Genomic DNA, 57201 nt, shown 5'->3' on the forward strand with positions numbered 1-57201 from the left:
ATGTGATCGCCGCCGGTGGTGACGGTACCGTCAATGAAGTCGCCGCCGCCTTAGCGGTGCAACCGGAAGCGGTGCGTCCGTGTCTGGGAATTGTGCCGCTGGGCACCGCCAACGATTTTGCCACCAGCTGTCAAATTCCGATGGAGATGCACAACGCGCTAACACTGGCGATCAAAGGCCGCGCTACCGCCATTGATGTCGCCAAAGTGAACGACGAACACTATTTCATCAACATGGCGACGGGCGGTTTCGCCACCCGCATTACCACCGAGACACCGGCCAAGATGAAAGCGGCGCTGGGGAGTGCGTCTTACGTGCTGCACGCGCTCTTTCGCATGGACATGCTGCAAGCCGAACGCTGTGAGATTCGCGGGCCAGATTTTCACTGGTCAGGCGATACGCTGGTTATCGCGGTGGGGAATGGCCGTCAGGCTGGCGGCGGACAGCAGCTTTGCCCAGAGGCGCTGATCAACGATGGGCTACTGGAACTGAGCGTGCTGTCGGCAACCGAGCTGCTGCCGAATATGTTGCAGGCCTGGTTCACCGGTAGCGAAAACCAGAACATGATTTCCGCTACCCTGCCGTGGCTGGAGATCACCGCCCCAGACGATATGACGTTTAATCTGGACGGCGAGCCGCTCAGCGCCAAACGCTTCCATATCGAGGTACTTCCCGCAGCGATTCACTGTCGGCTGCCACCGCAATGCTCGCTGCTGGAATAGCGGCGCGTTTTGACTATTCCTGTTTCTACTATTCCCGCTTCAGGCGATTACTGTTTGCCAGGTACAGCGTCACCACCAGCAGCAGGATCGCCGCGGAATACACCAGCGTATCCGACGGACTTTTGTGATCGACAATAATCAGGCGAATGATGGCCGTGATGCCGATGTAGATAAAATAGCGCAGCGGGAAGTGATAGCCGGACTGGAAATACTTCACGATCAGCGCAATGAACTCGAAATACAGGAAATAGATCACAATGCCTTCTATCAGCTGATAAGAGGAATCTTTCTCGTTGGAGATCAGCAGCACTTTCGCCAGATGGAACGTTTCCTTGACTAAAAAAATCACCAAAATGATCGCCAGCACCAGCAGGCCGATATTGAGTATCGTCTGAAGCGCCTTGGCAGCCATCGCACTGCGAGCAGAACCTGCCATATGTTATCCCCACACCCTATTTCACATTAACGCCAAGATTTCACAGCAAAGTAACCGGACGTTCACGCACTGTCTATGCCGAAGACGCTTAATTTACTTTGAAATTACTGGCAAATGTGTCACACAAAGTACAAGTCAATTTACTTATACCCGCCATATTTCAGGCGGCAGGAAGCCGGCAGTGCGAAGAATTGAGGGCATATAATATTTACCACCAGCGATGGAAGTGATGAACAGGGCCGATGCCGTGCCCGACCTCCAGCGTGTCGGCCTGCTGTAGTGCCTGCTGTAAATAGTCCTTCGCTGCCTTGACCGTTTCCCCCCAGCTATCGTGACGCGGTCGCAGCGCCGCCAGCGCGGCGGACAGCGTGCAGCCAGTGCCGTGCGTATGGCGTGTATTCACGCGCGGAGAGCTAAAGCGCTGCGGTTCAGCCTGTCGACTGAACAGCCAGTCCGGACTTTCCGCTTCACTGAGGTGACCGCCTTTCATCAGCACCACCTGACAGCCCATCTCCAGCAGCGCTTCTCCCTGCTCACGCATTTCCCGCTCGTTAGCGGCAGGTGACGTATTCAGCAGCGCGGCGGCTTCCGGCAAGTTAGGCGTAATCAGGGACACAAGCGGCAACAGTTCACGACGGATCGATTCCACCGCCTCCGGCGCAAGTAGCGGATCGCCACTTTTCGCCAGCATCACGGTGTCCAGCACAACAAAAGGCACCGCGTAACGACGCAGGCGCTCGGCAACGGTTTCAACAATATCGGTCTGTGCCAGCATCCCAATCTTGGCGCTGTCGATACGCACATCGCTCAGCACGGAATCCAGCTGTGCTGCGACAAAATCCGGTTCAATCAGGTAGACGGACTGCACGCCGCGCGTATTTTGCGCCACCAGCGCAGTAATGACAGAGGTGCCGTAAGCGCCCAGCGCAGAAAAGGCTTTTAAATCCGCCTGAATACCCGCACCGCCGCTCGGATCGGTGCCCGCAATCGTCAACGCATTGATACGCTTCATGCCAGATCCTCCGCGCGCAGGGTATAAAGTCTATCGAGGAAATGGGAGATAAAACTCCCCGAGCCTTGCGACACCGAAGCCGCCTGCTGACCCGCTAACGCCATGACATAGCACGCTGCCGCCACGTGCGATAAACGATCCCCCTCTAAAGAACAGAAACCCGCGACCACCGCCGACAGCGCACAGCCCGTTCCGACCACGCGCGTCATCATGCTATCGCCACCGGTTATCGCGATGTCTCGCTCACCGTCCGTGACATAATCCACCACGCCGGTCACCGCAACAATCGTTCCCACTTGCAGAGCCAGCTCGCGTGCAGCAGGGAGCGCCGCCAGCGAATCATCAGCGCTATCCACGCCCCGTCCCAGTGCAGATAACCCCGCCAGTGCCATAATTTCAGACGCATTACCGCGAATCGCCGCGGGTTTCCCTGCTAGCAATTCACGACAGAATTCAGTACGAAAGGTCAAACCGCCTACCGCAACCGGGTCAAGCACCCACGGTGTATTCGCCTGGTGGGCGCTGTTTACCGCCGCCCGCATCGCCTCAGCACGCGAGCGCTCCAGCGTTCCGACATTAATCAGCAGCGCATCCGCTACTGTGCTGAACTGCGCGGCTTCTTCAGGATCGACCACCATCGCAGGCGACGCATTCAGTGCCAGCAGCACATTAGCAGTAAAAGATTGCACCACATCGTTGGTCAGACAGTGCACCAGCGGCGCGGCAGAACGGAATTGAGTGAGTGATGTTGCTGCCTGAGCGGCAGAAAAGTCGGTGGGTCGCGTGTTCATAAGTCTCCCAACCGGCGTGGAAGAAGGCGGCAACCGGTGGGGCATACCGTGACTTCCCTACGCTGGCATTATCCAGATCAGGTGGTACGGGTATTTCTCAGCCTTCACAAAGAAGGGCACCCCGAGTCATTTAAAATCAAAATGTTGCGATTAATTTTTTATTAATCGGTGATCAGGATAATGCCAGTAGGAGGTATTGTAAATGGACATCCAATCACGCTTGTGCCCAACGGGTATTGACCTTATCCACAAGCAGTGGACTAAACAAGGTTCTGGTTTCCAAACAGTACCTGACTGATACCACCACAGGTACTCTGAAGAATCAGCAAGTTATATCCTTTCGTCAAAGAAATCTTCATTCGATCAAATTTTTATTTTTTTGTGAATTATTGACATTGTCGTAAGCCTTGCCAGACAAGGGTTGCGCATTTCTTAACCTTTCGCAACCTAAATTTAACCTCAAAATCAAGCCTTGCACTCAAAAGAATCTCAACTAAAATACCCAGCATGTAGTGTCTTAATGAAATTAATACACTACATATAGATAACGCATTAATGACAGGCATAAAAAAACCGGATTCACAAATTGTGAACCCGGCTTATGAAGCATGACCACCATGAGTTTGCAGACTCATAACGTTTGTTAGCCTCACTTTCATTTCTACAGTTTGATTGTGCCGAGCTTGGATGGTCATGTAAATACCAATTAGTGCTCATGAGGAGCTACACATGACAATCTGTAATAAGCCTCATCGATACAATACAACTTTCATTAACCTGCCAGATGACCAGGGCGGTGAGGGGCGGCATAAATGTTGTGGCTGTGCCTACGATCAAGGCTACCAATCAGGTTTATCTCGAACGGAACAAGTCTGGGTAAATTTGCATGTTTTACCTGATAGCCAAGCGGGTACTGTACGCCATAAAAGCCCACAAGCAGCATTTGCTGAAGGCTATCGTGATGGTATGCGTGATTCCTACCGCTCTGTTGGTTAACAGTCGGAGTAAAAATCCACCTCTTGAAGAGGTGGCTTTAAGTGGGGCCCCCTAAAAGGGGGCCTTGTCCGTTTTAATCCTGCAATAACTCCATTTGCTGTTCGTACTCTTGGTCTTTCTTATCCTGATGCCTCACGTAACGTCTGATAATTTCTTCGTTCACTCCCACCGTGTCCGCAAAGTATCCTCTAGCCCAAAAGTGATTACCCCACAGTTTCTTTCTTATATGCGGAAATTTATTGTAGAGACGAATAGCAGTGCGCCCTTTCAGGACGCCCATTAGCGTTGAAATTGAGAGTTTCGGTGGAACCATCACTACAAGATGAACATGGTCTGGTTGAACATTTAGTTCCAATATCTCGCAATCTTTCATATTGCAAAGTATGTAAATCGAACGGTAAAGCTCTTTCCCTACTGTGCCCGTTAAAATCTTGTAGCGATATTTTGGGGTCCAAACCAAGTGGTATTTGAAACGCCAAAACACATGTGCTGAACTTCTATAACTGCTCATGTCAGTGATTTCCTTCTTACTTGTGGTGAGTAAGCTGGAATTTTCTGGCATGGGCTTCCTTCAGGCTATAGCCTCACAGGGACAATCACCACCTCCCGAGGAGGTGGTTTAAGGCTGACAACTAAATGAGGAGGGAAACCTCCTCATTACTTGTAGCTGAAGTAGTTTTCCAAAGTGCATATTCTTTGTATATCTTAGACACAGCAAAGGTTAATAATGAAAAGAAAGTTACAGGTTTTTGTATCCAGTACATTTACTGACCTGATTGAAGAAAGACAAGCAGCAGTAAGCGCAATCCTGAAAGCAGGCCACATTCCCGCAGGGATGGAGTTGTTTACAGCCGCAGATCGTTCTCAAATGGATATTATAAAAAATTGGATCGATGAATCTGATGTATATATGTTAATACTTGGTGGCCGCTATGGTTCGATAGAGCCTACATCAGGTAAAAGTTATACAGAGTTAGAGTATGACTATGCGGTGGAAAAAGGGAAACCTCTGTTTGCTGTTGTAATTAAAGATGACGTTCTAGAGCGAAAAGTTAAAGAGCATGGTACTGATTTTCTTGAACGAGACGAACCTAAGTCTTTAGCTGAATTCAAAAGAAAAGTACTATCAAATATGTCATCTTTCTTTGAAGATCAAAAAGATATACGATTATGTGTTCATGAGAGCTTGTCTGACTTCAGCGCAAACAGAAAACTTAAGGGCTGGGTTTCAGCGGATGAAATCATTGACACTCATGATTTAGCTGAAGAAATTAAAAAATTAAATGAAGAAAACAGAAAGTTAAAATCTGATATTGAAAGCAAAGATAAAAAAAATAAAATCACTAATAAATAACAAAGATGCAGAATTTACAGAACTAGCTGAAGTTCTCAATGAAATAAAAATAACCATACCCCATAAGAAAATAAAATCAGATACCGACATTGAGACAAACCTACTCAATATCTTCGTTACATTCAAAGATTCATTTGTTAACGGTATAACCAACGATATCAGCATGAAGGACTGGGATAATTATTTGTTTTACGAAATAAGTCCTATGCTCAAAATTCACGGATTAATGGAAAATGAAAAAGTTACAGGCGTAAGATACCGTAGATATGTTGCAACTGAACTAGGAACAAAACTACTTGCTTACGTTGAAAAAGCAAAAATAAAAAAATCCAAAGAAAAGAAATAACAGGTAAACAAATAACCCTAGCACTAATAATTTTTAATATTAGTGCTTTATTTTTTATAATCAATACCAATCCATACTATCAATCACATAACAAACCGTGGATAATGGGAACGTATGAAGATATCGTCAAGTTATACCTAAACCACTCCTATCATGCCCAACCACCTACTGCAAGTGCGCCTAGTTCCCAACCCAGCAAGCTAATAAATAGTGCAGCTGGCTATCCCATCATATTTGATCTGAGATTTCTCCAGCTCGGCGAGCTTGCTTCTTCTGGCTCCGGTGTATACCAGCAGCAATATTATCCACTTCTACCAACCAGCACGCTGCTTGAACGCTCCAACAAACGTCTTTATCTCTGCGGCGCTATATGCTCCAAACTTAACTTTAGAAGGTACTACAACTACAGTTAGCGAATAACGTAAAGCAAGCGGTCACCCGAGCCCTTCCCCACCTGACACAAAATGAAAAACCACAGGCACGTTGTGACATAGAGAAAAACGCCATAACCCTTTAGACTGGTTAATCAAACCCATACTGAGGAGATTGTGATGACGATGATAAAGAGTTATGCCGCACCGGAAGCAGGCGCAGCGCTGGAGTTGTATGAGTTTGATGCGGGTGAACTGCAAGCGGAAGACGTAGAAGTCACGGTTGATTACTGCGGCGTATGCCACTCCGATCTCTCGATGATCGATAACGAATGGGGCATGTCGAGCTATCCGCTGGTTGCCGGGCATGAAGTGATTGGCCGCGTGCACGCACTGGGTGAAGCGGCGAAAAGCAAAGGATTGAAGGTTGGTCAGCGCGTCGGCATTGGCTGGACAGCACGAAGCTGTGGGCACTGCGATGCCTGTATCAGCGGTAGCCAAACCAACTGCCAGCAAGGCAGCGTACCGACAATTCTGAATAAAGGCGGTTTTGCCAATAAGATTCGTGCAAACTGGCAGTGGGCTATCCCGCTTCCTGATTCCATTGATATCGAATCTGCAGGCCCGTTGCTGTGCGGCGGCATCACCGTGTTCAAACCGCTGTTAATGCACCATATCACTGCGACCAGCCGCGTCGGCGTGATCGGTATCGGCGGCTTGGGACATATCGCGATTAAGCTCCTGCACGCGATGGGCTGTGAAGTCACAGCGTTCAGCTCAAACCCAGCCAAAGAGCAAGAAGTGCGGGCGATGGGCGCCGATAAAGTCGTCAACAGCCGCGATCCGCAGGCGCTGACCGCACTGGCAGGCCAGTTCGATCTCATTATCAACACCGTGAGCGTCGATCTGGAATGGCAGCCCTACTTCAACGCGCTCGCCTATAACGGGAAATTCCATACCGTCGGCGCGGTCATGAAGCCGTTCAACGTTCCAGCCTTCACGCTTATTGCGGGTGACCGCAGCGTTTCCGGTTCTTCTACCGGTTCACCGCATGAACTACGTTCTCTGATGAAGCTCGCCGCGCGCGCCAACGTGAAGCCACAGACGGAACTGTTCCCCATGTCGAAAATCAACGATGCCATCCAGCACGTACGTGACGGCAAAGCTCGCTACCGTGTTGTACTGAAAGCTGATTTTTAATCGGTAAAGACGCCTGAGCGATCGGGCGTCTGCTTTTTGCACATCACGTCATTCTCTGGGTTACACCGCTCGATACCACGATGCTGAATGTATTAAATGAGTTTCATGGTAGGATTGAAAGGTGATGCAAGAGGAGATCCGCAATGCCTTTTAAAGAGTATGACCACGACTTTATTGATAGAAATAAAAAAGCCTCCTCGTCTGTCAGGCTCGCCCTGTTGTTGTCTACGTTGGTCATTATATTCAACCTCGTATTCTTCAAACACCGCGACTTTCAGGAGCAACTGCATAATAATCCGGGTTCTTATACCGACTCGATTGCACTGGTTTTTCTTTTTTTCATCTTGTCCTGTACCAGTAAAATCTCACTTAACCATACTTCAGCCTTATCCATTCGCCTCGGGCTGCACGTCTGGATATGCTCAGCCACGTTTGACTTGATGGATGAATTTATCTATCAGCCCAAGCTGGTTGGATATTATGTTGAGGATCTGCTGAGAATTATTGGTATGTTTGGCGTCGGGTTTGGTGTCTACAACCTGATATATAAAATCAACGATAAGTACGTCGAGGCCAAAATACAGTCATTCAGCGATGAACTAACACAACTCCCTAATCGCCGATTTTTTATTAATGAATTAAAAAAACTCGAAGCGAAATCGCCCTATTTATTTATTATCGACATCGATAATTTCAAAGTCATCAACGATAAATATGGACACATAAAAGGCGACGAAGTATTAAGTAAATTCGGCCATATCCTTTCCCGCTTCGATAACAGTGAGGTAGTGGCGACCCGAATCGGAGGCGAAGAGTTCGCGATTATTCTGTATGCCGGAACACAGGCTCGGGCAGAGAAGTTGGCAAGAGAAGTACTAAAAAATGCGAACAAAATCATTATCAAGAATATGCATCACCTTTCTGTCAGCATTGGTGCGGGTAAAAAACAGCCGCAGGAGCCCACCGAACACTTTATGAAACGCGTGGACATCGCGCTTTACCAAGCCAAAAATACCGGTAAAGGCAAAGTGGAATGGGCTCAGGAGCCGAAGGACAAAACGTCATAGCTCGTCTCCCGCCATACCAATAACACGGCCGCACGGACGCGCCGTCCGCTAAAAAACATCAACGCTATTTTCACTGAAATAAAAAACGAAAAAATAACAGGCCGCATGGTAATTTTTCTGTCGCTGTAAGCGATGCTTTTTATATAAACGGGATAACGTTATCCCGTTTATTTCTTTATCGCTTAGCTAAGCGCTTGGGTATTCCCGGGGCACACGAGCTGTTTACTTTTAATATGGTAAACTTCGACGTCAGGACGGGTGAAGAAGGCAATTTCCCACGGATTTTTGGTGACAAATTCATGGCGCACTTTTTCATACAGCGGATTATCGCGCGCGATAATAAACGCTTCCCCTTCAATAATGGTGTAGTTCCATTCAATCGCCCGTTCGAAGGTATAATGGCTGCGCTCATCCATCGCAAAAAAGCAGTGCGGATTACGTTTGAGCAACTGAGATTTAAAGGTCTCCGGGAACGTAATCAGGAAGATATCGTTATCCACGGACGACAGGAACGCCAGCACCGTAGTATGCGGCTGTTCGGCGGCCATGGTAATGAGTACGCCAACCTTATTGGAGAAATCCTGCTTTTCCGTCGGTGGAAAATCGACCATTGGCGTTAGGGGCACCGGTTTTGACGGACGGTTGTCTTGTGGAAACTGATAGCCCGGTTCGCGGATGTCCAACACAGGCGTGAAACCGTGCAGAAGCTGGCACTCTCGCGGTTCCAGCACGACCCAATCGCCTTCGCTTGCTATCACACGCCCTTTGTAAGAGGTACGATAGACCTGAATATTGGCATCAAATTCATCAACCCCGGAGCGGTTATCAAGGTGAATCGTTGCCAGATCGCCAACGGTAAACTCATGACCGTGTGGGAAAAAAACGCGCAGACTGTTATCCGCATTGGGATAGACGCCACAAATATGGATGACCACGCCATCCTGCTTATAACCCGCCAGTACACCGAGAGTTTGCTTTCCTAGATAGCTCACGAGACTCATACATCACGCCTTATTCAGATTGGGCTTCAGAGAGGACTCCGACCCTGATTCATTCGGGCCGTTCCAGCAGCGGTCAGGACGCTGAGAAATCATTCACGCTAACCGCATCACTTCCTACTTATCAACGGAGAAAGCGCTGAAAACTTTAAGCTGAATACCTGTCTATTTAAAGAAATAAGTATGTGTTAACAGTGAACCTGCGTGTTCACCGCGTTATTTCAGCACCAGCATAGTCACTCCCACGCCGATCAGCATCAGGCAAAACGCGGCTCGCAGGTAGGCAACCGGTAATTTATGGGCAACCGCGACACCCCAGGACACGCTGACAATTCCTCCCAAAGCCAGTGGTAAACCGATACTCCAGTCAACGTTACCCGCTTGCGAATAAGATAACAGCGCCGCCAACGCGCCCGGCACCACGAGTATCAGCGCCATGCCCTGCGCCTGCGTTTGCGCAAAGGCGAAAAACGTAACCAGAACGGGCACGACGACCAGCCCGCCACCGACGGTAAAAATGCCCGACATAAACCCGCTCGCCACGCCGAGCAGCGGCAGGTATTTAGTCGACAGTACAATCTCCGACGTTTGACTGCGTTTTTTGTTATACCACTGCCACATGTAGTACGCCGCCAGCACCAGCAGGAAAGTGGCAAAGGCACGCTGAAGGTTGTGAACATCAATCGATGAAGCGATATGAGCGGCAAGGTAGGCAGACCCCGTAGCAAACGCACACATGGTCAACGCCACCCGCGTATCGATGCGGTTGCGCTGGCGATAGCGCAGAAAACCAATCAGCACATTGGGTGTAATCATCACCAACGCGGTTCCCTGCGCCATATGCTGATCCATCCCGAAGAGCACGCCCAGAATCGGAATCGCGATAAGCCCACCACCAATCCCTAGCATTCCTCCGCAAAAACCCAGTCCGACGCCCAAAAGCAAACACAACAAAATATCGCTGAACATCATTAAGCTAAACATAAAAGTACATGACCTATAAATAACAAGACAATCTGGAGAACCGCGTTTCAGGCTGGTAGACAGACGATGGCTTTAGGATAAAAATCCTGCTATTTCAATGAGATTAAGATCGGGATCGCGCAGATAAATAGAACGAATTTGCTGCGTGGCACCGGTACGCCTCACCGGTCCTTCGGTAATTGGCCAGCGGCAATGTGCCAGATGCGCGATAACCTGCTCCAGCGGCACCGATGCAATAAAGCACAGATCGAGCGCACCTGGTACAGGCAGATGCGCCTTTGGTTCATGCTCGGATCCACGTAGATGCACATTGATTTTCTGCTGGCCAAAATGAAAAGCGACGCGCCCGTTTGCAAATGTTTCCTCCCGCATTTGCAGAACCTCGACATAGAAATGCCGGGTCGCAGCCAGGTCAACGCAGGTTAATACAAGGTGATCGACATGATCGATAAGTGGCATTTATAAGCCCTATCCTGAATGATATTTCTCACATCCTAGGAGCAACGCGGCCTTTTGATAATCCCTGAATACTCAATGACCCTTTCCTGATAGGAAAACTGCCTGCTGTGATAGAGTAAGCTTGCCATAAGAAAAGTGACAACACGCTGCTCTGCATCAACACACTGGTCACTGACGTGTTTTTCAGACCACCGAGGAAGCTCGATAAACCATGATTAACCCGACGCACTTTGACCTCCAGTCGCTCCGCATCTTTTTACAAGTTGCTCAAACCGGCAGCCTGACCAAGGCCGCAGAAAAGTTCCACATCACGCTTTCTGCCCTGAGCAAACGTATCGCCGAACTGGAGCGTACCGTGGACTGTGCGCTGTTCATCCGAATGCCGCGCGGCCTGACGCTAACCCCGGCAGGCAAGGAATTGGTGAATCACGCGCGCAATGTGTTAAGCAACGTGGAGCGCATGGCGAGTGAAATGAACGACTACGCCGTTGGCGTGCGCGGCCACGTACACATGTGGGCAAATACCTCGGCGATTATTCAGTTTCTTCCACAGGATTTGGCGTCATTCCTTCTGGCCCGACCGCTCATTCGTATTAACCTGGAGGAAAAGCTCAGTAAGACCGTAGTAACGGCGCTGGCGATGGGAGAAGCCGATATCGGCATCTTCGCTGACAATGTCGGCTCACAGGGAGTAGAGAAGATTCCTTATCGTCAGGATAAGCTTGTCGTACTCGTTCCGCCCCAGCACCCGCTTTCCGCGCGGCCAGACGTCAGCTTTAACGAGACGCTGGGTTACGACTATGTCGGCCTCAATAACGGCAGTTCGTTGCTGAAACAGCTGAAAGACGCTTCGGATGAACTGGGGAGAGTGCTGCGCCTGCGGGTGCAAGTCAGCAGCTTTGACGGCATTTGTCGCATGATCGAAGCGGGGCTGGGGATCAGCGTCTTGCCGGAGGGCGCGATTCGCCCAGGCGTGCTCGGCACCGGATTACGCGCCATCAGCCTCACCGACGAATGGGCTTCACGCCAGCTCTGGCTGGGCGTGAAATCCGGCGCGACATTGCAACCCGAAGTCGCCAATCTGCTGACACACCTGCGGCAATGCGGTGCGTAAAGGTGAAGCGCTACCCTCAGCCTTCTTCACTGCCCGTTTTTTCATAGCCGAGACGGCCAACAAAGGGTAAGCGCAGCGCGGGCGGGTTCATATCCACGCCCATGTTCAGCCCCAGAATGTTGGCCTCGATCCCCTCTTCAAGGCCCATCGTGATACCCAACACGCCTAGGAGCGAAATCTGCACACCGCTTCCAGACGGCGACAGCCCAACCGGTCGCGTGATCGGGCGGTAATCTTTGCCAATGGCATTAGCGGGCATATCCAGCTTGAGCGCGGGCACTTCACGGCCAATGTGCGCCAAAAACGTATTGCTGTTCGGCCCCGGCCAGGCGTGGTAGGTATTCGGCCACGGATAACTTTTTATCGCTGCCTCAATCTGCGGGATCATGGCTTCCGCCTTGTCACCACGGTGCTCCACCAGCAGCTTCGGTTTCGCGCCATACCAATACGCATCCGCCACCGAACGGTTAAGACGGACGACGTTATCGCTCCCCCAGCTCACGACTTCATAGCGGCGATATTGAGTTTCCCCCGCGTTCTTGAAAATGATCCACGGATGTACCGCCACCAGCCCGCGCCAGCCATAAGTCGGCGCAGCATAAACCTGCACGATAGCAGTCTGGCGAAATTGCACAGGGTTCGGCGCTAAGCCGGAAGAATCGCGTTTGGCAGACCACCAGCTTTGCCCATTAAACGTTTCGCCATTACGCGTTGACTGCGCCCAGCTTTGCCAAAAAGACAACAACAGCACACAAATAAACCCAATCCCCAAGAATTTGAGGTACGTCATAGGCCAGATAGCTCACTGAAAAAGGTGGAACAGAATCGATACACCTGCGGGCGAGCCCCACAGTGAAAATCGGTCAAAAAATCATGCGACCAGTTTACTGCCAGTTGGCGGTAAGGTTAAAGCACTGGGTGAAATGTTGACCTATTTTTACGTTGTGTGGGTACGACGACAACCGCCTCAGGGCGTTTTCACTCAACGTTCGTTGCACTGCGAGCTTGATTAAAAATCAACATAAAATAAACGAAGCATCAAAAAACACATTCCCATTGAATAATAATAAATAAACTAATCAGCATGCATCGTTATATTTATTTTATAGCCACGACCTCACATAAATAAATCACTGACTATAATCATCGGTAATATTAGTGAACTACCCCCTCTGAGAATAAAAATGGAGAAATTAAATGATAAGAAATAATAAGCACCTTAAGTCTACGGTATGCGCACTGTCATTAGCAGCATTAACGCTAGGCTCAGCGGTTTCACTCGCCTGTACGCGATTCGTTTATAAGGACGTACAGAACCCTGATTACCCTATTACGGCCCGTTCAATGGACTGGGCCGAGGATACCGAGACCAACCTCTGGATTTTCCCACGAGAATTAAAGCGTTCTGGTGCCGCAGGCCAGCATTCTCTGGAGTGGACATCAAAATACGGCAGTGTCATTGCCTCTGCTTTCGACAGTAACCCAAATATGGCCTCTACAACCGATGGCGTGAATGAAAAAGGGCTGGCGGCTAACGTACTCTGGCTGGCGGAATCTGAATATCCTAAAGCCGCACCGACGGCAAAAAAACCGGGCTTGAGCATCGCTGCGTGGGCACAATATGTACTGGATAATTTTGCTACCGTCGATGAAGCAGTGAAGGCGCTGCAAGAGGAAAAATTTACACTGGTCACAAAAGACTTACCACATCAGGATAGAAAGGCAACGCTCCACCTCTCCTTATCCGATTCATCCGGTGACAGTGCAATTATTGAATATATCGATGGCAAGCAGGTCATTCACCATAATAAGGACTATCAGGTGATGACCAATTCTCCGACTTTCGATCAGCAGCTGACGCTGAATGCTTATTGGGATCAGATAGGTGGCAATGTGATGCTACCGGGAACGAACCGCGCCGCCGATCGCTTTGTCCGCGCCTCATTCTATGTGAAAAATGTTGCCCCCAATAAACTCATTCCAGGGGTAGCAGAGAAAAGTAAAATAGAAAAAGATAAGGCGGACTTAGCCACCGCATTCAGTATTATACGTAATGCATCTGTTCCTTATGGTTATTCCTTACCGAATATGCCGAATATTTCCTCAACGCGCTGGCGCACGGTTATAGACCATAAATCGCTACAATACTTTTTTGAATCTGCCGTATCGCCTAATATCTTTTGGGTTGATTTGAAAAAAATCGACTTTTCACCGCGTGGAAATAACGCCAGCAAGTTAGATTTAGGGCCAAACCAAAGCATCATTTATTCTGGGGATGCTTCCGGGCACTTTAAATCCGCTACGCCGTTTAAATTCGCAGGGCTGTAAATCGGGAAGTTATTTTTCGAGACACGGTTTATTGCACGATAATGTAAAAGCGCCATGTTCGTATGGCGCTTTTACACTGGCATAATAAATAAGGACATCGATAGACTATTTACAACACCTTCGCATTCCCAGCCCATTCGCTATAGAAATGGCTCGAACAGACTCCTGGTTCGATTGCCTTTATCTCTGTTTTGACTAATCCCAGATTAACAAACGGATCGTCAGCCAGAATATCTTCCATATCCGAAAGCTCTAACCCGTAGGCTAAAATAAACCCACCCGTTCCATCTTCCAGCGGGCCTGCAAAAATAACATTTCCCTTTTTAATATTATCAGCCAGCCATTTTTTGTGTGCGTCAATACTCTTTTCAAGTTCATCTTTCGGGCTGGTGTAATACAACGTAATGGCATAGAGCATGATTGCTACCTCAATGATTATTGATCGGCTATATATTGTTTACGCTATGGATGTAATCACAGAATGGATAGAGGACTTCGCATTTTGGATTTCACGATTCTTGATTTCATCCCCTTTTGAAGCGCCTTCCGCGCGAACGAAATGAATATCGGTAATACCAAGAAACCGGAAAAAGCCCTGGAGATAGCGCTCCTGAAAATCCATATCTAAAAAAGGCGGTGTGGTATAGAAACCACCACGGGAAGAAACCACAATAACCGTTCTTCCCCCAGATAAACCTACCGGGCCTTTTTCCGTATATTTAAAGGTCTTGCCAGCCTGCGCAAGCCGATCCAGCCACGATTTCAGCTGGCTCGAGACGGAAAAGTTATACATCGGCGCGCCGATGACAATCACGTCATGCGCCAGAAATTCCGCGACCAACGCTTCAGATAATTGGTGTTCCCGCAGCGTAGCGTCATCTGCCGAAGAGGATGCGATTTGGCGAAACCCTGCGGCAATAGGCCCAGTTAGGTGACGAATTTCATCTTTCACCACATCCCGGTAAGAGACGACGGCATCAGGATGTTGTTTGACTAACTCATTCACCACGTCAGCAGAAATCTGTCGGGAAACGGAACCGTTCTCAAGAATACTGGAGTCTATATGCAAAATGTTCACAATAACTTCTCCTACATTGAGTTTTAAAGCTCACTCATTTAACTGCTTTAGCCGCGCTATCAATAAAATCCGCGACAGCTTCCGGGTGTGACACCAAAGACATATGGCTGGAGGCAATAGAGCGTGTCTTTGCGCCGATATGGCTCGCGATGTCTTTCTGAATCGATGGATTTAATGCCTTGTCATTCTCCGTCAGCAAATACCAGGTCGGTTTAGCTTTCCACGCCGCTTTCTGAACGCGATCGCCAAACGCTTTTGCCGCAATCGGCTGCTGCACCGCAGCCAACGCCTGCGCTTTTTTCAGTGGCACATCGCCCGCCATAACCTCACGATACTGCTCAGGGTTATCCAGCCAAATCAGGCCATTAGCATCCGGTGCCATGCCTTCCATCGGCGCTTTCAGGCGCTGCAATAAATCAGAGACGGATTCCCCGCTGTCTGGCACCAGGGCAGATAAGTAGACAATGCCGCGAACCTTAGGATCATTGCCGGCCTGCGTCACAACAGCCCCCGCCCATGAATGCCCGACCAGCAACACATCGCCCTGCTGCCTTTGCAGCACGTGTTCCGTTGCTTCAACGTCATCCGCTAAAGAGGTCAGCGGGTTTTGCACCGCAGTCACGTGGTATCCCAGCGCTTGCAGACGAGACGTAACGGCGGACCAGCTCGAACCGTCGGCAAAGGCACCATGGACTAAAACGATATTGTTAATTTTTGCTGCCTCCGCAACGTTGTGAACGCTGGCAGACAGCACCAGACCTAACGCGATAGCCAGATGGCCGAGCCATTTAATACGATAATGCGTCATACGCTTTCCTCTGAAAGAGTGATACGACTGCCTGCTTCTCCGACGCGTTTCATCAGGCTCTTGGCAGCGAATGGTTGAATTTTAATCGTGGTTGATGCTTGCGGTAAGATGGCAAACTTGACATAGTTCATGCAAAATTCGCCAAATACTGTCTGGCAGGAAAAATCACTATGCACATCTCCATTCTGGCGCTGCCGGGCAGTATGCAGTCGGCCATCTCCGGGCTTTCCGATATTTTTTGGATGGTCAATCAAACGCTGATTACACAGCCTGACAGCGCTTCTTCCGCAGCTTCACCGCTGTCTTTTGAAACGTCGATTGTCAGTGCGGACGGCAAACCCGTGCGCGATGCTCAGGGCAGGCTGATTCACGTAGACAGCTCATTTGACGCAGTGGGCAAATCGGATGTCGTGCTGGCAACCGGAATGATGCTCGGGCCTGATAAATTGCCGATGTCGATGCCATCCGTGAATGAATCCGCGCTGTGGCTCAGGGAGCAATATCGGCAGGGCTCGCTGATAGGCGGTGCCTGTGCGGGGGGCTTTATTCTGGCCGAAGCCGGGCTGTTAGATGGCCGGTTTTGCACCACGACATGGTGGCTCTACCATACCTTTAAGCAGAAATACCCGAAGGCAAAACCGGTATGGGGCAAAGCACTGGAAGAGCAAGATGGCATCATTACCACCGGCGGGCCATTGTCCTGGGTCGAGCTTGCTCTGCATATTATTCGCCGCAGTGGCGGACCTAAGATCGCAAAATTGGCGGCAGATATCGCCGTGGCGGATAGCCAGCCGCTCTCCCAACGCATTTATGCGCCGCAGGGGTTCATTAATACCGTACATCCCCTGTTGCTGCGTGCTGAACAACTCATCCGCTATGAGAACCCGTCAATCACCGCAGAAGAATTAGCCAGCGCCCTAAATTTCAGCGACCGAACGCTCCACCGCAAGCTCAAAGAACTCACGGCGGAAAGCCCGAAAAACTTTATTACCCGCGTCAGGATCGAAATGGCCTGCCTGCTGCTTGAAAACCCGGTGACCAATATCAAGCAAGTCGCCGCCGAATGCGGTTACAGTGAAGACACCGCGTTTAGACGCGCCTTTTCCCAGCAGATGGAGATGACACCGACCCAGTTCAGAAAATGGGCGCTGTTGAGGAATAATAAACCGAGTGCGTTGGATAATAAGGAGGGTGATTAAGGCGATGGCATTTTCCAACACCGGTTATACCAACCAACATGACGAGATACCGGACTAAACTGGGCACGCGATAGCGTTGCTGCTTACACAAACAAAGCGCCAGTGAACTATGGCGCTTTCTCGTTTATGTTCCCTGCTCCCTGCCTTCATTTCACGCCTGAATAACGAGATGGCCAAATCTCTTCCGGCCTTTTCCCCATAGCTTCGGCAATCAGCCGTTCGCCTTTCGGCCAGTGTCTGTTGAGCGCATTCGCCAGCGTGGATGATGCCAGCCCCGCCGCTCTGGAAACCGCCGCCAGCGTCGTCCCTCTCTTCCGTAATCCCGCGATGATATCCGCCGGGTGCCAGTCAGTGTGATTCATTCCATTTCCCTCCACCTATCAAAAACCATTTTGATTTCCGTGTGGATAGGATCGCGTTTTGTGATGAGCAAGACCACGGACGATGAGTCACATCTTTAAGGCGTTAGACGAGCATTATGATGCTTGACCGGCAACACGGTTACTCAGTCGCCGCAACGCCTTGACCACTGGCTTTTAGTACTCTCAAACCAGCATCGACTGCTGGGCGGAGATGCCCGCTATGGTGCCTTGCCATGCTGCCGTGGTGACCGAATGCATGGAAGGGTTGGCGAGGTCTCCGGCGGCGTAGATACCGGGCATGCTGGTTTCGCGACGTTCATCGACCTTGAGGGCAATGCCCAGAGGCGTGTCGACCGTGGCGAGGCCCAGCGATTCATGCAGGCGTGCGGACGGCTTATTACGCGGATGCGAGAACAGGATGTCGACTGCAACAGGGGGAACAGCATCGAGCCTGACAGTGGCATTATAGCTCGCGTCATGGTCAATTTCGATGATCCGGCCATCGACAACGGGAATGCCGCGGTGCGCCAGATCCGCTCGGATATCGGCTGGAATGTCATGGCCATTGGCGAAGACCGTCAAGGTGTCAGTCCAGTCGTGGTACAGCTTGGCATAGTTGTGCGACTGTGGGCCGGACCAGACAAGCCCCCAATGCCGGCCAGCGACTTCAAAGCCGTCGCAATAGGGACAGGGCACGATGCTTGAACCCCAGCCTTCGGCAAAGCCAGGAACAGTGGGAATCTGGTCGGTGACGCCATAGCTCAGTATCAGGCGGCGAGCCCTGAGGTTTTCGCCATCGCTGGTGAGGACAGAGAAATCGTCGATGACACCGGAGACGCTCTCAGCCCGGGCACTCACCAGCTTGACCGTAGGATAGCGCGCCAGTTGCTGCCGTGCCTCGGTCAGGATATCCACCGGAGGCTTGTGATCGTGGCCGAGCACACCATGCGAGTGGTCGGCAAAGCGATTGCGCGGCAGGCCAGTATCGAGAACAGTGACCTTGCGGCGAGCACGGCCGAGTTGCAGGGCGGCTGCGAGGCCGGCAAAGCTGCCGCCGATGATGATAACGTCATTCATGGTAATGGACTCCGTGTTGTTGATGGAAAGTGCTGGGCTTGGTGCTGGAGTGGACGTGGGCGGAACTGATGGTGGAAAGCCCGGCCAACGTCAACAGGGAACGTCGTTTCATGGAAGTCTCCTGGTTTCGTAGGCCGGCGCGTGGAAACGTGTTTGAAGAACATGTTGAAACCTGCTCATTGGCTTGCGAATTTAAGATACTATGAGGTATCATAATTGGCAAATTAAGATACTGTCAAGTACTGGAATTAGCATGACCGAAAAAAAGCAGGGGCGGCGCGGTCGGCCCGCCAACGAAACGCTTAGCCAAACGATAGTCGACGCCGCAAGCGAACTCTTTGTAGAACTGGGTTTTCAAGCAACGACAATGGACAAGGTCGCCCAGCAGGCGAAGATATCCAAGCTAAGCATCTATCGACACTTCGATAACAAAGAGGCGCTGTTCAGCGCGGCCATCGCGTCTCACTGCCATCAATTTGCACCACAGGCGCTTATTGAAGGCGTCGGCGGTTCGGCCGAAGATCAGCTCATCGCGGTGGGATCATCCCTGCTTCGTACACTGTTGAGCCCTGACGTCCGCAGTGTCGAAGCCATGATCATGGCCGACAAGACGAATCAAAAGTCGTTAAGCAAGCTTCATTATGAAGCCGGCCCCGCTTATGTCATCGCCCAGATCGAGGCCCTGCTGCGCCAGTTGCACGCGAAGGCGGCTCTAAATGTGCCTGATCCTCTCCGGTCCGCCCGCTTGTTTGCCGCGCTTATCAAAGGCTCCGATCTTCTGACAATTGCTCGCTTCGATAAGGCGAGAGCAGAGGATGACAACGAAATCGAATCCTACTGTCGGTCGGCCGTCGCCATGTTCATCGCCGCGCACAGTAGCAACGATCACACGGGCGGATAGGCAGTTGATTGATCTGCGCAGCTTGGCCTAGGCCGTCGTCCAGGTGTTTCGTCATATTGAGCCAGCGCGCACGGCGAGCTGGCACAGATCGCTGCACCTCATCTTTCTTCCAACGATAAGAAGACACTCGCATCTATTGCATGAAAAGCACGGGCTTCAAGCGTAAGGATAATCTGGACATGTGAAAACTCGGTCCCATTGCTGAGTCCACGGCGTATGACGGGGTGCCGATAATAAGGCCAGTCCGGGGAATTATGGATATGAAGAATATGGTGCTGTGGACGCACAATCAGTTGTTAGGCCCTGAGCCTTCTGCGAGTTGGGAGTTATACCCTTGCTCAACCTACGCCAATAGACTTTACGCAATGGTACAAAAAGGGGGAGCCCAATCGGCGTCGAAAACGCCATGCGTGCTTACGGGTAACAGTGTGGGGTCGATGGTGATGAATTCCACACACCAATACCATATTGGAGACGTGCAAACCGTTATTGCTGACCTCTGCACTGCTGAGCATTCTCGATACCATGTCGGCATTCCTTATCCAAGACATGGTATCGATGCAGCTTTTTCACATACGTATGATGTGTACCACTAAAAACGCCATTAATGGCATGGCAAACATCACTATCTGTTCTTTTTTACAATAATAATCAAATGGTTGAGAGTAAACCCCTATTCCCACTCAATCGTCGCCGGTGGTTTACCCGATACGTCATAAACGACGCGGGAAATGCCATCGACTTCGTTGATGATGCGGTTGGATACGCGGCCTAAGAAATCGTATGGCAGGTGTGCCCAGTGCGCGGTCATAAAGTCGATGGTTTCTACCGCGCGCAGCGCGACAACCCAATCGTATTTACGGCCATCGCCCATCACGCCCACGGAGCGAACCGGCAGGAAGACGGTGAAGGCCTGACTGACTTTGTTGTACAAATCGGCTTTGTGCAGTTCTTCAATGAAGATCGCATCCGCACGACGCAGCAGGTCACAGTACTCTTTCTTCACTTCACCCAGTACGCGCACGCCCAGACCAGGGCCTGGGAACGGATGGCGGTACAGCATGTTGTACGGCAGACCCAGTTCCAGACCAATCTTGCGCACTTCGTCTTTGAACAGCTCTTTCAGCGGCTCAACCAGACCCAGCTTCATTTCTTTCGGCAGGCCACCCACGTTGTGGTGTGATTTAATCACGTGCGCTTTGCCGGTCGCAGAAGCCGCAGATTCGATGACGTCTGGGTAGATGGTGCCTTGCGCCAGCCATTTCACGTCAGTTTGCTTGCTGGCTTCTTCATCGAACACTTCAACGAACACGCGACCAATGATTTTACGCTTGGCTTCCGGCTCATCTTCACCCGCCAGCTCGCTCAGGAAGCGATCTTCCGCCGCAACGTGAACAATGTTCAGACCGAAATGATCGCCGAACATTTCCAGCACCTGATCGGCTTCGTTCAGGCGCAGCAGGCCGTTATCGACAAATACGCAGGTCAGACGATCGCCAATCGCACGGTGCAACAGCATCGCGGTAACGGAAGAATCCACGCCGCCAGACAGACCCAGAATCACGTGATCGTTGCCTACCTGCTCACGAATACGGTTCACCGCATCGTCGATGATCTTGGCTGGCGTCCACAGTGCTTCACACTGGCAGATATCAAGAACAAAACGCTCCAGCATGCGCTGGCCCTGACGGGTGTGCGTCACTTCCGGGTGGAACTGCACGCCGTAAAAACGCTTCTCTTCGTTCGCCATGATGGCAAACGGACAGGTATCGGTGCTGGCAACGGTCTCAAACCCTTCTGGGATGGCCGTCACTTTGTCGCCGTGGCTCATCCAGACATCCAGCAGCGGTGCGCCTGAGGCGCTCAACGCATCCTGAATATCACGCACCAGCGCGCTATCCGTTTTCACTTCGACCTGCGCATAACCAAACTCACGCTCGTTGGAACCTTCAACGTGGCCACCCAACTGCATCGCCATCGTCTGCATGCCATAGCACACGCCCAATACCGGTACGCCAGCATTGAAAACGTATTCTGGCGCACGCGGGCTGCCAAACTCGGTGGTGCTTTCCGGGCCGCCGGACAGGATGATCCCGTTCGGATTAAACCCGCGAATCTGTGCTTCCGTGACATCCCATGCCCACAGTTCACAGTAAACGCCCAGTTCACGCACGCGACGTGCAACCAGTTGCGTGTACTGTGAGCCGAAATCCAGAATAAGAATGCGGTGTTGATGAATGTTTTGAGTCATGAGGAGCATGTTCCAAAAAGCAAAAGACAAAAGCGAAAAGTAAACCCAGCTAACCGCTCCGCCTTATGTAAAGGCAGAGCGGCGCGAAATAGTACAGGGTTTATTGCGTTAAATCACCTTATGAACCCATACGGTAGTTCGGTGACTCTTTAGTAATGGTAACGTCGTGAACGTGGCTTTCCTGAATGCCCGCGCCGCTGATGCGTACAAACTCAGCCTGCGTGCGCAGCGCGTCGATAGTCGCGCAACCGGTCAGACCCATGCAGGAGCGCAAGCCGCCCATCTGCTGGTGAACGATCTCTTTCAGGCGGCCTTTATAGGCTACGCGGCCTTCGATACCTTCCGGCACCAGTTTGTCAGCGGCGTTATCGGTCTGGAAGTAACGGTCTGATGAGCCTTTGGACATTGCGCCCAGTGACCCCATCCCGCGATAAGATTTGAATGAGCGACCTTGATACAGTTCGATTTCACCTGGAGATTCTTCCGTACCCGCCAGCATGGAACCGACCATGACACACGCCGCGCCTGCTGCAATGGCTTTAGCAATGTCACCAGAGAAGCGGATACCGCCGTCGGCGATGACCGGAATGCCTGTGCCTTCCAGCGCTTCAACCGCATCAGAGATAGCCGTAATCTGCGGTACACCCACGCCCGTTACGATACGGGTCGTACAGATAGAGCCAGGGCCGATACCCACTTTCACTGCACTAACGCCCGCTTCAACCAGCGCTTTTGCACCTGCGCCCGTTGCCACGTTGCCGCCGATGATTTCGAGGTTCGGGTATTTAGCACGTGTTTCACGAATGCGCTGCAATACGCCTTCGGAATGACCGTGTGAGGAGTCGATCAGCAGGACGTCAACGCCTGCGGCAACCAGCGCATCAACACGCTCTTCATTACCCGCGCCTGCGCCAACCGCTGCACCTACGCGCAGGCGACCGTGTTCGTCTTTACACGCGTTCGGTTTACGTTCTGCTTTCTGGAAGTCTTTTACCGTGATCATGCCGATCAGGTGGAATTGGTCGTCAATCACCAGCGCTTTTTCGACGCGTTTTTCGTGCATTTTTTGCAGCACGACATCACGCGCTTCGCCTTCTTTGACGGTGACCAGACGCTCTTTTGGCGTCATGAATGCGCTAACCGGTTTTTCCAAATCGGTAACAAAACGCACGTCACGACCGGTGATGATACCGACCAGTTCGTTGTCTTTTGCCACAACTGGGTAGCCCGCGAAACCGTTGCGCTCGGTCAGCTCTTTCATTTCACGCAGCGTCGTTTCTGGCGTTACTGTTTGTGGATCAACCACAACGCCACTTTCGTGTTTTTTCACGCGGCTAACTTCTTCAGCCTGACGCTCAATGGACATATTTTTGTGAATAAAGCCCAGACCGCCTTCCTGCGCCAGCGCAATGGCCAGACCGGATTCGGTAACGGTATCCATCGCTGCGGACAGCATAGGAATATTTAGGCGAATGTTTTTCGTCAACTGCGTGGACAGATCGGCAGTGTTAGGCAGAACAGTAGAATGAGCGGGAACCAGGAGGACGTCGTCAAACGTCAGTGCTTCTTTAGCGATACGTAGCATGGGCAATATCTCACCAAGGTGGATGTAAGAATAGATAAAATATTGCCGTGGCATTATACAGAGCGTAATCGGTTGCCTCCAGCATTATTTTACTAAAATGCTTGATTACCTTTTTCAGGTAGGTAGTATCGATCAATTAAGTGACTGTTTTAAAATTTGATCTGGCTCACAATGTCTCAGTTTCCCTCCTCTGCAATTTTTACCGTTAGCCGCCTGAATCAGACGGTTAGACAACTGTTGGAAATGGAAATGGGCCAAATTTGGCTCTCCGGCGAAATTTCCAACCTCTCTCAGCCCTCATCCGGCCACTGGTATTTCACGCTAAAGGACGAACGTGCGCAGGTGCGCTGTGCGATGTTCCGCACCAGCAACCGCAGAGTGACGTTCCGCCCGCAAAACGGTCAGCAAGTGCTGATTCGTGCCACCATCACGCTATATGAACCTCGCGGCGACTATCAGCTACTGGCGGAAAGCATGCAGCCCGCTGGCGATGGCCTGCTACAGCAGCAGTTTGAACAGCTCAAGCAGCGCCTCGCTGCCGAAGGGCTGTTCGACCAGCAGTTTAAGCAGGTTCTGCCCTCTCCCGCCAAACAGGTCGGCGTGATTACGTCAGCCAGCGGTGCCGCCCTGCACGATATTTTGCAGGTGTTGCAGCGCCGCGATCCGTCGCTGCCGGTGATCGTGTATCCCACGTCGGTGCAAGGCGCGGAAGCGCCGCTACAGATTGTTCGCGCTATTGAGTTGGCTAACCAGCGGGATGAGTGTGACGTATTAATCGTCGGGCGCGGCGGCGGTTCGCTGGAAGATCTGTGGAGCTTTAATGACGAACGGGTCGCCCGCGCTATCTTCGCCAGCCGCATTCCTATCGTCAGCGCCGTAGGCCATGAAACCGATGTCACTATCGCCGATTTCGTCGGTGACCTGCGCGCACCCACGCCGTCGGCCGCTGCCGAGTTAGTGAGTCGTAACCAACTTGAGCTATTGCGTCAGATACAGTCCCAGCGCCAGCGTCTGGAAATGGCGATGGATTATTACCTTGCCCAGCGCAATCGGGACTTTACCCGTCTGCACCACCGTTTACAGCAGCAGCATCCGCAGCTGCGACTGGCGCGTCAGCAGGCACAGCTGGTTAAACTGCGTCAGCGGTTGGATGACGCCATGCAGCAGCAGCTTCGACAGACCACGCGCCGGAGTGAACGCTTACAACAGCGTCTGATGCAACAACAGCCGCAGACTCGGATTCATCGTGCGCAGCAGCGTTTGCAGCAGTTGAGCTATCAGATGCAAAGCGCAGTAGAACGTCAGTTGAATCAGAACAAGCAAAAGCTAGGCATCGCCTGCTCGCGACTGGAAGGCGTTAGCCCGCTGGCGACGCTGGCGCGTGGCTATAACGTCACCACCGCCCCGGATGGTAAAGTGCTGAAAAACGTCGCGCAAATTTCCCCCGGCGAAACGCTGAAAACCCGCTTGCAGGACGGCTGGGTAGAAAGTCAGGTCACGACACTGGCTCCGAATCAAAATTCCGTGAAAAAGCGGCGAAAACCCTCATCCCCGACGCAAAAATAACGCGATCGGCATAAAATGCGCGAATGGGGATTTGTCCGAAAACAACGGCGATCCCCCATTCTTACCCCCGGCATCTGAACTATACTCATTCCCTGCTCACTAACTTAATACCCGTTATACTTCAAGCTGCATGTGCGTTGGCTTTCCTCGCTCACCCCAGTCACTTACTTAAGTAAGCTCCTGGGGATTCGCTGTGTCGCCGCCTTCCTGCAACTCGAATTATTTAGGGTATACATCCACCGTTTTCACCGCACGGGTTATCAGCCTCTGCGCGGTGACGCGGATAGGATAAAAAGACAGTGAGCTTTGTTGATCGTCTGTGTTACCCCTGATGAGCGTTTTCAAGGAGATGAGGTATGAAGTCCAGACCGATTTGTAGCGTGATCCCCCCTTACATTTTGCATCGCATTATTGCAAACGGCACAGACGAGCAGCGCCACTGCGCGCAACAAACGCTGATGCACGTTCAGTCATTAATGGTCAGCCATAATCCACGCCCGGAACCCCATGAGAAACTAGCCGCGGGGCAGGCAAATCGCAACATTCACGATGCCGAACAGCAACAACAGCTGCCCGGCAAGCTGGTGCGCGCTGAAGGCCAACCCAGCAACGGTGATATCGCCGTCGATGAGGCCTATAACTATCTGGGCGTCACTTACGATTTCTTCTGGAAAATTTTCCAACGTAACTCGCTGGATGCCGAGGGGCTGCCGCTGGCTGGCACCGTACATTACGGTCAGGATTACCAGAATGCCTTCTGGAATGGGCAGCAGATGGTGTTCGGAGATGGCGACGGCAAAATCTTTAATCGCTTCACGATTGCGCTTGATGTGGTCGCGCATGAACTCACGCACGGCATCACCGAAAACGAAGCGGGACTGATCTATTTCCGCCAGTCCGGTGCACTAAATGAATCGCTGTCCGATGTCTTTGGTTCCATGGTCAAGCAGTATCATTTGGGGCAAACCGCTGAGCAGGCCGATTGGCTTATCGGTGACAAGCTTCTGGCCGATGGTATTCACGGCATGGGGCTGCGGTCGATGTCTCATCCGGGCACCGCGTATGACGATGAGCTGCTCGGTATCGACCCCCAGCCCTCTCATATGAGTGAGTACGTGAACACGCGTGAAGACAACGGCGGCGTGCACCTGAATTCAGGCATTCCCAACCGGGCATTCTATCTAACAGCCATCGCACTGGGCGGCCATTCCTGGGAAAAAGCGGGTCGCATCTGGTACGACACGCTGTGTGATAAAGCACTGCCGCAAAATGCGGATTTCGAAATTTTCGCGCGCCACACCATTCAACATGCCGCTCAACGTTTTAACCACACCGTTGCCGATATCGTCATGCAGTCGTGGGAAACGGTAGGTGTGGAGGTACGGCAGGAGTTCTTATGAAAACGCTGCCAGAGCTCAACAACGATGCCATCATTGAGCTAGCGCGTGAAGGGGGATTCGCTTTTATCCCCAAGCTGGCGGGGCCGCGACGCTTCGCGCTCGCCAGCGTACCGCCATCCGAACGGGAGCGGATTTGTAACGCGATCCGTAATGCCGCTCCTCAGGCTCGCGAACCCGGCGAACCCGATGGCCCTGGGCGCGGCGACCAGTTTTATTACCGCATCCACATCAGCTACTGCCAACCGCAGCAGAACCAATACACCGATGTCATTCTGCTGATCCCCGAAGACCGCGCGCCACCGGAGCTGACCGAACTGTGGCGCAACGGCGTACAGGAGTAACTATTGATTAAGTAATAACGGATTTAATCGGCAGGCGCGTAGCTGAATACGACTTGCCGTTTGGAAATCATCCCGTGCTGCTGGCAGAAGTAATCCACCGCACCGCAGGCTTTCAGTTCCTGAAGCGAGTGCTTACATTCAGGGCACGCAGCCTCACGCAGATAATCCTGCAGGCAGGTAGTACACTGAAACCGCGCACCGCTTTTCCAGGCCAGAGGATGATCACAGCTCGGACAATTTGCTTCCATGTTTATCCTCTCGTTTCACCACGTTCAGGCAGCACATTTCTGTCCAATTCCGGCAGCATAACCACGCTTTCCTGATCGTTGGCATCAGTACGGGAAATCACCAACACGGCGACATCGTCACTGGGATTATAGGGCAAATGCGGGACATTCTCAGGGATATAGAGGAAATTGCCTTCGGGTAATTCAATCCAGTTTTCAAGCTGCTCCCCGTAATACATGCAGGAAATGCCGCTTAGCGCGTAAATTGCCGTTTCGTGATGTTCGTGCTTATGCGCCTTTCCCTGCGAACGCGGTGGAATCCACGCTAACTGCATATGAAGATGTTGAGCCCCCACCGTCTCGCGTGAAATCCCAACAGAATAAACCAAGCCTTGTTTGCCCTGATACTGGGCCTGCGGGGCAATCCGCTGGCAATATACGTCCCGCTCAGAATGCTTTGTTTTCATCACTGCGCCTCAGGAAGAAGACTGTCCAAGAGTACGCTATCAAATTCCTGTTCTGTCAGCCAAAAGACAAGACGTAAGACTCTGTCACTTACTGCAACAGGAGCCACCAGCGCTGAAACACATCAGGAAACATGATGAACCCCGCTGACTTTGGCTTGATTACCGAACACTTTTGCTTGATTACAGAAGGTCGTCACCATGAATACTCTCGAACAAGCCGCTCTCCACGCCCGCGCTAAATCACGCCCAGTGAACGTAAAAAGTAGAGCCCCAGCGCAATCATAAAGAAGGCCCCTACCGTGGTCAGCCCAATGATATTAGCCGCAAGCGTCGCGTTTCCACCCATCGCCCGCGTCATCGCATAGCTACCTGCTGCGGTTGGCGTTGAAGAAAACAGAAAAATGATTCCCAGCTCAACACCGCGGAAGCCAACAAGCCATCCACCCAGCGTGAGTAACCCAGGCACAACGAATACCTTCGCCACAGAAGAAAGCACGGCAACATTGGACGAACGGAACATACTACGCCACTCCAGACTGGCACCCGCACAGAGTAACGCCAGCGGCAGCGCCATGGAGGAAATAAAACCGCCCGTTTGTTTAATCACGCCCGGCATCGGCAGTTGGCTTTGTCCATAGGCTGCCCCCAGAAGTAGGCCAATAATCAGCGGGTTTGTCACAATACCCCGCAGCAGTTGGCTTACCGGAATCTTCTGTTCGGGCGATTGTCGCTGCAAGCTGCGCGTCAGCGTAATGACAGACAGCGCGTTAAACATAATGACCGTCACCATCAAATACAACGAGCCAACAGCAATGCCTTCATCGCCATAGGCACTCATGGCAAAAGCCAGCCCCATCACGCCAGTATTCGACCGGAACCCGCCTTGTACGAAGATGCCACGTTCCTTCGGATCCTTAACTAGCCTCGTCGCCGCAAGCTCCAGAAGCAGAAATGTTGCCAATGTTCCGACTGTGCCATACACCACCAGCGGCCACTGGCTTACAAAAGACTGTTGATTACTGGCAACACTGAAAAACAGCAGACAGGGAAGAGAAACGTTGAACACCACCCGCATTGCCGTATCACAAAACGCATCATTTAGCAGATTGAGTTTGCGCAACGCGATACCCATAAACAACATCAATAAATTGGGCATCGTGACGTTAAACGCAAAACTCCAGGTTTCCCAGGACATTACTTTCCTTGATGAGTATTTGTTTTGTTAAAATGGTCGTTTTATTAAAATGGTTCGTTTTGTTAACGACGGCTCGTTTCGTCTCTAACAAAACGGGGCGAATATCGCTATTCGCCCCGTAAATAAATCACTTACTTTTTTTAAGATGCGACATCAAACGCTTACGCTTGCGTAGCTGGTTTGGTGTCAGCGTGTTGCGCTTGTCCGCAAAGGGGTTTTCCCCTTCTTTAAATTGAATACGAATCGGCGTACCCATCACTTCCAGCGAACGGCGATAGTAGTTCATCAGGTAACGCTTGTAGGAATCTGGCAGGTCTTTCACCTGATTCCCGTGGATCACCACGATCGGCGGGTTATAACCACCGGCATGCGCATATTTCAGCTTCACGCGGCGACCGCGCACCAGTGGCGGCTGGTGATCGTCTGATGCCATTTGCATGATACGGGTCAACATGGCCGTACTGACGCGACGAGTAGCGCAAGAATAGGCTTCGGTTACCGACTCAAACAGGTTGCCCACGCCGCTACCGTGTAGCGCAGAAATAAAGTGAATACGGGCGAAATCGATAAAGCCGAGACGCAGATCCAGCGTCTCCTTCACCTGCTCACGCACTTCCTGCGACAGGCCATCCCACTTGTTCACCACGATCACCAGTGAGCGCCCACTATTGAGGATAAAGCCCAACAGCGAGAGATCCTGATCGGAAATACCTTCGCGCGCATCAATAACCAGCAGGACTACGTTGGCATCTTCAATCGCCTGCAATGTCTTGATGACAGAGAATTTTTCTACCGTTTCCGTTACTTTGCCGCGCTTACGCACCCCGGCGGTATCAATCAGAACGTATTCACGTTCGTCGCGCACCATAGGGATGTAGATACTGTCACGCGTCGTGCCGGGCATGTCGAACACCACCACGCGCTCTTCACCCAGAATACGGTTCGTCAGCGTGGATTTACCCACGTTCGGACGCCCAACAATCGCCAGTTTGATCGGCAAATCTTCAGGATTGAAATCGTCTTCTGCTTCTTCTTCGCTGGCCTGCTCTTCTGCTTCTAACGCTGCCCAATAAGCCGCGTTCTCTTCTTCTTCAGTTAGCTCGACCGGCTCTTCTATTTCATCCTGTACAAACGGCAGCAGAACCGTTTCCAGCAGCGACGTTACGCCACGGCCGTGAGACGCCGCGATCGCGTACACTTCGCCCATTCCGAGCGAGTAGAAATCCGCCGTGACCATATCCGGGTCAAGGCCATCGGTTTTGTTAGCGACCAGCACGGTCGTCTTTTCGCGGCTGCGCAAATGCTTGGCAATGCCTTCATCCGCAGGCATCAACCCCGCACGAGCATCCACCATGAACAGCACGATATCCGCTTCTTCAATCGCGACCAGCGATTGACCCGCCATGCGCGTTTCCACGCCGTCTTCGGTGCCATCGATACCACCGGTATCGACGATAATAAATTCATGCCCTTCCACTTCTGCACGACCATACTTGCGGTCACGAGTCAGCCCAGGGAAATCCGCCACTAATGCATCACGAGTGCGCGTTAAGCGGTTAAATAGCGTGGATTTCCCCACATTCGGGCGCCCGACCAGCGCGACGACAGGTATCATTGTTACAACCTCATTACTTATATTTCAATACATTACAGCGAAATACTCGCTGACGATAAAAAGACGAAACGGCCCCTGATAATGTCAGGAGCCGTTATACGAGCACACCCAAAACGCTGTGCTCCAAATTGATACGGATTACTTAGCGAGTGAACGCGTAGACATCACCGTTTTTCGCCTGAATCAGCAGCTTATCGCTGGCAACCACAGGCTTGCTCAGGAAGCCCGAGCTATCCACTTTTTGCTGCGCCACGAAGCGACCATCCGCCGTATTCAGCCAGTGCAGATACCCTTCGGTATCGCCGACAACCAGATAACCATTATACAGTGCCGGAGCCGTTAAGTTACGGTGCAGCAGATCACTTTGACGCCACAGGCTCACGCCGCCGTTGGTATTCAATGCAACAACGCGATCGTCCTGATCGACCAGATAGATGCGGTCGCCGTCAATAATGAAATCATGCACTGAACCCAGTTCACGCTTCCACAGAACCTGACCAGAACGCAGATCCAGCGCGGTCATGTTGCCATTGTAACCCAGCGCATAAACCACTTCGCCCGCAACTACTGGCGTGGTGTCGACATCGTTCAGACGATCGATTTCAGTTGCACCACTCGGCTGTGAAATACGCTGTTGCCAAATGAGCTGACCCTGGTTGATCATCACGGCGTTTACACGACCGTTATCACCACCCACAATCGCCGCACCAAATGCGGTTGTCGGAGCAGATTCACCGCGCAGAGACAGCGTCGGCATATCCAGGTTGACGCTCCACTTAATTGCGCCATCGGCTTCATTCAATGCCTGTAGCATACCGTTGCTGGTGTGAATCAGCACCACGCCGTCGCTGACGACAGGGCGAGACAGCGCTTCGCCAGCCACTTTGGTTTGCCATACTGGCGTACCATCTTCCGAATTCAGCGCATAGACCTGCGCCCTTTCGCTGCCGACATAGACATGGTTACCAGAAACCGTTACGCCGCCGGACAGCAGCGCCGGGTTATTGCGGGAGAAGAAATTAGTCTTCTCTGACAGATCCGCGCGCCAAATCTCTTTGCCGTCACTCAGATCCATCGCTTTCACGGTGCCACGACGATCGGCCGCAAAAACGCGATTATCCTGCCATGCGGGGTGAAGATTGGAATAAAACTCACCAATCCCGCTCCCAACCGAGCTGTTCCACACCTTGGTTGGCGTGAACTGGTTTTCCACCTGCGGCAGTGGAGACATAGTGACAACATCTTCTTCGCTGTTAAACAGCGAGCATCCGCTCAGCAGGGCAACAGAAACCAGTCCTACCAAAAGTGTTTTACGCAATTGCATGGAATTCCTCTTAGCTGGACAGGTTATTCAGTTTCATACGCAGTAACGCTTGCTGTGCCTGCGATGGATTGGAAGACAACCCTTTGTTGTAGGCATCACGCGCAGCCTGATTATCCCCTTTGCTCACCAGAATATCACCACGCACTTCCGCAGCCTGTGATGCCCAGCCTTCCAGCTTGATGGCATCCAACGTTTTCAGCGCGTCATCCGCTTTGTTTTCCTGCAGTTGAACCCGCGCCAGACGCAGATTCACCACGGCCAGCAGGTCCGCATCTTTAGTCTGCGACTGCGCCTGTACCAGTTGCTGCGCTGCTTTAGCAAAATCTTTCTGATCAACGTAATGACGAGCCAGTTCCAAAGAAGCCAGCGCGCCATAGGTATTCTTATTCTCAGCCGTAAATTTCTCGGTTGCCGTAATCGCGTCGGCTTTGCCTTCGGCCAATTGCTCCGTCACCTGCTGATAAGATGAAGATGCTGCCATTACGCTGTCATTTTGGTGACTTTGCCAGAAACGCCAGCCAACCAGTGCGCCGACGCCTAGCACAACACCGACAACTAACGCCTTTCCGTTCTCCGCGAGGAAACGACGTAGTGCATCAACCTGTTCATTCTCTGTGGTATAGACTTCCACGGTGTCTCTCTCCTCAATCCAGTAACGTTGCCAGCCGCGATGCGACGTCGGCCTGTGCCAATGTATCCTGCTCGCCATTGCTCAGGTTTTTAACCACAACCTGACCGGCCGCCACTTCATTTTCGCCTAATACCAATGCGACGCGTGCGCCCCACTTATCAGCGCGAGCAAATTGCTTCTTAAAGTTGCCACCACCGTAGTTGGTCATCAGTTTCAACTGCGGCAGCGCGTCACGTAATTTCTCCGCCAGCTGCATGGCCGCAACCTGCGTTCCCGCACCAGAAGAAATCAGATAAACATCTACGCCTGACTGTGCTTTGAAATCCGGGTTCACAGACTGCACCAGCAGAACCAGACGCTCCAGACCCATTGCAAAACCAACCGCCGGCGTCGCGTGCCCGCCCAGCTGTTCCACCATACCATCATAACGCCCACCGGCACAGACCGTGCCCTGCGCGCCCAGACTGGTGGTCACCCACTCAAATACGGTGCGGTTATAGTAATCCAAACCACGAACCAGACGCGGATTAACGGTATATGGGATGCCGGACTGCGTTAAAAGTTCACCCAGTGCCTCAAAGTGTGCACGTGACTCATCATCCAGGTAGTCCGTCAGCACTGGCGCGTCGTTCAGCAACACCTGAATCTGCGGATTTTTCGTATCCAGAACGCGCAGCGGGTTGGTGTACATCCGGCGCAGGCAGTCTTCATCCAGCTGATCTTTATGCTGTTCGAGGAACGCCACCAGCGCTTCGCGATAGCGGGCGCGCGCGTCTAACGAACCAATCGAGTTCAGTTCCAGCTTCACATGATCGGCGATGCCCAGCACACGCCACCAGCGGGCTGTCATCAGGATCAGTTCGGCATCAATATCCGGCCCTTGCAGACCAAACACTTCACAGCCCAACTGATGGAACTGACGATAGCGCCCTTTCTGCGGACGCTCGTAGCGGAACATCGGGCCGACGTACCACAGCCGCTGTTCCTGATTATAGAGAATACCGTGCTCAATACCGGCGCGGACGCAGCCAGCCGTCCCTTCCGGGCGCAGAGTCAGGCTATCGCCATTGCGATCGTCAAAGGTATACATCTCTTTTTCGACGACATCGGTCACTTCACCGATAGCGCGCTTAAACAGCGGCGTTTGCTCAACAATCGGCAAACGAATTTCATTATAGCCGTAGCCGCTGAGCACCTGTTTCAGGCTGTTTTCAATACGCTGCCACAATGCCGTTTCGGCTGGCAGGTAATCGTTCATGCCACGGATGGCTTGAATATTTTTTGCCACGTCAGTTCTCTATGCGTTTTTCAAAAAATAAACCCGATTATAGAGGGATTGTCGTCGCATCTTCAATGCGGGGCATCCCCATCGGGTTCAGGAATCGTGAATTAGGCGGGTGACGGCAGACCGTCACGCCGTCAGAGTTACTTATCTACCAGATTGACGGTAATACGCTGATTTTCGTCCATCATGGAGGCTTTCGCGCGGATCTTGGCTTCTAACTGATCGATCATCTGTTCGTTATCGAAGCGCTCTCTCTGCCGCACGCCGTCTTCATAGAAGCCGCTCTTGTTGTGTCCACCCGTAACACCAATGGTGGACACCAGTGCTTCACCTGGACCATTTACCACACAACCGATAATCGAGACATCCATCGGCGTGATGAGATCTTCCAGTCGTTGTTCCAGCGCGTTCACCGTACCGATCACGTCAAATTCCTGACGGGAACAGGTCGGGCAAGCAATAAAGTTGATTCCGCGTGAACGAATGCGCAGTGACTTCAGGATATCGAAGCCGACTTTCACTTCTTCAACCGGATCGGCCGCCAGCGAGATACGCAGCGTGTCGCCAATGCCTTCAGACAGCAGCAGACCGAGGCCAATAGCCGATTTCACCGCGCCGCTACGTGCGCCACCCGCTTCGGTGATACCAAGGTGCAGCGGCTGATCGATACGCGCTGCCAGCAGACGATAGGATTGCACGGCAAGGAAGACATCCGAGGCTTTAACGCTGACTTTAAACTGATCGAAGTTCAGGCGGTCGAGAATATCGACATGGCGCATCGCTGATTCCAGCAGCGCTTCCGGCGTTGGCTCACCGTATTTTTCCTGCAAATCTTTTTCCAGCGAACCGCCGTTAACGCCAATGCGGATCGGGATATTGTTGTAACGCGCGCAGTCGACAACCGAGCGAATACGCTCTTCGTTGCCAATATTGCCGGGGTTGATACGCAGACAGTCAACGCCGTACTCCGCGACTTTCAGCGCGATACGGTAGTCAAAGTGGATGTCGGCGACGAGCGGGACATTCACCTGCTGTTTGATAAGCTTAAAAGCTTCCGCCGCGTCCATGGTTGGTACGGAAACGCGGACGATATCGACGCCAACACGTTCCAGCGCTCTGATTTGGTTGACGGTTGCTTCAACGTCGGTGGTTCGGGTGTTGGTCATGGATTGCACCGCAATCGGCGCACCATCACCAACAGGCACCTTGCCGACGTAAATTCGTGTTGATTTTCGACGGGTTATGGGTGCAGCGTTATGCATTACTTCATCTCCAACATTGCAGTCTTACCTGAACAACACGTTATTCTGCGGTCAGCGTCAGGCGTGCAACCTGATTGCTGCGCACAAAGCGGCTTAAATCAACCGGCTTGCCTTGAAATTGAATCTGTACCGCAGCAGGTGCACCGATTTTCAGTTTATAGGGTGACTGACCATCCAGATTCAGTGTGCCACCATTACGCTGCATGCCGCTGAACAGTTTTTTACCGCTGGCATCGGTGACTTCCAGCCAGCAATCGGCCGTGAACGTCATCACTAATGCATGAGCAGCAGGGGCTGGATTGGTTTCCGCTACCGTACCCGCAGCGGGAGCTACAGCTCCGGCACCTAACAATGCATTACCCGCAGGCTGTGCAGCGTTCGCGTGTGAAGGTGATTGGCTGGAAGGTGCAGCAGACGGTATAGAGGCAGAAGAAGGCGTTGACGGTGTCTCTGATCCAGTGGCTGAAAGGTCGACGGGTGTAGAAACCGGTGCCATAGAAGAATCCGGCGTCGCCGTTTCCTGCGGTGCGCTGTTGTCCATTAGCGGAACGGACTGCCCTTCCGTTTGCGCCTGCATCGAACTGGCGTGATCCACCATGCTGTTGATTTCCGCCTGCTGAGCCTGATGGTTTTGCCACCACCATGCGCCCGTTAGCCCCAAAACAACCAGCACGACCAGCCAGGTGATTGTCATCAACCAGCCATCACGCTTTTTGCGGCTTTTTTTCAGCGAAAAACTCTGCATCGGCGAAACAGAGATCGTTTTAGGTATGGCCTGTTTATCCACAGAGGGAAGCAGTTCATCTTCGGGTAAATGAACCAGCTTGGCATAAGAACGGATATAGCCGCGCAGAAAAGTCGGCGCTAAATCGGCAGGCGTCGTACCGTCTTCAATATCGCGAACGGTGGTGATTTTAAGGCACAAACGCTCAGCAATAGTTTGCTGAGTTAGCCCAAGGCGTTCACGCGCCTCACGCAGACGTTCGCCGGGTAGTTTTGCTTCTGTTGTATCTTGGGTGGCTTCAGTATTCATTAGCTAAGAAATGCTGGTACTGTTTAGATTGTGGAAAACTTCGCGCCAGCACGTTGCCATAACGTTCTTTATCGCCATCATGGCCCGCTAACGCGGCGAAACGAATCTGTAACCATAAGCTTTCGGCACTGGCCGGAAGACTATGCTGATAAACATCAAGCAGCAGCCGCGCTTGCTCATTTTTCCCGGCAGCAAACTGTTTGTTTGCTTCCGCCAGCAAGGCACTGCCTTTCGTCGGGTCATACTTCAGCGCTCGACTTAATAAATTGCGCGCATCTTCAGCCTGTCCGGCATTGAAAAAGCAGTATCCCGCATTTTCCAACGCATCAGCAACCTGACTGTAATCAGGAAGTTGTGCAGCCGCACTAAACTGTCGCTGAGCCGCTACATACTGCCCTAAACTACACAGAAACGCACCGTAATTATTCATGACGCTGCCATTTTCCGGCGCCATGTTTAACACATGTTGATAACGCTGTTCAGCCAGACGATTTTCACCTATCCGCTGCTCGTAAAGCGCCATCCCCAATTGTGTTCGATAATCCTGCGGAGCAATCGCAACCGCCTTCTCAAGATTCTGCCGAGCCGCATCCAGATTATTGTGCGCCAGGTAGGTCAACCCTAACTGCAAGCGGGTTTGGGCAACCGCTGGATTGGTCGTCTCCTGAGACGATTTCACACACCCCACCAGCAACAGCACCGCAAACAGGCCACTCAGCCAATACGTTCCCTGTGATAAAGACACTCTCTGCCATAAAGAAAGTCTCTGTGATAGTGGCTTTGCCATCCCTGCTCCCTCGCCTTGTCGTCTTTGCCAGACATCCTGACCAGCGAGGTTACCTGAATATGAACAGAGTGGCAGCCGGACCTAACAACAACGCGGCACGCCTCGCAATTTGCTCACTTTTGCCCTGCAAATTACCTCAGCGGACGACGTCGGGTTAGCGCTTCACGTTAACCCGCGCCCATTTGTTATCAGACCGCCTTCACCGCGATAGGTTCACCGGCCATTTTCTTCTTCAGCGTACGTTTGGTTCTGTCTACGACTTCACCCGCCAGCTGACCGCAGGCGGCATCGATATCATCCCCACGGGTTTTACGTACGATCGTCGTGAAGCCATACTCCATCAGTACCTTGGAGAAACGGTCAACGCGGCTGTTTGAGCTGCGGCCATAAGGCGCGCCCGGGAACGGGTTCCACGGAATCAGGTTGATCTTGCACGGCGTATCTTTCAGGCATTCAGCCAGTTGATGCGCGTGTTCGGTGCCGTCATTGATATGATCCAGCATCACATACTCAACGGTAACACGTCCCTGATTCGCATTGGATTTCTCCAGATAGCGGCGCACCGCGCTCAGAAACGTCTCGATATTGTACTTTTTGTTGATCGGCATGATTTCGTTGCGGATGTCGTCGGTCGGCGCATGCAGAGAAATCGCCAGCGCAACATCGATCATATCTCCCAGTTTATCCAACGCAGGCACCACGCCTGACGTGGACAGCGTCACACGGCGCTTGGATAAACCAAAGCCGAAGTCATCCAACATGATTTCCATCGCCGGCACGACGTTAGTCAGATTCAGCAGCGGTTCGCCCATGCCCATCATCACGACGTTGGTGATGGGGCGCTGACCGGTAACTTTAAACGCACCGATAATCTTCGCCGCACGCCACACCTGACCGATGATTTCCGATACGCGCAGGTTACGGTTAAAGCCCTGCTGCGCCGTTGAACAGAATTTGCATTCCAGCGCACAACCTACCTGAGATGACACACACAGCGTAGCGCGATCTTCTTCTGGAATATAAACCGTTTCAACCCGTTGACCGCCCACCAGAATCGCCCACTTGATGGTGCCATCGGAAGAGCGCTGTTCGTCCACCACTTCAGGGGCGCGAATTTCAGCGATCTCCTGCAATTTGCTGCGGAAGACTTTGTTAATATCCGTCATCTGGTTGAAGTCATCACAGCAGTAGTGATAAATCCACTTCATGACCTGATCGGCGCGGAACGGTTTCTCTCCCATCGACATGAAGAGGTCACGCATTTGCTGGCGGTTAAGATCCAACAGGTTAATTTTTTCCGCACTGGCTTTGACGGATTGAGAGGCATCAGCAGACGCCGGAGAGAATTCGGACACGGTTTGCTCGGATACGGTAGTGTTAGATGCGGTAGTGTGAGATGCCGTCGTTTCAGACACGACGGTTTCAGACGCGATTTGCTTAGACATTGTCAATCCTGGCCTCGTTATTACACGTTATGGCGCTAAAAAGAAGGTTGAATTCGATGGTTATGACCAAAGAAACGCCCCGGATAAGTGCAGGCTCATCCGGGGCGCAGCATTGTACAAAGTTTAAAACAGGTAAGCTACCATCACCGCTTTTTTTCTGTGTCATTACGTCGACACGGCGCACTAACGCAACGAAAAAGAAGCAACATCACACGCGCTAACCTGTTTATCACGCGCAAGATTACGCGCGCGCGCAGATTTCGTCATCGCTGAAGAAATAAGCGATTTCACGCTGAGCGGATTCGATAGAATCAGAACCGTGTACCGCGTTCGCCGTGAAGCTGTCCGCGTAATCAGCACGCAGCGTTCCCGCCAGTGCGTTTGCTGGGTTAGTGGCACCCATGATGTCACGGTTACGTTGGACAGCGTTTTCACTTTCCAGCACCTGCACCATGATCGGGCCAGACATCATGAATTCGACCAGGCCATCAAAGAACGGCTTGCCTTTATGCTCAGCGTAGAAACCTTCCGCTTGCTCACGGCTCAGACGCAGCATTTTAGCCGCAACAATGGTAAAACCTGCGCTTTCAAAGCGTGCGTAAATCGCACCGATGGCATTTTTAGCAACCGCATTAGGTTTTACGATGGAGAAGGTACGTTCTATCGTCATATTGACCTCATTAACTAAACTGTCAGATTACAGCCGGATTATAAGAATTGTATACCCAGCCAGTGAAAGTGGCGCAAATTATAGGTGCAGAGACCGTTGTTGCCTACCAAGGAAATAACATTTTATTAAAAAAATATTACCTCTCGTTTTCCCTTCATTAACGATTACGCATCGTACGTTTTCGTTTCCTACCGCCCCCGTACTGAATGTAACAAATCATCGGCGATCACAGTTCTGAAGGTTACTTGTAACGTTATAGGTTATTTGTTTTTAAAACAATAAGATAACTGGAATTTCTTTGTCATTCACTGCTAGCCTGCTGCTGTACCCACCATAATGGCCAGTAAGAGGGCTGATAATGAAAAGAGCGGTCAATGCATTGCAAAATTTCGGCAAGTCCCTATATGGGCCGGTGCTGATACTCCCGATTGTCGGGTTATTCATCGCATTTGGGAATGTGTTCGGTAACGGCAATTTAGCGGGCTATGTCCCTTTACTTAACCATCCTTTGATTCAGGATTTTGGTCAACTGGTTTCCAAATCTGCCGTAGCGATTCTGGCTAATTTAGCGCTGGTGTTCGCCGTCGGGATCCCCATCGGACTGGCGAAACGCGATAAGGGCTACGCTGCGCTGATTGGTCTGGTGATGTTTATCATCTTCATTAATGCCATGAACATCACGCTGCAATTACAGGGCAAACTCGTACCAGCCGCAGAAATGCGCGCCGCTGGGCAAGGTATGGTACTGGGCGTTCAGGTGCTGGAAATGGGTGTTTTCGCCGGTATCCTGATCGGCGGATTCGCAGGTTATCTGTATAACCGCTATTCCAGTAAACAGTTTAACGGTGTCATGGCGATCTATTCCGGCCACTGCTTCGTCGCCATTCTGGTTATTCCGCTGGCGATTGCGCTGGGCTTTGCGATGAGCACCCTGTGGCCGTTTGCTCAGCACGGCATTACCTGGCTCGCCTTCGCTATCAAAGGTGCGGGCCCTGTTGGCATCGCGATATATGGCTTTCTGGAACGCGTGCTGATCCCTACCGGGCTGCATCATCTGGTCTATACCCCGTTCCTGTACACCGAACTGGGCGGAACCGCAGAAGTGTGCGGCAAGCTGTATCAGGGCGCACGTAACATCTATTTTGCTGAAATGGCCTGTCAGGACGTCAAACAGCTAAGTTCCACCGTAGTCTGGGATGCACGCGGCATCAGTAAAATGTTTGGTCTAACGGCCGCTGCGCTGGCGATGTACGTGACAGCTAAGCCAGAAAAACGGCTGGCCGCCAAAGCCATTCTGATTCCGGCTGCATTTACTTCTTTCTTACTGGGCGTCACCGAGCCGCTGGAGTTCTCGTTCTTGTTCGTCGCCCCGATGCTGTTTGCCGTCCACGCCGTACTGACCGGCATAGGGATGATGCTGTTCTCCATCATGGGCGTGCATGCGATTGGTGCCAACGGCGTCATCGACTTCCTGCTTTATAACCTGCCGCTGGGCATCGAGAAATCCAACTGGCCGATGTATATCGCGGTCGGGCTGACGATGTCGGTGATTTACTTCTTCGTCTTCCGCTTCCTGATTCTGTATTTCGACATGCCAACCCCCGGGCGTGAAACCGATGAGGAAGAGACGCGACTGTATTCCAAAACCGAATATCAGGCCAAGGCCGAGAATCCGGCAAAAACGCAAGAGCCAGTGAAAGGTGATGCCCAGCTTGTGGGTGCCACCATCATCGCCGGGCTGGGTGGCAAACCCAATATCGAGGTGGTGGACAACTGCTACACCCGCCTGCGGGTCACGCTCATCGACCCGGATTTGGTAGACGAACAACAGCTTAAGAACACCGGTGCGAAAGCCGTTATCCGACAGGGTAACAACGTACAGGTGGTTTACGGACTTCACGTCAAAACGATACGCGAAGCAGTTGAAAACGCGCTTTAACAGGAGACTGACCATGACGAAACCCCCATTCATTCTGACCATTGCCGGCGGCGGCAGCACCTATACCCCAGGCATCGTAAAGAGTCTGATGGTACGTCTCGCGGATTTCCCGCTGGCAGAGATTCGTTTGTATGACATCGACGGCCCGCGACAGGACATCATTGCACCGGTGGTGGAAAAAGTGATTCGCGACCACAGTGACAGCATCGTCTTTACCGTCACAACCGACGCAGAAACCGCGTTTAGCGGCGCCCACTTTGTCTTTGCCCAGATGCGCGTCGGCCAGTACAAGATGCGCGAACAGGACGAGAAAATCCCACTACGTCACGGCGTCGTCGGGCAGGAAACCTGTGGCCCCGGCGGACTGGCCTACGGCCTGCGTACCATTCTGCCGATGGCTGAGCTGATCGATCTGGTTGAGCGCTATGCGCATAAAGAGGCGTGGATCGTCAATTACTCCAACCCCGCCGCGATTGTTGCCGAAGGCGTGCGCCGCCTGCGTCCTAACGCCCGCGTGCTGAATATCTGCGACATGCCGGTTGCCGCGATGCGTAACATCGCTGCCGTGCTGGGCGTCGATCGTCACGACATCACGGTGGACTATTTTGGGCTGAATCACTTTGGCTGGTTTACCCGCGTGCTGGTCGACGGCGTCGATCGTATGCCAGAGCTGCGCGAGCACATCGCCCGCTACGGCCTGTTGACCGCCGATGCCGCCGATACCGATCCGCAGCACGCCGATCCGTCGTGGGTGAAAACCTGGCGCAACATCAAACCCGTCATGGATCATTTCCCAGAGTTCGTGCCGAATCCGTATTTGCAGTACTACCTGATGCCGAATCAGATCGTGGAGCATCAGGATCCTGACTATACGCGCGCCAATGAAGTGATGGACGGGCGTGAGAAGAAGCTGTTTGCAGCCGCCGCCAGCTACAAGGAAACGGGGATTCTGTCCGATGCGTTCCACGTTGGCGTGCACGGCTCGTTCATCGTTGATGTCGCCTGTTCACTTGCGTTCGATCTGCGCCAGCGTCATCTGGTGATCGTCGAGAATAAAGGTGCCATCGCCAATCTGCCTTACGATGCGATGGTGGAAGTGCCCGCTTATATCACCGCGCAAGGTCCAGAACCGGTGCGGATGGGGAATGTCCCGCAGTTCCATCGTGCCTTGCTGGAACAGCAGTTGGCGTCTGAACAGCTGCTGGTGGAAGCCACGCTGGAAGGCAGCTACGAGAAGGCCTTGCAGGCATTTACTCTGAACCGAACCGTGCCGACAATGCAGCACGCCAAAGCCATTCTTGACGAGATGATTGAAGCCAATCAGGATTACTGGCCGCAATTAAAACAAGCATATAGAGACGGTATCGCCCAATAATCTGCGACTTGTCGGATGAGGGAAAATCGCTGACAATGAATCTATCATTGCACATCAATGATAGATTCGGGGTCGAATTCGTCGGCCCCAAAGTGGAGGATCTATGTCAGCATCGTCTTCTGATTTGCCCGTTTCTCATGAGCGGTTTGTTTCCGCAGACTGGCTTGCCAGCCACCTGAATGACAGCAGCATCACGCTCATCGATGCCCGGATGCTACCGCCGGGCAACAGCACCCGTGATATTCATGCCGAATACCGCGCCGGTCATCTGCCTGGCGCGGTTTTTTTTGATATTGAAACGCTGTCCGATCACAGCACCGATTTGCCACATATGATGCCGACTCGCGAAGACTTCGCACGCGCGATGGGCGAATTGGGGATCGATAACCAGCAGCATCTGGTGATTTACGACGAAGGCAATCTCTTCTCCGCACCGCGTGCGTGGTGGATGCTGCACACCTTCGGTGCGACATCACTTTCGATCCTGAGCGGCGGTCTGGCGGGCTGGACAGCACAGAATTTGCCATTGGAACAGGGTGATGTAACACCTAAACCGACCACATTCCACGCCACGCTGGATGAAAACGCTATTCGCTCACGCGATGAGGTGCTTTCCATCAGCCGGGATAAATCAGAACAGATTGTCGATGCCCGCCCCGCTCCCCGTTTTAACGCCGAAGTGGACGAACCGCGTCCCGGCCTGCATCGCGGCCGCATTCCCGGTAGCCTGAACGTACCGTGGACTGATTTGGTAAGTAACGGTGCGCTGAAACCTAATGCCGAACTGGCGACCATTCTGCATAAACACGGGGTTGATTTTACTCGTCCCATCGTCGCCAGCTGCGGTTCCGGCGTAACGGCCTCTGTCGTCGTGCTGGCGCTGACGCAGTTAAATGTCCCGAATGTGACGCTGTACGACGGATCGTGGAGCGATTGGGGGAGCCGCGATGATGTCCCAATTGAGCGTGATTAGTTCCGTTCGGTCTTTTATTGCCGTCAATCAGGGGTAGCAGGTGGATAATCGGCTGGCGTCTTTAATGCAGCACGGTCAGGTGCTGACGCGCGCGGAATACCGCGTGCTGGCTTTTATCGCCGACCATTCATCGCTGATAGGCAAAATCACGGTGCGGGAGCTGGCACAGAAGACCTATGTTTCCACGGCGACTATCATGCGGCTGTGCCAAAAAATCGGCTTTAGCGGCTACAGTGAATTCATTTATCACTGCAAAACATTGCTCACGGAGCATCCGCGTCTGGCTCCCTCGCCTGTTGTTACGCCCAATGACACTTCGCTTCCCGATGCTTTCCAGCATTTTGTCGACAATTATCAGCGCACGTTTGCCTACATTACCCATCAGGATAGAGCCGCTTTCAGCGCTATCCTGCGACAGGAAAGCCATTTTTTCCTGTACGGCGCGGGGTTTTCCCATCTGTTTGCTGAATATTTGGCGAAGAAACTACAGGTGCTGGGGAAAGATGCCTTCTCCTCCGGATTAGGCGACAGCCGAGGCATTTTTCTCAATAATGCGCCGAAGTATCAGGTGTTTATCGCCATCTCCCGCAGTGGGGAAACCGAGCAGGTGTTGGATAAGGCGCGTATCGCCAAAAACATTGGCATGAAGGTAATTGCATTTACCCGTGCGTCGTTGAATTCATTAGGCGAGTTAGCCGATTTGCACTTCCGGCTCTACGATGATGCGGTTCACTATGCGGCGGAGGCCGGTGAGATTAGCTCATTTGAATCGAATCTGGTGATGTTGATCGATCTACTGCTATTGCAGGCAACAGCGGAAAAATCGTAATCCGCCGTTGCCTTCATAAAACTTATACCCTAAATAATTCAAGTTGCGTGAAGGCGGCAACCGCATGAATCCCCAGGAGCTTACTCAGGTAAGTGACTGGGGTGAGTAAGGGCGGCCAACGCACAAGCAGCTTGAAGTATGACGGGTATCAGGCGTTGCCGCTTCCCTTAAACTCCCTCAGGAAACTCCCCCATTTACGCTCGTAGAACGGCGTGGTGTGCTTAATCATATAATGACTGATACCCGATTCGCCGTCCTTCACCAGACACAGGTCGACAGGACGCTCGTCCGGTAAAGTGTCGCTGGCGACGCTACCCGCTTCACGGATGATGACTTCCTCGTCCTGATCGGCATCAATCCCAATCAGCAGGTGCGGCTGCTCTTCGCCCGGTTCCTGAATCTGCGCCAAAAACGCCCGTTTTACATGACGATGTTTGGTAAACAGCTGCGTTAGAGAATCAATCATCTGTGCTGGCATCTCGGCTGGCTGGCTCAGTATGACCTGCATCTCTTCTTCAACAACGCGTTGCTGAACAAAGCCGTTACCTTCACCAGACAGAATATGTTCAATTTCCTGCGGTAAAAACTCTTTGCCATACGGCAGCTTAGGGTTGAGGAACAGCGTGACGCCCTGCGTCATTTCAAACAGCGAACGCGTCGGCAGAGCCAGAAAAGCGGCTTCTTCCTCAATCACGCTCTGCAATGCTTCCAGAGAAGAGAAGAAAGGAATGGCGGATGAACCATCGTCTTTTTCCCAGTGCTGAATGTTCACATTACTGCCCGCATGCAATACCACCTCACCGGATTCATCCCCGTCATCGGTACTGCCCAGCACAAACACCGTGGCTTCCATCAGTTCACTGAAAAATTCAGGACGATGCGCTGGCTCTGTTGCAGCCAGAATCAGCACTTCTTCCAGTTTATTACGTGGCGAAAACTCCATACTTTCCTCAACATGATTACGTTAAAAACCGACGCTTTAAGACCTGAACCGACTACTTGGCGTTGCTCAGCAGGAGATTCGCCAGCGTGCGTACGCCGAGTCCCGTTGCGCCCGTCGCCCACTGATCTACCGCGCCTTTACGGTACGTCGCGGAACAGTCAATGTGCAGCCAGCCTTGCTGGTAATTTTTCACAAAGTGCGACAGGAAAGCCGCTGCCGTGCTGGCTCCGGCGGTGTGTGCACCACTGGCAATGTTGTTCAGATCCGCAAAGCTGGACGGCAGATGGCTGCGGTGGAATTCTTCCAGCGGCAAGCGCCAGAACGGCTCGTTTTCTTCTGTCGCGCTTTCCTGCAATGCCGCCACCAGCTCATCATCGAAGCTGAACAGCGCGTGATAGTCGTTACCCAGCGCCATTTTTGCCGCACCCGTCAGCGTTGCGCAGTCGATAATCCACTGTGGATTTTGCTCGGAGGCATCGATCAGGCCATCCGCCAGCACCAGACGCCCTTCCGCATCGGTGTTCATGACTTCAACCGTTTTACCGTTGCGGTAGCGAATGATATCGCCCAGTCGGAATGCATTGCCGCTCACCATGTTGTCTGCACAGCACAGGTACAGCTTCACACGCTGTTGCAAACCGCGCGCCGCCGCCAGCGCGAGCGCGCCCGTCAGCGTGGCTGCACCCCCCATGTCCGATTTCATGGAATCCATGGAACTGCTGGGTTTCAGGCTGTAGCCGCCGGTATCAAACGTAATGCCTTTACCTACCAGACAGGCGAAGACGGGCGCATCCGCGTTACCCGTCGGGTTATAGTCCAGCGCCAGCAGCACCGGTTGACGCTCAGAACCGCGCCCCACCGTGTGCAGGCCAGCATAATTCTGCTCACGTAGATCTTCACCTTTGGTGATGCGGTAGCTAACGGCATCACAGGCAACGTCACACAGCAGGTCGACTGCGCGGGTCGCCAGTTGCTCTGGCCCCAGCTCTTCAGCAGGCAGGTTGATGGTGTCACGCACCCAGTCCACGATCTTCAGGCGATCGTTCAGCTCTTTCTTGTCAGCGTCGTTCAGTTCCGCCCATTCAACCGTTCTTTGCCCTTTCGGCCCGCGATACCCCTGCCAGAATGCCCAGCTGTTTGCCAGATCCCAGCCTTCACCGGCTAACTGAACGTGTTTAATTCCCTGCCCATCAATTTTGCGGGCAGCACGTTGGATCACCGCCTGTGCAGCTTTGCCATTCAGGGACGCCCCTACATGAATGGTAAAACCCTGCTCATTCACACTCAGCGTCGCTTTTTCTCCCCAGCGCGCGTCAGCAGGTTGAGTGGAGAGTGAAATCAGCATGGTATTGTTCGTCATAGTGCTTCTCCGATAATAAGTATTCCTGCCACGTTTCATGTTTGCAGGTGATGTTCATATTTACAGACGTTCTGCTTCTCAATACGTGTTTATAAACGCTCTCGCTTATAAATACTCGGTTTGCAGATAAATAAACGGTGCATCATGACATGCAAATGTTACGAATTTTGGCTCGAGAATAAAACGGGCCACCCAAGGCAGCCCCGTCATTGTGCTATTCAGCTTCATCTAACCAGACCAGCAGGATCGCTTCCAGAATTTTTTCATTAGAGGCATCAGGCCGATCGTCAAACTCATCCAACTCGCAGATCCACTGGTGCATATCCGTGAAACGGACGGTTTTCGGATCGAGATCGGGAAACTGGTCGTAAAGCGCTTCGCCGATAGCCCGGCTGTCTGTCCATTTTAATCCCATAACGGTTGCTCCCTATGCAGATTAATGCTCGCGCGCGTGGTTGATCGTATAGCGCGGGATCTCGACGACCAGGTCGTCGCCGGCGATACGCGCCTGACAGCCCAGACGACTTTCCGGCTCCAGCCCCCAGGCCTTATCCAGCATGTCGTCTTCTTCTTCTGTACTTTCTGCCAGCGAGTCGAAGCCTTCGCGCACGATGCAGTGGCAGGTGGTGCAGGCACAGGATTTCTCGCAGGCGTGCTCAACGTCAATACCGTTACGCAGGGCGACTTCCAAAATGCTTTCACCGCGTTCCGCTTCCAAAACCGCCCCTTCAGGACACAGATCCTGATGCGGTAAAAAGACTATCTTAGGCATGTTACACCTCATCCACAGAATGGCCTGCCAGCGCGCGACGGATAGAGGCATCCATGCGACGGGCGGCGAATTCCTGGGTTTGTTGATCGACTGTTTTAATCGCGGCTTCTATCGCCACGGGATCGCTTCCCTGCATCATCGTATGCAGATGTTCGGATGCCGCGACAATGATGCCTTTTTCGTCATTGCTCAATAACTCGGCGTCAGCCACCAGCGCGCTTTGCAAGCTTTCCAGCACGCGTGCCGCTTCCACTTTTTGCTCTGCCAGACGACGCGCCCCGACATCTTCCTTCGCATTCAGCATCGAATCGGTGATCATCGTGGCGATTTCCGTATCGCTCAAACCGTATGACGGTTTCACCTGAATAGATGCCTCGACGCCCGTCGATTTCTCCATCGCTGTGACGCTCAGCAGGCCATCCGCATCAACCTGAAAGGTCACGCGAATGTGTGCCCCACCGGCAGGCAGCGGCGGCAAGCCGCGCAGTGAGAAGCGCGCAAGCGAGCGGCAATCCGCCACCATTTCGCGCTCACCCTGCAAGACGTGGATCATCATGCCGCTCTGGCCGTCTTTGAAGGTGGTGAACTCCTGTGCTCGGGCAACCGGGATCGTGGTATTGCGCGGAATGATTTTTTCCACCAGCCCGCCCATCGTCTCCAGCCCCAGCGACAAGGGGATCACATCCAGCAGCAGCATTTCACTGTCTGGCTTGTTGCCCACCAGAATATCCGCCTGGATCGCCGCGCCGATAGCGACAACCTTGTCTGGATCGATCGACGTCAGCGGTGTACGACCAAAAAACGTTCCGACTTGTTCGCGCACCAGTGGAACGCGCGTCGATCCACCCACCATCACAACTTCCAGCACGTCTTCTGGCGTCAGTCCCGCGTCTTTCAGCGTGCGACGGCACGACAGCAGCGTACGTTTCACCAGCGCAGCAATCAGCGAATCAAACTGCTCACGGGTGATCTCACTCTGCCAGCCTGCAACATCCACACGCACCGACTCGGCGCTGCTGAGTGCAACTTTAGCCTTCACCGCCGCGTGGCGAAAAGCATGATCTAACTGACGATCGTCACGATCGTGAATGCCCGCCTGCTCACGCAGCCACTCCGCCAGCAGATGATCGAAATCATCACCGCCCAGCGCAGAATCACCGCCCGTTGCCAGCACCTCAAAAACGCCGCGGCTCAGGCGCAGAATGGAAATATCAAAGGTACCACCGCCCAGATCGTAAATGGCGATCACGCCCTCTTTACCGGAATCCAGCCCGTAGGCAATCGCGGCCGCGGTTGGTTCATTGAGCAGGCGCAAGACGTGCAGCCCGGCAAGACGCGCCGCGTCTTTGGTGCCCTGACGCTGTGCATCATCGAAATAGGCGGGAACGGTAATCACCACACCATCCGGCACGCCGCCTAACGCCGCTTCCGCACGCGCAGCCAGCGCGGACAAAATATCCGCCGAGACTTGTACAGGATTGAGATTGCCAGCCGAGGTCTGAATCAGCGGCAGGCCGTTATCGCTGGCATGAAAGCGATACGGTAAATGCGGATAGCGCTGCTGAATATCGTCCAGAGAACGCCCCATCAGGCGTTTGACTGAGCTGACGGTATTTTCCAGATCGTGGGCAGCATTGTCGCGTGCATCCCAGCCGACGCTGTGACCATCGTGACGATAGTGAACAACCGAGGGCAGCAGGTCGCGCCCATCGCTATCCGCTAGCGTCTGAGCTTCACCGCTGCGTACGGTGGCAACAAGAGAATGGGTGGTGCCTAAATCAATACCGACAGCCAGACGACGCTGGTGCGGTGCGGCGCTAAGGCCAGGCTCACTAATTTGTAATAAGGCCATATTGAGCTTCCATCAATTGGCTGGCGAAAAAAACCGTATGGCAATCACCATCGGGTTACCCGCCGGATTAACCAGTTATCTGTCCAGCAATTGTTCTTCGAGTTCTTCAACCTGTTGCTGGAGCTTGTCTAAAAAGCGTAGCTTGCGCACGGTATCTGCGGCGTCTGTCCACGTCTCATTACCGAGTTCATCACGCATATGCGAACGGCGCTTAACGATCGTTGCCTGCAACCGCGCGGCGAAGGCCGTCAGCGCCTCATCGGCATCCGATCGCTGCGAGATCGCGTCCAGCTCTTCGCGCAGTTCCAGCTGTTCCATCAGGAATGCAGTGTCCTTCATCGTGTGCTGTTCGTTGTTCACATCAAAACCGTGCAGCGACAGCATATACTCTGCGCGTCTCAGCGGATGCTTGAGCGCCTGATAGGCGTTATTGATCGTCGCCGCCTGCTGCACCGCCAGCATGCGCTCACGCTCTGGGCTGGCAGCATAACGGTCAGGATGGAACTGCCGTTGCAAATCCTGAAAACGGGATGCAAGCAGGCCGCCATCCACATCATAGCGAATCGGCAGCCCGAATAACGTAAAGTAATCCATAGTGGTACTCTGGGAGTTCTGGGTAGCAACACATGCCATTAACCGATTGCACGCTCACTACCCAAGAGAGGTCAGACGTTGAAACTTTCGCCGCAACCACATTCGCCGGAAATGTTCGGATTATTGAACTTAAAGCCTTCGTTCAGCCCTTCTTTGACGAAATCCAACTCGGTTCCGTCAAGATAGACCAGACTTTTGCCGTCCACGATGACCTTTACGCCTTTGTCTTCAAAGACCGTGTCACCGTCGTTCAAATCATCAACAAACTCCAGCACATACGCCATACCGGAACAGCCGGATGTCCGTACGCCAAGACGCAGCCCAAGGCCTTTGCCCCGGTTTGCGATGAAAGCGTTCACGCGTTGTGCCGCACTTTCGCTCAGAGAAATCGACATACTGTTACCTCGATCGTTCGCCACCTCGACGAGAACAGGCACCGCAAGAAGCGGTGCCCCGCCGAGTTCAGCCGCAGAGATTACTGCGCGTCGCGTTTACTTTTGTAATCCGCAATCGCTGCCTTGATAGCGTCTTCCGCCAGAATGGAGCAGTGAATCTTCACTGGCGGTAGCTCAAGCTCTTCGGCAATCTGCGTGTTCTTAATCGCTTCAGCTTCATTCAGCGATTTGCCTTTTACCCACTCTGTGACCAGCGAGCTGGAGGCAATGGCAGAACCACAACCGTACGTTTTGAAGCGGGCATCTTCGATGATACCCTCATTGTTGACTTTTATCTGCAACTTCATCACATCGCCGCACGCTGGCGCGCCGACCATGCCGCTGCCGATAGAAGGATCGGCGTTATCAAATGAACCCACGTTGCGTGGGTTTTCATAGTGATCAATTACTTTTTCGCTGTAAGCCATGATAGTCGTCCCCGAACTGGTGAATTAATGATGCGCCCACTCGATGCTGCTGATATCCACGCCCTGTTTGAACATTTCCCACAGCGGAGAAAGATCGCGCAGACGACCGATGGATTTACGTACCAGCTCGATGGTGTAGTCGATCTCTTCTTCGGTGGTAAAACGCCCCAGCGAGAAACGGATCGAGCTATGTGCCAGCTCATCATTCATGCCCAGCGCACGTAACACGTAGGAGGGCTCCAGACTGGCCGACGTACAGGCAGAACCGGACGATACCGCCAGATCCTTGAGCGCCATAATCAGCGATTCACCTTCAACATAGTTGAAGCTGACGTTCAGGATCGTGGACACGCCCTGCTCGATATCACCATTCAGGTAGACTTCTTCAATATCATTAATACCGTTCCACAGACGGTCGCGCAGCGCACGCAGGCGATCCATTTCTGCGGTCATCTCTTCTTTCGCAATGCGGTAGGCTTCACCCATGCCGACAATCTGGTGCACAGGCAAGGTGCCAGAACGCATGCCGCGCTCATGGCCGCCGCCGTGCATCTGCGCTTCGAGACGAATACGGGGTTTACGACGAACATACAGTGCTCCGATCCCTTTCGGCCCATAGATTTTATGGCCGGAGAAAGACATCAGATCCACTTTTAACTGGTTCAGATCGATAGGCAGTTTGCCTACGCTCTGTGTGGCATCAACATGGAACACGATACCGCGGCTACGGCACATGTCACCGATAGCGGCAATATCCTGCACAACGCCGATTTCATTATTGACGTGCATGATGGAAACCAGAATGGTGTCCTCACGCATTGCGGCTTCGAGTTCAGCCAGATCGATAATGCCATTACGCTGCGGGGCCAGATAAGTCACCTCGAAGCCTTCGCGTTCAAGCTGACGACAGGTATCCAGCACGGCTTTGTGCTCGGTCTTGCTGGTGATGATGTGCTTACCCTTCTTCTGATAGAAGTTGGCAACACCTTTAATCGCGAGGTTATCGGCTTCGGTCGCGCCTGACGTGAAGACGATCTCACGTGGGTCGGCACCAACCAGTTCAGCAATTTGGTTACGGGCGATATCAACCGCCTCTTCCGCTTGCCAGCCAAAACGGTGGGAACGGGAAGCCGGGTTACCGAACGTACCGTCCAACGTCAAACACTGCATCATTTTCTCAGCGACGCGCGGGTCAACCGGCGTGGTGGCTGAGTAGTCGAGATAGATAGGTAACTTCATTGCTCATAAACTCCGTACATCACTTCAAAACGTACAATGCGTTTTGTTTTATTGACAGGTTGTTTATACCCGCAACCTCTCGGGCCAATGCAAAAAATCTGGCGATGTTATCGTGGAACAATTTGTCGTCAGAACACATTATCGTCAGAACACGCCGTGACAGTCGGACTAACGCCAACACCACATTGAGTAATGTGGTCAGGATTATGCGGCTATCAGAAAGGCAAAACGTGACGAGTAAAGGTTACTCGTCACGTTGAAGGTGTATCAGGCGCGCAGGTTAACGTTGATCGTTTCCTGGATACGTCCGTTAGCAGTGCGGCGCGTGTCAGCATCCTGACGATCCGCCACATCCAGCACTTCCTTATTATTCACCAGCTCATCCAGCGTGATGTTATTCAGGAAGTCGGTAATACGGTCGCTCAGATCGCGCCACAGCGTGTGCGTCAGGCAGCGATCGCCACCCTGGCAGCCTTCGCGGCCTTGGCAACGCGTTGCATCAACAGATTCATCGACGGCCGAAATGACCATACCAACAGCGATTTCATTCGCGTTTTTACCCAGCAGGTAACCGCCGCCCGGGCCACGAACGCTGGCAACCAGTCCGTTTTTACGCAGACGCGAAAACAGCTGCTCCAGGTAAGACAGTGAAATACCCTGGCGTTCAGAAATATCCGCCAACGGAACGGGTCCTTCCTGGGAGTGCAGAGCCACATCGAGCATGGCGGTAACGGCGTAACGGCCTTTGGATGTCAGTCTCATGATAGTGGTACCTGTAGATAAAACATGTATTATGAAAACATGTATTGGCAGAACATACCGCGAGTCTGACATTCCTGAGTGTTTTAGTCAACTATTTAACCAAGTAAAACACTCAAGTATTATTCGTCGTGTGTTTTCTGTACCGAACTCAGTATTCCACGCAGGATGTTAAGCTCCTGACTTTCAGGCCTGGCGCGGGTAAACAGACGACGCAGCTTGTTCATCACCTGCCCTTGATGTGCCGGCCGGATAAATCCGGTTTGCAGTAATGTCTGTTCAAGATGCTGATAAAACCGCTCCAGATCGTCGACCAGCGGGTACGGCGATTCTTCATGTTGCGGCTGTCCGGCCTGTAAACGATCCAAATGCGCGATGCGCACTTCATAAGCAATGATCTGCACCGCCATCGCCAGATTGAGCGAGCTGTATTCCGGGTTCGCGGGAATCGCTACGTGATAATGGCATTTCTGAAGCTCTTCATTCGTCAGCCCCACGCGTTCACGCCCAAACACCAGCGCTACCGGCGCGTGCTCTGCTTCCTGCGCGCTGCGAACGCCGCATTCACGCGGTTCCAACATCGGCCAGGGTAAGGTTCGGGAACGTGCGCTGGTGCCAACGACCAGACCACAGCCTTCGAGCGCCTGATCGAACGAATCCACAATAGTGGCATTGCCGATAACATCGCTGGCGCCTGCCGCCAACGCAATGGCCTGCGAATCAGGCTTCACCAATGGGTTGACCAAATACAGTTTACTTAACCCCATGGTTTTCATCGCCCTGGCCACTGATCCCATATTGCCAGTGTGCGACGTTTCAACCAGAACAATGCGAATATTGTCTAACATATGAACTCTGTTATGCGATAGATAGAAGGAAGTCGTGCGAAAAGGAAATCGGCATACCTTAACACAAACTTAGCTATTTTACTTTTCTACTGCTATACTCTGCGCCGCTTTCCGTTCTTTAACATTCCAGTGGACCGATACCATGCATCCGATGCTCAACATCGCTATACGCGCTGCGCGTAAAGCCGGTAATTTAATTGCCAAGAACTATGAAACGCCAGACGCCGTCGAAGCTAGCCAGAAAGGCAGCAACGATTTTGTGACCAACGTCGATCGGGATGCAGAACGTCTGATCGTTGAAGTCATCCGTAAGTCTTACCCACAGCACACCATTATTGGTGAAGAGTGTGGCGAGCTGGTTGGCGAAGATCCGGCAGTACAATGGGTTATCGATCCTCTGGATGGCACCACCAACTTCATCAAACGTTTACCTCACTTCGCTGTTTCTATCGCGGTCCGCATTAAAGGCCGTACCGAAGTTGCCGTTGTTTACGATCCTATGCGTAATGAACTGTTTACTGCGACCCGTGGTCAAGGTGCACAGCTGAACGGTTACCGCCTGCGCAGCAGCACTGCCCGCGATCTGGAAGGCACCGTACTGGCAACAGGCTTCCCCTTCAAATTAAAACAACACAGCAAAAGCTACATCAATGCCATCGGCGCACTGTTCACCCACTGTGCGGATTTCCGCCGTACGGGTTCTGCTGCACTGGATCTGGCCTATGTGGCCGCGGGTCGTGTTGACGGTTTCTTTGAAATCGGCCTGAAGCCATGGGATTTTGCCGGTGGCGAGCTGCTGGTACGTGAAGCTGGCGGGATCGTGACCGATTTCGTTGGCGGCCATAACTATCTGGCATCCGGCAATCTGGTTGCAGGTAACCCGCGTGTGGTGAAATCCATTCTGGGCACCATCCGTGAAGAACTGAGCGACGCGCTGAAACGCTAATTCTGCCCCACTCCGGCTCACCTCTGTAAAAACGAAATTGGGCCGGAGTTGTTATTTTTCTTTACATATGAATCCTGTATACGCATTGTTTATCATTATACGATAATAATTATCAAACTCATTACACTGATAACTTCATCACATTGATAAGTTGTGAATTAGGATCGCCACCATGTTAAGAAAATCAGTAAGATCACTCTTTCTGACCGCACTCCTCACCACCCCGCTTTTCAGCTACGCCACCCAATACCCTCTTACCGTCACCGATTTCGACGGAAGAAGTGTCACCATTAAACAAGAGCCACAGCGCATCATCCTGCAAGATGGGCGCGATATTATGACGATGGCATTGCTTGACCGCGATAACCCCTTTCAGCGTCTGGTCGCCTGGAACAATCTGGCGAAAAAACAGGACACCGCAACCTGGGATATGCTGAAAGGGAAATGGCCTCAGTCCGTTGGCATTCTGGATATGGGCTTCAGTGACAAAGGTAACGTCGATCTGGAAAGCGTGCTGTCAAAACAGCCGGATCTGATGATTGCCCAGCTGCGTGCCAAGGCAGCACTGAAGGAAAGCGGTGTGATCGACAAGCTCAGCGCGCTGAATATTCCGGTACTGTTCGTCGATTATGAAGTGAATCCGGCTAAAGATACCGCCCCCAGCATCGACCTGTTGGGTAAAGTGCTGAACCGGGAAGCCAATGCCAAAGCGTATACCGATTTCTATCGTCAACACTTCGATGCTATTCAGCAGAAAACCGCCGCAATCACCCCGAAACCCAGCGTCTTTATCGAAGCTATCGCCGGCAACTCCGACTCCTGCTGCTTCACTCACGGTCACAATGGCTGGGGCGGACTGATTGAAGCCGTCGGCGCGAAAAATATCGGTTCTGATTTGCTGCCGGGTGCATCAGGCTTTGTCTCGCTGGAAAAAATTATCAGCATGAAGCCCGATGCCTACATTATGACAGGCTCTAAACGTGGCAACAGCCAGGTCCTGCCGTTAGGCTATGGTGCCAGCGTAGAAGACGTTCGCAATCAGGCCGCTACGCTGCTAAATCGCACGGGTATCAGTCAGATTCCAGCGGTTCAGGCGAAACACGTTTACGGCGTTTACCACCATTTCTACAACCATCCCTACAACATTGTCGGTATGGAATATCTGGCCAAGGATATTTATCCTCAGGCCTTTACCAGCCTGAATCCTGACGATACGTATCGTTATATCATTCAGAATTTTACCTCGCTGCCTGACAGTGACTTTATCTTTGCCTGGAAACAAGGTGAGTAATTTTTAATGAGTACAACCACTGAACCGGGTATCCGCAATACTGCCGCGGATGCCAACACCATTATGGACAACTATCGCGGCATCATTCGACGCCGCGTGGGTGTGATGGCGATACTGCTGTTGATCATCATCGGCTCGTTGTTGTTGGATTTCACGATGGGGCCTTCAGGGCTGACGCTTGATGTGCTTTGGCAGACGCTGACCGATCCGGCCAGCGCCGATGCGGGTACGCGCGTGATCGTCTGGGATATTCGTCTGCCTTACGCGCTGATGGCTATCGTGGTCGGGCTGGCGCTTGGTCTGGCCGGTGCAGAAATGCAGACGATCCTGAACAACCCGTTGGCCAGCCCGTTTACGCTCGGCGTTTCTTCCGCCGCGGCGTTCGGTGCTGCGCTGGCTATCGTCCTCGGTATCGGTATCCCCGGTATTCCGGCTCAGTGGTTTATCTCCGCAAACGCCTTTATCTTTGCGCTGCTGGCAGCGTTGCTGCTTGATGGCATTACGCGCTGGACGCAGGTCGCTACCTCCGGTGTCGTGCTGTTCGGTATCGCGCTGGTGTTCACCTTCAACGCGCTGGTTTCCATGCTCCAGTTCATCGCCAACGAAGACACGCTGCAAGGCCTGGTGTTCTGGACGATGGGCAGCCTGGCCCGTGCCTCGTGGGAAAAACTGGGAATTTTGCTGTTGGTGCTCGTCATCGTGATGCCAATTTCACTGATGAGCTCATGGAAACTGACCGCGCTACGGTTGGGTGAAGATCGCGCCGTGAGTTTTGGCATTAACGTCCGCCGCCTGCGTTTGGCGACGCTGCTGCGCATCAGTATTTTATCCGCCATTTCCGTCGCGTTTGTCGGTCCAATCGGCTTTATCGGTCTGGTTGCTCCGCATATCGCACGCATGATTTTCGGTGAGGATCACCGCTTCTATCTGCCTGCCAGTGCGTTAACTGGCGCGCTGGTGCTGTCGATGGCGTCCGTTGCCTCGAAAAATCTCATCCCCGGCGTCATTATCCCGGTCGGGATCGTCACCTCACTGGTTGGCGTTCCCTTCTTCCTGAGTATTATCCTGCGCCACAGAGGAAACGTATGAACCAGCAAACCACTTCTGGATTACGCCTTTCCCACTTTCGCGCGGGTTATCCCAAGCGTCAGGTGATTCGCGATCTGTCCGTACCACAGCTGCCGCGCGGAAAAATTACCGTGCTGCTCGGCCCTAACGGCAGCGGTAAATCAACGCTGTTGCGTGCAATGGCAGGCCTGAACGCATCCGAAGGCGAACTGTGGTTGGATGACACCAACCTGATGACGTTGCCATTCGCTCAGCGGGCGGAAAAAGTCGTTTATCTGCCGCAGTCCCTGCCCGCAGGCGTTCACCTGCACGTGCTGGAATCGATTATCGTCGCACAGCGCGCGTCCGGCGGTATGCACAACGCCGAAAAGCAGGATGAAGTGATGAGTCTGCTGCGTCAGTTGGGCATTGAACATCTGGCGTTGAGCTATCTCGATCAGCTCTCCGGCGGACAGAAACAGCTGGTGGGGTTAGCGCAATCGCTGATCCGTCAACCCTCGCTGCTCTTGCTGGACGAACCGCTCAGCGCGCTGGATCTGAACTATCAGTTCCACGTGATGGATTTGGTACGTAAGGAGACGCGTAAGCGCAACATCATCACCGTCGTGGTAGTACATGACATCAATATCGCGCTACGCCACGGCGACCACGTACTGATGCTGCAAAACGGTAATTTGATTGCCAATGGCGCACCGGCCGAGGTGATTAGCCCGGAAAGCCTGTCAGCGGTCTATGGCGTACGCGGGCGCATCGAGCGCTGTTCGCAGGGCGTGCCGCAGGTGATTATCGACGGGCTGGTCAGCGAACCGACCATCTAAGCTTTTCTCTGCACGAATAGACGGTGAGTTACCTCACCGTCTTCCT

General features: G+C 52.5%; 59 protein-coding genes, 1 pseudogene and 1 riboswitch (1 of these 61 only partly in view). Of the genes and pseudogenes, 21 read left to right on the forward strand and 39 right to left on the reverse strand.

All coding sequences use genetic code 11. From position 1 onward, the window contains the following. Positions 1–722: the 3' portion of a lipid kinase YegS gene (yegS, locus tag ACIPUG_RS06215; protein ID WP_039498491.1), read on the forward strand. It extends 178 nt beyond the left edge of the window; the window shows 722 of its 900 coding nt (coding positions 179–900); its start codon lies beyond the left edge, outside the window; its stop codon occupies positions 720–722. A 28-nt stretch (positions 723–750) separates the two neighbouring features. Here yegS and psiE read toward each other — a convergent pair whose 3' ends face one another. The 3 genes from psiE to thiM all read right to left on the reverse strand — a co-directional run bounded on the left by psiE (position 751) and on the right by thiM (position 2961). Beyond that, positions 751–1158: a phosphate-starvation-inducible protein PsiE gene (psiE, locus tag ACIPUG_RS06220; RefSeq protein ID WP_010279946.1), complete on the reverse strand. Its 408-nt coding sequence runs from the start codon at positions 1156–1158 to the stop codon at positions 751–753. A gap of 208 nt (positions 1159–1366) precedes the next feature. Beyond that, complete coding sequence (thiD, locus tag ACIPUG_RS06225) at positions 1367–2170, reverse strand: bifunctional hydroxymethylpyrimidine kinase/phosphomethylpyrimidine kinase (RefSeq protein WP_400337893.1); 804 nt, start codon at positions 2168–2170, stop codon at positions 1367–1369. Then, on the reverse strand, positions 2167–2961 hold the full coding sequence (gene thiM / locus ACIPUG_RS06230) for a hydroxyethylthiazole kinase (RefSeq protein WP_400337896.1): 795 nt from the start codon (positions 2959–2961) through the stop codon (positions 2167–2169). Before thiM ends, thiD begins: the two co-directional genes overlap by 4 nt. Positions 2962–2998: 37 nt before the next feature. Beyond that, positions 2999–3095: riboswitch (TPP riboswitch) on the reverse strand. Positions 3096–3690: 595 nt separating this feature from the next. Between thiM and ACIPUG_RS06235 the strand changes: the two genes are divergently transcribed. Continuing rightward, positions 3691–3957 carry a hypothetical protein gene (locus tag ACIPUG_RS06235; RefSeq protein WP_400337898.1) on the forward strand — a complete coding sequence of 89 codons (267 nt, stop codon included), beginning with the start codon at positions 3691–3693 and terminating at the stop codon, positions 3955–3957. Positions 3958–4030: 73 nt separating this feature from the next. Here ACIPUG_RS06235 and tnpA read toward each other — a convergent pair whose 3' ends face one another. Next, positions 4031–4468 (reverse strand): IS200/IS605 family transposase, encoded by a 438-nt coding sequence (gene tnpA / locus ACIPUG_RS06240; RefSeq protein WP_400337965.1) that lies wholly within the window; start codon positions 4466–4468, stop codon positions 4031–4033. Between the two features lie 216 nt (positions 4469–4684). Here tnpA and ACIPUG_RS06245 point away from each other — a divergent pair, with 216 nt between their 5' ends. Together ACIPUG_RS06245 and ACIPUG_RS06250 are read left to right on the forward strand one after the other, a co-directional pair. Then, positions 4685–5311, forward strand: a complete 627-nt coding sequence (locus ACIPUG_RS06245; RefSeq protein WP_400337900.1) for a DUF4062 domain-containing protein — start codon at positions 4685–4687, stop codon at positions 5309–5311. Then, positions 5271–5657 carry a hypothetical protein gene (locus ACIPUG_RS06250; RefSeq protein WP_400337903.1) on the forward strand — a complete coding sequence of 129 codons (387 nt, stop codon included), beginning with the start codon at positions 5271–5273 and terminating at the stop codon, positions 5655–5657. Before ACIPUG_RS06245 ends, ACIPUG_RS06250 begins: the two co-directional genes overlap by 41 nt. 60 nt (positions 5658–5717) lie before the next feature. Here ACIPUG_RS06250 and ACIPUG_RS06255 read toward each other — a convergent pair. Beyond that, positions 5718–6064, reverse strand: a pseudogene (locus tag ACIPUG_RS06255) (hypothetical protein); the annotation flags it as partial. 144 nt (positions 6065–6208) lie between these two features. Here ACIPUG_RS06255 and ACIPUG_RS06260 point away from each other — a divergent pair. Then, the gene (locus tag ACIPUG_RS06260; RefSeq protein WP_400337906.1) at positions 6209–7228 is read left to right on the forward strand and encodes an NAD(P)-dependent alcohol dehydrogenase; all 1020 of its coding nucleotides are present in this window, start codon (positions 6209–6211) and stop codon (positions 7226–7228) included. Positions 7229–7371: 143 nt separating this feature from the next. Further along, positions 7372–8295, forward strand: a complete 924-nt coding sequence (locus tag ACIPUG_RS06265) for a GGDEF domain-containing protein (RefSeq protein WP_349908485.1) — start codon at positions 7372–7374, stop codon at positions 8293–8295. A gap of 182 nt (positions 8296–8477) precedes the next feature. Here ACIPUG_RS06265 and ACIPUG_RS06270 read toward each other — a convergent pair whose 3' ends face one another. The 3 genes from ACIPUG_RS06270 to ACIPUG_RS06280 form a co-directional block, all read right to left on the reverse strand. Continuing rightward, positions 8478–9296: a hypothetical protein gene (locus ACIPUG_RS06270; RefSeq protein ID WP_039509502.1), complete on the reverse strand. Its 819-nt coding sequence runs from the start codon at positions 9294–9296 to the stop codon at positions 8478–8480. Between the two features lie 213 nt (positions 9297–9509). Then, positions 9510–10277 (reverse strand): sulfite exporter TauE/SafE family protein, encoded by a 768-nt coding sequence (locus ACIPUG_RS06275; RefSeq protein ID WP_039284564.1) that lies wholly within the window; start codon positions 10275–10277, stop codon positions 9510–9512. Between the two features lie 72 nt (positions 10278–10349). Continuing rightward, positions 10350–10736 (reverse strand): VOC family protein, encoded by a 387-nt coding sequence (locus ACIPUG_RS06280; RefSeq protein WP_379057574.1) that lies wholly within the window; start codon positions 10734–10736, stop codon positions 10350–10352. A 211-nt stretch (positions 10737–10947) separates the two neighbouring features. Between ACIPUG_RS06280 and ACIPUG_RS06285 the strand changes: the two genes are divergently transcribed. Then, positions 10948–11850 (forward strand): LysR family transcriptional regulator, encoded by a 903-nt coding sequence (locus ACIPUG_RS06285; RefSeq protein WP_039520534.1) that lies wholly within the window; start codon positions 10948–10950, stop codon positions 11848–11850. Positions 11851–11866: 16 nt separating this feature from the next. Here ACIPUG_RS06285 and ACIPUG_RS06290 read toward each other — a convergent pair whose 3' ends face one another. Then, positions 11867–12640, reverse strand: coding sequence for a DUF3750 domain-containing protein (locus ACIPUG_RS06290; protein ID WP_014916185.1), 774 nt, complete (start codon positions 12638–12640; stop codon positions 11867–11869). 407 nt (positions 12641–13047) lie between these two features. Between ACIPUG_RS06290 and ACIPUG_RS06295 the strand changes: the two genes are divergently transcribed. Next, positions 13048–14178 carry a linear amide C-N hydrolase gene (locus tag ACIPUG_RS06295; protein ID WP_039526444.1) on the forward strand — a complete coding sequence of 377 codons (1131 nt, stop codon included), beginning with the start codon at positions 13048–13050 and terminating at the stop codon, positions 14176–14178. A 109-nt stretch (positions 14179–14287) separates the two neighbouring features. Here ACIPUG_RS06295 and ACIPUG_RS06300 read toward each other — a convergent pair whose 3' ends face one another. From ACIPUG_RS06300 to ACIPUG_RS06310, 3 genes are read right to left on the reverse strand one after another with little or no spacing between them, the layout of a single operon-like run. Beyond that, complete coding sequence (locus tag ACIPUG_RS06300) at positions 14288–14596, reverse strand: YciI family protein (RefSeq protein ID WP_400337911.1); 309 nt, start codon at positions 14594–14596, stop codon at positions 14288–14290. Between the two features lie 39 nt (positions 14597–14635). After that, positions 14636–15256, reverse strand: a complete 621-nt coding sequence (locus ACIPUG_RS06305; RefSeq protein ID WP_039498506.1) for an FMN-dependent NADH-azoreductase — start codon at positions 15254–15256, stop codon at positions 14636–14638. Positions 15257–15290: 34 nt separating this feature from the next. After that, a complete protein-coding gene (locus ACIPUG_RS06310) occupies positions 15291–16064 on the reverse strand; it encodes an alpha/beta fold hydrolase (RefSeq protein ID WP_205561051.1) in 774 nt (257 codons plus the stop codon). A 170-nt stretch (positions 16065–16234) separates the two neighbouring features. On the opposite strand from ACIPUG_RS06310, the gene ACIPUG_RS06315 reads away from it, so the two are divergent. Then, the gene (locus tag ACIPUG_RS06315; RefSeq protein WP_400337914.1) at positions 16235–17263 is read left to right on the forward strand and encodes a GlxA family transcriptional regulator; all 1029 of its coding nucleotides are present in this window, start codon (positions 16235–16237) and stop codon (positions 17261–17263) included. 146 nt (positions 17264–17409) lie between these two features. On the opposite strand, the gene ACIPUG_RS06320 is transcribed toward ACIPUG_RS06315, so the two are convergent. Then, positions 17410–17625, reverse strand: coding sequence for a helix-turn-helix transcriptional regulator (locus ACIPUG_RS06320; protein ID WP_320742704.1), 216 nt, complete (start codon positions 17623–17625; stop codon positions 17410–17412). A gap of 183 nt (positions 17626–17808) precedes the next feature. Continuing rightward, a complete protein-coding gene (locus ACIPUG_RS06325; protein WP_039520550.1) occupies positions 17809–18702 on the reverse strand; it encodes an NAD(P)/FAD-dependent oxidoreductase in 894 nt (297 codons plus the stop codon). A gap of 253 nt (positions 18703–18955) precedes the next feature. On the opposite strand from ACIPUG_RS06325, the gene ACIPUG_RS06330 reads away from it, so the two are divergent. After that, entirely contained in the window at positions 18956–19603 is a 648-nt protein-coding gene (locus ACIPUG_RS06330) for a TetR/AcrR family transcriptional regulator (protein WP_317177833.1), read from the forward strand. Between the two features lie 673 nt (positions 19604–20276). Here ACIPUG_RS06330 and guaA read toward each other — a convergent pair. Beyond that, positions 20277–21854, reverse strand: a complete 1578-nt coding sequence (guaA, locus tag ACIPUG_RS06335; protein ID WP_014916196.1) for a glutamine-hydrolyzing GMP synthase — start codon at positions 21852–21854, stop codon at positions 20277–20279. A 118-nt stretch (positions 21855–21972) separates the two neighbouring features. Beyond that, complete coding sequence (gene guaB / locus ACIPUG_RS06340; RefSeq protein ID WP_014916197.1) at positions 21973–23439, reverse strand: IMP dehydrogenase; 1467 nt, start codon at positions 23437–23439, stop codon at positions 21973–21975. A 171-nt stretch (positions 23440–23610) separates the two neighbouring features. Between guaB and xseA the strand changes: the two genes are divergently transcribed. The 3 genes from xseA to ACIPUG_RS06355 all read left to right on the forward strand — a co-directional run bounded on the left by xseA (position 23611) and on the right by ACIPUG_RS06355 (position 26746). Then, complete coding sequence (gene xseA / locus ACIPUG_RS06345) at positions 23611–25005, forward strand: exodeoxyribonuclease VII large subunit (RefSeq protein WP_400337918.1); 1395 nt, start codon at positions 23611–23613, stop codon at positions 25003–25005. Between the two features lie 356 nt (positions 25006–25361). Then, a complete protein-coding gene (locus ACIPUG_RS06350) occupies positions 25362–26405 on the forward strand; it encodes a M4 family metallopeptidase (RefSeq protein ID WP_039463883.1) in 1044 nt (347 codons plus the stop codon). After that, positions 26402–26746, forward strand: coding sequence for a protealysin inhibitor emfourin (locus tag ACIPUG_RS06355; RefSeq protein WP_039284523.1), 345 nt, complete (start codon positions 26402–26404; stop codon positions 26744–26746). The genes ACIPUG_RS06350 and ACIPUG_RS06355 overlap by 4 nt, the downstream gene beginning before the upstream one ends. 23 nt (positions 26747–26769) lie before the next feature. Here the strand turns inward: ACIPUG_RS06355 and ACIPUG_RS06360 are convergent, their stop codons facing one another. The 12 genes from ACIPUG_RS06360 to ndk all read right to left on the reverse strand — a co-directional run bounded on the left by ACIPUG_RS06360 (position 26770) and on the right by ndk (position 38687). Then, positions 26770–26994 carry a zinc ribbon domain-containing protein gene (locus ACIPUG_RS06360; RefSeq protein ID WP_180773745.1) on the reverse strand — a complete coding sequence of 75 codons (225 nt, stop codon included), beginning with the start codon at positions 26992–26994 and terminating at the stop codon, positions 26770–26772. Positions 26995–26996: 2 nt separating this feature from the next. Continuing rightward, positions 26997–27440 (reverse strand): cupin domain-containing protein, encoded by a 444-nt coding sequence (locus ACIPUG_RS06365; RefSeq protein ID WP_014916202.1) that lies wholly within the window; start codon positions 27438–27440, stop codon positions 26997–26999. 235 nt (positions 27441–27675) lie between these two features. Further along, entirely contained in the window at positions 27676–28635 is a 960-nt protein-coding gene (locus ACIPUG_RS06370; RefSeq protein ID WP_010280041.1) for an AEC family transporter, read from the reverse strand. Positions 28636–28762: 127 nt separating this feature from the next. Next, positions 28763–30250, reverse strand: coding sequence for a ribosome biogenesis GTPase Der (der, locus tag ACIPUG_RS06375; protein ID WP_014916204.1), 1488 nt, complete (start codon positions 30248–30250; stop codon positions 28763–28765). 142 nt (positions 30251–30392) lie between these two features. Beyond that, positions 30393–31574, reverse strand: coding sequence for an outer membrane protein assembly factor BamB (bamB, locus tag ACIPUG_RS06380; RefSeq protein ID WP_040044161.1), 1182 nt, complete (start codon positions 31572–31574; stop codon positions 30393–30395). Between the two features lie 10 nt (positions 31575–31584). Continuing rightward, entirely contained in the window at positions 31585–32205 is a 621-nt protein-coding gene (locus ACIPUG_RS06385) for a YfgM family protein (protein WP_010280046.1), read from the reverse strand. A gap of 13 nt (positions 32206–32218) precedes the next feature. Next, positions 32219–33493 carry a histidine--tRNA ligase gene (gene hisS / locus ACIPUG_RS06390; protein ID WP_205533240.1) on the reverse strand — a complete coding sequence of 425 codons (1275 nt, stop codon included), beginning with the start codon at positions 33491–33493 and terminating at the stop codon, positions 32219–32221. A 137-nt stretch (positions 33494–33630) separates the two neighbouring features. Next, positions 33631–34752, reverse strand: coding sequence for a flavodoxin-dependent (E)-4-hydroxy-3-methylbut-2-enyl-diphosphate synthase (gene ispG, locus ACIPUG_RS06395; RefSeq protein WP_010280052.1), 1122 nt, complete (start codon positions 34750–34752; stop codon positions 33631–33633). A gap of 40 nt (positions 34753–34792) precedes the next feature. Further along, positions 34793–35785, reverse strand: a complete 993-nt coding sequence (gene rodZ / locus ACIPUG_RS06400) for a cytoskeleton protein RodZ (protein WP_400337922.1) — start codon at positions 35783–35785, stop codon at positions 34793–34795. Next, positions 35775–36572, reverse strand: coding sequence for a type IV pilus biogenesis/stability protein PilW (pilW, locus tag ACIPUG_RS06405; protein ID WP_400337924.1), 798 nt, complete (start codon positions 36570–36572; stop codon positions 35775–35777). Before pilW ends, rodZ begins: the two co-directional genes overlap by 11 nt. A gap of 188 nt (positions 36573–36760) precedes the next feature. Continuing rightward, a complete protein-coding gene (locus ACIPUG_RS06410) occupies positions 36761–38017 on the reverse strand; it encodes a bifunctional tRNA (adenosine(37)-C2)-methyltransferase TrmG/ribosomal RNA large subunit methyltransferase RlmN (RefSeq protein ID WP_219606065.1) in 1257 nt (418 codons plus the stop codon). Positions 38018–38258: 241 nt separating this feature from the next. Continuing rightward, positions 38259–38687 carry a nucleoside-diphosphate kinase gene (gene ndk, locus ACIPUG_RS06415; protein ID WP_010280064.1) on the reverse strand — a complete coding sequence of 143 codons (429 nt, stop codon included), beginning with the start codon at positions 38685–38687 and terminating at the stop codon, positions 38259–38261. 358 nt (positions 38688–39045) lie between these two features. On the opposite strand from ndk, the gene ACIPUG_RS06420 reads away from it, so the two are divergent. From ACIPUG_RS06420 to ACIPUG_RS06435, 4 genes are all read left to right on the forward strand, one after another. Further along, positions 39046–40626: a PTS transporter subunit EIIC gene (locus ACIPUG_RS06420; protein ID WP_400337926.1), complete on the forward strand. Its 1581-nt coding sequence runs from the start codon at positions 39046–39048 to the stop codon at positions 40624–40626. Positions 40627–40639: 13 nt separating this feature from the next. After that, positions 40640–42001 carry a 6-phospho-alpha-glucosidase gene (locus ACIPUG_RS06425; protein WP_010280068.1) on the forward strand — a complete coding sequence of 454 codons (1362 nt, stop codon included), beginning with the start codon at positions 40640–40642 and terminating at the stop codon, positions 41999–42001. A 103-nt stretch (positions 42002–42104) separates the two neighbouring features. Then, positions 42105–42974 (forward strand): 3-mercaptopyruvate sulfurtransferase, encoded by an 870-nt coding sequence (gene sseA / locus ACIPUG_RS06430; RefSeq protein ID WP_039463849.1) that lies wholly within the window; start codon positions 42105–42107, stop codon positions 42972–42974. Between the two features lie 40 nt (positions 42975–43014). Then, positions 43015–43803, forward strand: a complete 789-nt coding sequence (locus ACIPUG_RS06435) for a MurR/RpiR family transcriptional regulator (protein WP_400337927.1) — start codon at positions 43015–43017, stop codon at positions 43801–43803. A gap of 148 nt (positions 43804–43951) precedes the next feature. Here ACIPUG_RS06435 and sseB read toward each other — a convergent pair whose 3' ends face one another. The 11 genes from sseB to trmJ form a co-directional block, all read right to left on the reverse strand. Then, positions 43952–44746, reverse strand: a complete 795-nt coding sequence (gene sseB, locus ACIPUG_RS06440) for an enhanced serine sensitivity protein SseB (RefSeq protein WP_014916213.1) — start codon at positions 44744–44746, stop codon at positions 43952–43954. Between the two features lie 52 nt (positions 44747–44798). Beyond that, on the reverse strand, positions 44799–46106 hold the full coding sequence (gene pepB, locus ACIPUG_RS06445) for an aminopeptidase PepB (RefSeq protein WP_400337928.1): 1308 nt from the start codon (positions 46104–46106) through the stop codon (positions 44799–44801). Between the two features lie 214 nt (positions 46107–46320). Then, positions 46321–46521, reverse strand: coding sequence for a Fe-S cluster assembly protein IscX (gene iscX, locus ACIPUG_RS06450; RefSeq protein ID WP_010280073.1), 201 nt, complete (start codon positions 46519–46521; stop codon positions 46321–46323). A gap of 21 nt (positions 46522–46542) precedes the next feature. Beyond that, a complete protein-coding gene (gene fdx, locus ACIPUG_RS06455) occupies positions 46543–46878 on the reverse strand; it encodes an ISC system 2Fe-2S type ferredoxin (RefSeq protein ID WP_005970171.1) in 336 nt (111 codons plus the stop codon). A gap of 1 nt (position 46879) precedes the next feature. Then, on the reverse strand, positions 46880–48730 hold the full coding sequence (hscA, locus tag ACIPUG_RS06460; RefSeq protein ID WP_400337929.1) for a Fe-S protein assembly chaperone HscA: 1851 nt from the start codon (positions 48728–48730) through the stop codon (positions 46880–46882). 75 nt (positions 48731–48805) lie between these two features. Further along, entirely contained in the window at positions 48806–49324 is a 519-nt protein-coding gene (gene hscB, locus ACIPUG_RS06465; RefSeq protein WP_400337930.1) for a co-chaperone HscB, read from the reverse strand. Positions 49325–49395: 71 nt separating this feature from the next. Then, the gene (gene iscA, locus ACIPUG_RS06470; protein ID WP_014916217.1) at positions 49396–49719 is read right to left on the reverse strand and encodes an iron-sulfur cluster assembly protein IscA; all 324 of its coding nucleotides are present in this window, start codon (positions 49717–49719) and stop codon (positions 49396–49398) included. Positions 49720–49799: 80 nt separating this feature from the next. Then, positions 49800–50186: a Fe-S cluster assembly scaffold IscU gene (gene iscU, locus ACIPUG_RS06475; RefSeq protein ID WP_005970177.1), complete on the reverse strand. Its 387-nt coding sequence runs from the start codon at positions 50184–50186 to the stop codon at positions 49800–49802. A gap of 24 nt (positions 50187–50210) precedes the next feature. Further along, a complete protein-coding gene (locus ACIPUG_RS06480; RefSeq protein ID WP_040034742.1) occupies positions 50211–51425 on the reverse strand; it encodes an IscS subfamily cysteine desulfurase in 1215 nt (404 codons plus the stop codon). Positions 51426–51692: 267 nt separating this feature from the next. Next, complete coding sequence (gene iscR, locus ACIPUG_RS06485) at positions 51693–52187, reverse strand: Fe-S cluster assembly transcriptional regulator IscR (RefSeq protein ID WP_010280087.1); 495 nt, start codon at positions 52185–52187, stop codon at positions 51693–51695. Between the two features lie 119 nt (positions 52188–52306). After that, on the reverse strand, positions 52307–53032 hold the full coding sequence (trmJ, locus tag ACIPUG_RS06490) for a tRNA (cytosine(32)/uridine(32)-2'-O)-methyltransferase TrmJ (RefSeq protein ID WP_010280090.1): 726 nt from the start codon (positions 53030–53032) through the stop codon (positions 52307–52309). 142 nt (positions 53033–53174) lie between these two features. Between trmJ and suhB the strand changes: the two genes are divergently transcribed. From suhB to ACIPUG_RS06510, 4 genes are all read left to right on the forward strand, one after another. Further along, a complete protein-coding gene (suhB, locus tag ACIPUG_RS06495) occupies positions 53175–53978 on the forward strand; it encodes an inositol-1-monophosphatase (RefSeq protein WP_014916219.1) in 804 nt (267 codons plus the stop codon). A 172-nt stretch (positions 53979–54150) separates the two neighbouring features. Continuing rightward, complete coding sequence (locus ACIPUG_RS06500) at positions 54151–55269, forward strand: ABC transporter substrate-binding protein (protein ID WP_400337931.1); 1119 nt, start codon at positions 54151–54153, stop codon at positions 55267–55269. Between the two features lie 6 nt (positions 55270–55275). Continuing rightward, entirely contained in the window at positions 55276–56358 is a 1083-nt protein-coding gene (locus tag ACIPUG_RS06505) for an iron ABC transporter permease (protein ID WP_039284478.1), read from the forward strand. Further along, the gene (locus tag ACIPUG_RS06510) at positions 56355–57155 is read left to right on the forward strand and encodes an ABC transporter ATP-binding protein (RefSeq protein WP_039503221.1); all 801 of its coding nucleotides are present in this window, start codon (positions 56355–56357) and stop codon (positions 57153–57155) included. The genes ACIPUG_RS06505 and ACIPUG_RS06510 overlap by 4 nt, the downstream gene beginning before the upstream one ends. The last annotated feature ends 46 nt before the right edge of the window (positions 57156–57201 follow it).

The sequence above is a fragment of the Pectobacterium sp. CHL-2024 genome (genome assembly GCF_044751765.1).
Taxonomy (GTDB): domain Bacteria; phylum Pseudomonadota; class Gammaproteobacteria; order Enterobacterales; family Enterobacteriaceae; genus Pectobacterium; species Pectobacterium brasiliense.

Bases quoted from the DNA above. Each gene is read 5' to 3' on its own strand.
- psiE (WP_010279946.1), bottom strand. From the start codon at position 1,158: ATGGCAGGTTCTGCTCGCAGTGCGATGGCTGCCAAGGCGCTTCAGACG.
- thiD (WP_400337893.1), bottom strand. From the start codon at position 2,170: ATGAAGCGTATCAATGCGTTGACGATTGCGGGCACCGATCCGAGCGGC.
- thiM (WP_400337896.1), bottom strand. From the start codon at position 2,961: ATGAACACGCGACCCACCGACTTTTCTGCCGCTCAGGCAGCAACATCA.
- ACIPUG_RS06235 (WP_400337898.1), top strand. From the start codon at position 3,691: ATGACAATCTGTAATAAGCCTCATCGATACAATACAACTTTCATTAAC.
- tnpA (WP_400337965.1), bottom strand. From the start codon at position 4,468: ATGAGCAGTTATAGAAGTTCAGCACATGTGTTTTGGCGTTTCAAATAC.
- ACIPUG_RS06245 (WP_400337900.1), top strand. From the start codon at position 4,685: ATGAAAAGAAAGTTACAGGTTTTTGTATCCAGTACATTTACTGACCTG.
- ACIPUG_RS06260 (WP_400337906.1), top strand. From the start codon at position 6,209: ATGACGATGATAAAGAGTTATGCCGCACCGGAAGCAGGCGCAGCGCTG.
- ACIPUG_RS06265 (WP_349908485.1), top strand. From the start codon at position 7,372: ATGCCTTTTAAAGAGTATGACCACGACTTTATTGATAGAAATAAAAAA.
- ACIPUG_RS06270 (WP_039509502.1), bottom strand. From the start codon at position 9,296: ATGAGTCTCGTGAGCTATCTAGGAAAGCAAACTCTCGGTGTACTGGCG.
- ACIPUG_RS06275 (WP_039284564.1), bottom strand. From the start codon at position 10,277: ATGTTTAGCTTAATGATGTTCAGCGATATTTTGTTGTGTTTGCTTTTG.
- ACIPUG_RS06280 (WP_379057574.1), bottom strand. From the start codon at position 10,736: ATGCCACTTATCGATCATGTCGATCACCTTGTATTAACCTGCGTTGAC.
- ACIPUG_RS06285 (WP_039520534.1), top strand. From the start codon at position 10,948: ATGATTAACCCGACGCACTTTGACCTCCAGTCGCTCCGCATCTTTTTA.
- ACIPUG_RS06290 (WP_014916185.1), bottom strand. From the start codon at position 12,640: ATGACGTACCTCAAATTCTTGGGGATTGGGTTTATTTGTGTGCTGTTG.
- ACIPUG_RS06295 (WP_039526444.1), top strand. From the start codon at position 13,048: ATGATAAGAAATAATAAGCACCTTAAGTCTACGGTATGCGCACTGTCA.
- ACIPUG_RS06300 (WP_400337911.1), bottom strand. From the start codon at position 14,596: ATGCTCTATGCCATTACGTTGTATTACACCAGCCCGAAAGATGAACTT.
- ACIPUG_RS06310 (WP_205561051.1), bottom strand. From the start codon at position 16,064: ATGACGCATTATCGTATTAAATGGCTCGGCCATCTGGCTATCGCGTTA.
- ACIPUG_RS06315 (WP_400337914.1), top strand. From the start codon at position 16,235: ATGCACATCTCCATTCTGGCGCTGCCGGGCAGTATGCAGTCGGCCATC.
- ACIPUG_RS06320 (WP_320742704.1), bottom strand. From the start codon at position 17,625: ATGAATCACACTGACTGGCACCCGGCGGATATCATCGCGGGATTACGG.
- ACIPUG_RS06325 (WP_039520550.1), bottom strand. From the start codon at position 18,702: ATGAATGACGTTATCATCATCGGCGGCAGCTTTGCCGGCCTCGCAGCC.
- ACIPUG_RS06330 (WP_317177833.1), top strand. From the start codon at position 18,956: ATGACCGAAAAAAAGCAGGGGCGGCGCGGTCGGCCCGCCAACGAAACG.
- guaA (WP_014916196.1), bottom strand. From the start codon at position 21,854: ATGACTCAAAACATTCATCAACACCGCATTCTTATTCTGGATTTCGGC.
- guaB (WP_014916197.1), bottom strand. From the start codon at position 23,439: ATGCTACGTATCGCTAAAGAAGCACTGACGTTTGACGACGTCCTCCTG.
- xseA (WP_400337918.1), top strand. From the start codon at position 23,611: ATGTCTCAGTTTCCCTCCTCTGCAATTTTTACCGTTAGCCGCCTGAAT.
- ACIPUG_RS06350 (WP_039463883.1), top strand. From the start codon at position 25,362: ATGAAGTCCAGACCGATTTGTAGCGTGATCCCCCCTTACATTTTGCAT.
- ACIPUG_RS06355 (WP_039284523.1), top strand. From the start codon at position 26,402: ATGAAAACGCTGCCAGAGCTCAACAACGATGCCATCATTGAGCTAGCG.
- ACIPUG_RS06360 (WP_180773745.1), bottom strand. From the start codon at position 26,994: ATGGAAGCAAATTGTCCGAGCTGTGATCATCCTCTGGCCTGGAAAAGC.
- ACIPUG_RS06365 (WP_014916202.1), bottom strand. From the start codon at position 27,440: ATGAAAACAAAGCATTCTGAGCGGGACGTATATTGCCAGCGGATTGCC.
- ACIPUG_RS06370 (WP_010280041.1), bottom strand. From the start codon at position 28,635: ATGTCCTGGGAAACCTGGAGTTTTGCGTTTAACGTCACGATGCCCAAT.
- der (WP_014916204.1), bottom strand. From the start codon at position 30,250: ATGATACCTGTCGTCGCGCTGGTCGGGCGCCCGAATGTGGGGAAATCC.
- bamB (WP_040044161.1), bottom strand. From the start codon at position 31,574: ATGCAATTGCGTAAAACACTTTTGGTAGGACTGGTTTCTGTTGCCCTG.
- ispG (WP_010280052.1), bottom strand. From the start codon at position 34,752: ATGCATAACGCTGCACCCATAACCCGTCGAAAATCAACACGAATTTAC.
- rodZ (WP_400337922.1), bottom strand. From the start codon at position 35,785: ATGAATACTGAAGCCACCCAAGATACAACAGAAGCAAAACTACCCGGC.
- pilW (WP_400337924.1), bottom strand. From the start codon at position 36,572: ATGGCAAAGCCACTATCACAGAGACTTTCTTTATGGCAGAGAGTGTCT.
- ACIPUG_RS06410 (WP_219606065.1), bottom strand. From the start codon at position 38,017: ATGTCTAAGCAAATCGCGTCTGAAACCGTCGTGTCTGAAACGACGGCA.
- ndk (WP_010280064.1), bottom strand. From the start codon at position 38,687: ATGACGATAGAACGTACCTTCTCCATCGTAAAACCTAATGCGGTTGCT.
- ACIPUG_RS06420 (WP_400337926.1), top strand. From the start codon at position 39,046: ATGAAAAGAGCGGTCAATGCATTGCAAAATTTCGGCAAGTCCCTATAT.
- ACIPUG_RS06425 (WP_010280068.1), top strand. From the start codon at position 40,640: ATGACGAAACCCCCATTCATTCTGACCATTGCCGGCGGCGGCAGCACC.
- sseA (WP_039463849.1), top strand. From the start codon at position 42,105: ATGTCAGCATCGTCTTCTGATTTGCCCGTTTCTCATGAGCGGTTTGTT.
- sseB (WP_014916213.1), bottom strand. From the start codon at position 44,746: ATGGAGTTTTCGCCACGTAATAAACTGGAAGAAGTGCTGATTCTGGCT.
- pepB (WP_400337928.1), bottom strand. From the start codon at position 46,106: ATGACGAACAATACCATGCTGATTTCACTCTCCACTCAACCTGCTGAC.
- iscX (WP_010280073.1), bottom strand. From the start codon at position 46,521: ATGGGATTAAAATGGACAGACAGCCGGGCTATCGGCGAAGCGCTTTAC.
- fdx (WP_005970171.1), bottom strand. From the start codon at position 46,878: ATGCCTAAGATAGTCTTTTTACCGCATCAGGATCTGTGTCCTGAAGGG.
- hscA (WP_400337929.1), bottom strand. From the start codon at position 48,730: ATGGCCTTATTACAAATTAGTGAGCCTGGCCTTAGCGCCGCACCGCAC.
- hscB (WP_400337930.1), bottom strand. From the start codon at position 49,324: ATGGATTACTTTACGTTATTCGGGCTGCCGATTCGCTATGATGTGGAT.
- iscA (WP_014916217.1), bottom strand. From the start codon at position 49,719: ATGTCGATTTCTCTGAGCGAAAGTGCGGCACAACGCGTGAACGCTTTC.
- iscU (WP_005970177.1), bottom strand. From the start codon at position 50,186: ATGGCTTACAGCGAAAAAGTAATTGATCACTATGAAAACCCACGCAAC.
- ACIPUG_RS06480 (WP_040034742.1), bottom strand. From the start codon at position 51,425: ATGAAGTTACCTATCTATCTCGACTACTCAGCCACCACGCCGGTTGAC.
- iscR (WP_010280087.1), bottom strand. From the start codon at position 52,187: ATGAGACTGACATCCAAAGGCCGTTACGCCGTTACCGCCATGCTCGAT.
- trmJ (WP_010280090.1), bottom strand. From the start codon at position 53,032: ATGTTAGACAATATTCGCATTGTTCTGGTTGAAACGTCGCACACTGGC.
- suhB (WP_014916219.1), top strand. From the start codon at position 53,175: ATGCATCCGATGCTCAACATCGCTATACGCGCTGCGCGTAAAGCCGGT.
- ACIPUG_RS06500 (WP_400337931.1), top strand. From the start codon at position 54,151: ATGTTAAGAAAATCAGTAAGATCACTCTTTCTGACCGCACTCCTCACC.
- ACIPUG_RS06505 (WP_039284478.1), top strand. From the start codon at position 55,276: ATGAGTACAACCACTGAACCGGGTATCCGCAATACTGCCGCGGATGCC.
- ACIPUG_RS06510 (WP_039503221.1), top strand. From the start codon at position 56,355: ATGAACCAGCAAACCACTTCTGGATTACGCCTTTCCCACTTTCGCGCG.